The organism is Paenarthrobacter sp. 2TAF44, assembly GCF_052114885.1.
Lineage (GTDB): Bacteria > Actinomycetota > Actinomycetes > Actinomycetales > Micrococcaceae > Arthrobacter.
The window spans coordinates 1-43,118 of the sequence record NZ_JBFRFP010000035.1 but is presented as its reverse complement, the minus strand read 5'-3'; the positions used below and the strand labels follow the sequence as shown (position 1 = coordinate 43,118).

Sequence of the window (43,118 nt, the reverse complement as noted above, 5' to 3'; positions counted from 1 at the left end):
GCCCCGCACCTTCCAGTGCGGGGCCGACGTCRTTAAGTGTGGCTTCAGTCCTCGATGGTGGCGATGACAGCGCCGGCAGCGACCGTCTCACCCGCTGTGGCTGCCAGGCCCCGAACAGTGCCGGACTTGTGTGCGGTCAATGGCTGCTCCATCTTCATGGCTTCCAGGACAACGATCAGATCGCCCTCGGCCACGACATCGCCTTCGGCAGCTGCGACCTTGACGATGGTGCCCTGCATCGGCGAGGTCAATGCATCCCCACCGGCGGCAGCCGCTGCGGCCCCTGCCGAGCGGGAACGCTTCTTGGACTTGCCCGACTTGGTGCCCGAGCCGCTGGAAACAGCGGCGACGCTGGCGCCCAAGCCGGACGGCAGAACGACCTCAAGCCGCTTGCCGCCAACCTCGACGACGACGCGCTGGCGCTCACCGGCGTCGGGCGTTTCCGTACCCGCGCCGCTGGCCGTCCAGGCGGGGATGTTGTTGACGAATTCGGTTTCGATCCAGCGGGTGTGGACGCTGAACGGTCCCTCCACAGGTGCGAAGGCGGGGTCCGTGACAACGGCGAGGTCGAAGGGGATGACGGTGGGAATGCCTTCCACGACCATCTCCTCAAGGGCGCGGCGCGAGCGCTGGAGGGCTTGCTCGCGGGTGGCGCCGGTGACGATCAGCTTGGACAGCATGGAGTCGAAGTTTCCGCTGATGACGTCGCCCTGCTCAATGCCTGAGTCCACGCGGATGCCGGGGCCCGTGGGGTTCTTCAACGTGCTGACCGTGCCGGGGGCGGGCATGAAGTTCCGGCCCGGGTCTTCGCCGGTGATGCGGAACTCGAAGGAGTGGCCGCGGACCTCGGGGTCCTCGTAGCCAAGAGCCTCCCCACGCGCAATGCGGAACTGTTCGCGGACGAGGTCGATGCCCGTAACTTCCTCGGAAACACAGTGCTCCACCTGGAGTCGGGTGTTGACCTCGAGGAAGGAGATGGTGCCGTCCTGGCCCACCAGGAACTCGCAAGTGCCGGCGCCGAGGTAATTGGCTTCCTTCAGGATCGCCTTGGAAGATTCGTAGAGCCGCTTGTTCTGTTCCTCGCTCAGGTAGGGAGCCGGGGCTTCCTCGACGAGTTTCTGGTTGCGGCGTTGCAGCGAGCAGTCGCGGGTGGAGACAACCACAACGTTGCCGTAAGCGTCCGCCAGGCACTGCGTCTCAACGTGGCGCGGGGCGTCCAGGAAGCGCTCGATGAAGCACTCGCCCCGGCCGAAAGCTGCTATCGCCTCACGGACTGCGGATTCGTACAGCTCCGGAATCTCTTCCATGGTGCGGGCAACCTTGATGCCGCGTCCACCGCCGCCGAAAGCAGCCTTAATGGCGATGGGCAGGCCGAATTCCTCCGCAAACTTCAGGATCTCGTCCGCTGATTCCACGGGATCAGCTGTGCCGGGGACCAGCGGGGCGCCTACCTTTTCGGCGATGTGGCGCGCCTGGACTTTGTCGCCCAAGGCAGAGATCGCCTCGGGGGAGGGGCCGATCCAGGTGATGCCGGCGTCGATCACTTTGGCGGCAAATTCTGCATTTTCGGCGAGGAAACCGTACCCGGGGTGGATCCCATCGGCGCCGGCCTGCTTGGCGACGTCGATGATCTTGTCCATGACCAGGTAGGACTCAGCTGCAGTGTTGCCGCCAAGGGCATACGCTTCGTCGGCGAGGCGGACATGGAGGGCGTCACGGTCCGGGTCTGCGTAGACGGCTACGGAGGCGATGCCTTCGTCCCGGGCGGCTCGGATGATGCGGACCGCGATTTCGCCGCGGTTGGCAATCAAGACCTTGGTGAGAGGGCTGGAAATGGGCTGCGCCGGGTTAGCTGACAAGTTGTTGACTCCTTCTGTCCTTGAGGAGCCTAGCGTGATTGTGAGGGTTCCGCCCATATTGATGGGGGATTCCGTGTGTGAGGAGATGTTCCTTTGTAGGGTTGCTACAAATCGCTTCTACTGGCTCTTCGCGTCCCACAGCTCCGTGATGCCCACATTCGCATGGACCAGCAGGTCCCGGAGGGTGGAGATGGAAAGCCCGACGACGGCGTGCGGGTCACCGTCCACCTTGCGGATAAAGGCGCCGCCCAGGCCGTCGATGGTGAACGAGCCGGCGCAGTGCAGGGGTTCTCCGGTGGCGATGTAGGCGTCGATGTCGTTGGTGCTCATCTCTGCGAAATGAACCTCGGCGCTGGAGACGGCTCCGACGGTGGCTCCCGAGCCGTCTGCAGGCTCGTCCTCGTTCTCGTCGTCGTCAATGTCGGCAGCGGTGTCCCGGCAATCGACCAGCCAGTGACCGGTGTGGAGAACTCCCTTGGATCCGCTCATGCGCAGCATCCGCTCACGTGCGACCTCCGCCGTGTAGGGCTTGCCGTGGGACTCGCCGTCGAACTCGAAGACCGAATCGCAGCCGATCACCAGGGCACCCTCGGCTTCGGGGAGTGCGGCGACCGCTTCGGCCTTTGCCCGGGCCAGCAGCAGCGCGGTGTCATGCGCGTCCGTCACGCCGTAATGCGCCTGCACCGCGTCCTCGTCCACGTCTGAAACCAGGACGTCATGCTGGATCCCCGCTTCCGTCAGTAACTTGGTGCGGGCAGGGGACTGCGAGGCAAGGATCAATCGGGTCACCGTCCCAGCCTAATACGTCGTTCTCTCACGTCCTGCCCGTTTCCGGGCGATCTTCTCGCACTTCCTGCCGGTTTCCGGCGGTTGTTCTCTCATATCACCTCGATGTGCCGCCGCCAACCCTCACTCGCCACAGTGCGGCTGAGGTAATCAATGCTCTGGTTCAGCTCGAGGCCAGGCACGACCTGATCCCGTGACGCGGGCACCTGCCAACAATGCACGCAGAAATGCCCGACGTCGGGCTTTCTGGGGGATGTGAGAGAACGTCGGTCAGATCGCCGGTGGATGTGACAGAACGTCGGTTAGATCGCCGGTGGATGTGAGAGAAGGTTAGTGGACCAGTTCCTCGGAGCTGGTCTTCGGGCGGTCGGTGCGGTTCAGTTTGGCGCCTTCGACGTCCACGTCCGGCAGGATGCGCTGCAGCCACTTGGGCAACCACCACGCCTTCTCGCCGAGCAGGTACATGACGGCGGGAACGATGGTCATGCGGACAACGAACGCATCAATCAGCACACCGAAGGCCATCGCGAAGCCCAACGGCCGGACCATGGTGAGGTGGCTGAATATGAAGCCGGAGAACACACTGACCATGATGATCGCGGCCGCCGTGACCACTGCTGCGGCGTGGCTGAAGCCGGTGCGAACAGCGTGTTTGGCGTTCTCACCGTGCATGAAGGATTCACGCATGCCTGATGTGATGAACACCTGATAGTCCATCGCGAGGCCAAACAGCACACCGATCAGGATGATCGGCAGGAAGCTCAGGACGGCGCCCGGATTGGCGACGTCGAAAATCGCTCCCAGCCAGCCCCACTGGTAAACGGCCACGACAGCGCCAAATGCGGCAGCCAGTGACAACAAGAAACCGCCGGTGGCGAGCAGAGGCACGACAATCGAGCGAAAGACCAGCAGCAACAGGATCAGCGAAAGCCCGACGACGATCGCCAAGTATGGCGGGAGGGCAGCCCCGAGCTTGGCGGAAACGTCGATGTTGCCGGCCGTCTGACCGGTGAGGCCGATGCTGACGTCGAGGTCCTGGCGGATTTGGGTGCCCTTGGCGCGGACGTCGGAAACTACCTGGACTGTGCTGGCGCTTGCTGGTCCTTCTTTGGGAATGACCTGGAAGACGGCTGTCTGGCGATCTTCGCTCAGTGCCACCGGCACCGCGGCCGTGACGTTCTCCACGCTGCGCAGCTGATCCGCGACGTCGAACTGCTTGTTCTTGGCATCCGTTTCGCTGAGGCCTTCCGGGAACCCTGCGACGACGACGATCGGCCCCGTGACGCCCTCGCCGAAGCTGTTGCGTGTGAGGTCGTAGGCTTTGAAGGCTTGCGAATCGACCGGCTCGGATCCGCCGTCGGGAAGTGCCAAACGCAGCTGGGAAGCCGGCAGCGCCAAGGCGCCCAACAGCACCACGCTGGCCACGAGGGAAACCCAGGGATGCCGGGTGACCAAGCCGCCCCAGCCGCTGCTGCTGCGCTTCTCTTCCAGGGCCCGGTCCGCGGCTTCGTGGCCCGGCTCGGCATTGTGCCTGGCGACCTTCGCCCATGCGCGCTTGGAAATCAGTCTGCGACCGATCAACGCCAGGATGGCCGGCGTCAGTGTCAAAGCCACGACGACGGCGACGGCAACTGTCGCTGCGGCGGCAACACCCATCACAGCCAGGAAGGGCAGCCCCGGGACCACAAGTGCCGCCAGGGCGATGATCACTGTGAGGCCCGCGAACAGCACGGCATTTCCGGACGTACCGGTGGCGAGGGCTGCGGATTCCTCGCCGTCCATCCCGGCCAGAAGCTGGTTACGGTGGCGGTTGACGATGAACAGGGAGTAGTCGATGCCCACTGCAAGCCCAAGCATCAGAGCGAGCATCGGGGAAATGGAGCTCATGGTGATCACGCCGGTTAGGGCGAACGTTCCGCCGACGCCTACAGCCACGCCGATCAGGGCCATGACGAGGGGCAGGCCGGCCGCGATGAGTGTGCCCAGCATAAGGATCAGAACGAGAGCTGCCACGGCGACACCGACGATTTCCGCGACTCCGAAGATCTGCGAGACGTCCTCGGTGATTTCCTTGCTGGCATATGCTGTGACACCCGCGGAGGATACGCCCTGAACGATCTCCTGAACTTGCTTGCGAACGGCGGGATCAACAGCGTTGATGGAGGTCTTGAATTGGACCTGGGCGATGGCGGCCTTGTCGTCGCTGGACACAAAGCGCATCCCCTGGGAGGCCTCCAGCTGGCGCTTTCCCAGGGCCAACGCGGCGGCTCCGTCCGCTGCTTCCTTGGCACCGGCGTCGAGCTTTGCTTTGTTGGCGGTTAGTTCGGCGTGCTGCGGCGCGAGTTGGGCCTCGATTTGTGCAGGTGTAAGGCCTGAGGCTGCCATCTGCTGTTCCGCTCCCGCAAGCTGGGCTTCGCCGGCTTCCAGTTGGGCGCGGGCGGCGTCCAACTGGGTCTTGCCTTCTGCGGCCTTCGCTTCACCAGCAGCAATCTCGCCGGCGGCCTTGTCCAACTGGTCCTGGGTGGTGAACGGATTCACCGTCCCTTGCACGTCCGGCATGGCTTCGAGCTTGTTGAGCGCAGTGGCTACGGCGTCCTTCTTGGCTTGGTCGAAACCAGAGTCTCCGGCGTCGAAGGCCACGCTCGCCGAGCCGCCGGAAGCGTCGGGCAGGGCTTCTTTGAGCTTGTCGGCCATCCTCTGCGTTTCGGTGCCGGGGATGCTGAAGTTGTTGGACATGGTGCCGTGGAAGGCGGCGGCCGACCCTCCCACGGCCACCAGGACTGCCAGCCACAGCGAGATGACCAGCCAGCGGCGGCGATAAGAAAACTTGCCCAGGCGGTAGAGGAACGAGGCCATGTCAGAACCGATCTGTGGAGGTGGGGGATGCTGCTGGTGAAGTTGACGCCGCTTCCGGGGTGACTTCCGACGACGGCGCGAAGCCGGCTCCCAGGAGGCCCATGGCGTCGATGAGGTGCTGGCGAAGAACCTCAAGCGAATCGGGCGATAGGTCAGGGCCTCGCTCGGCGAACCAGACTGTCATGGCCGCCTTGCCGCATGAGATGACAGATCCGGCAAGGGCATGCAGGTAGAGCTCGCTGGTGTCTGATCCAAGTCTGCTGCGGGCAGCGTCGATAATCTGCCCCGTGCAGTGTTCCCATGCTTCGAGTTCTGAACGGGCCAGGGAGCGGTTCTCCTGGGTGAGGCTGAAAAGTTCGGCCATGGGTGCTACCGACATCGGATCTGCGAGGGCCATCAGCGCGGCCTGCGCGGATTCGAGGATCGATTCCTCCGCTGGCCTCAAGCGGAATTGCTCGAGGGCGCGATCCATGAAGCCGTCGGCGACGGATGCGAGAGCAGCCTCGAGACTCGCGAAGTAGTTGAAGAAGGTCCGACGGGAAACGCCTGCGCTTGCGGTGATGTCCTCGACCGTGAAATTGCCGGGGCCGTTGCTTCGCAGAAGGTCCAGGGCTGCGGTGGCGATGGAGGCGCGGGTTGCCGCCTTATTGAGCTCGCGGCGGGAGGGGCCGGCGGGCTCGCTCACTTCCGCGGTGATCGGTTCAATACTGTCTGGGGTCACATACTTACACTAAGTGCAACTTTGCACTCTGCGCAATTTTTGTCTGAGCGGATGTCGAAAAATATCAGTTCTCATTGCCCGGCAACCCGATCCGGGCGGGGGAGCTAATAATGTCGGTGCCTGCTGAAAGAGTGTGGGTATGGACTTGGACAGCGAAGGGCAAACGATGACCGCACTCTCATCGTCAGCTGTTCCTGCCCGCTTCATGCCTGCCGTTGCGGCCAGCGTTGTGAGCAGGGACCTTATCGATCAGCTGCGTGCGCTGGAAGACATGAAGTCCGCTATAGCCGGTTTGCAGGCCAAGATTGCTGTGGCGTTCGACCTCGCCCAGCGCCAAGCCCAGGCCGAGATGGATGTCCCCTCCGCTGAGCAGGGGCAGGGTGTGGGTGCGCAGATCGCCCTGGCCCGGCGCGAATCACCGAACAAGGGCTCCCGGCTCCTCGGACTGGCCAAAGCACTCGTGTCGGAAATGCCGCGCACCATGGCAGCGCTGGAAACTGGACACTTGAACGAATGGCGGGCCACACTGCTGGTGAAGGAAACAGCCTGCCTGTCCGTCGAAGACCGGGTGGCCGTGGATGAGGAACTCGCCCCCGACACCGGAACCTTCGACGGCGCCGGAGACAAAACCATCATCGCCGCCGCACGAGCCGCAGCCTACCGGCGTGACCCCCGCTCGGTCACCCAGCGCGCAGCCCATGCCGCGTCCGAACGGCACGTCAGCCTCCGGCCCGCCCCGGACACCATGACGATCCTCACCGCGCTGCTCCCCGTCGCCCAAGGCGTCGCCGCCTACGCCGCGCTCACCCGGCACGCGGACTCCGCCCGCTCCGGCGGGGACACCCGGACCCGGGGCCAGGTCATGGCCGACACCCTGACCGAACGCCTCACCGGCACGCCCGGCGGGATCAGCGGTGTTGATGTGCAGCTCGTCATGACCGACCGCACCCTCTTCCAAGGCGACAGCGAACCAGCCCGGCTCCAGGGCTACGGAATCGTCCCCGCAGGGTGGGCCAGGACGCTCATCGCCGGAGGCAGCAACCAGCCCATCGAAGAATCAGGGAACCGCGAGAGGGACGGAGAGCCGCGCACCGAGTATCAGGCCGGAAGCGGCGGCCAGACAGGGGCCACCGGGCGGGCCAGAATCGGAGGTCAGGCCGGGGCCAGCGAGCAAGAGTCCAAGGAAGATAAGGAGTTCAAAGTCTTGCTCCGCCGGCTCTACACCGCACCCGCCTCCGGTGAACTGCTGGCCATGGACTCCAAAGCCCGGACCTTCCCACGAGGAATGCGACGCTTCATCGAAACCCGGGACGACACCTGCCGCACACCGTACTGCGACGCGCCCATCCGCCACATAGACCACGTGGTTCCCTGGCACCAAGGCGGCGCCACGAGCCTGTCCAACGGCGCGGGACTCTGCGAAGCATGCAACCACACCAAAGAAAACCCCGGCTGGAACGCAAAAACAATCCCCGGCGGCAGACATGAACTCGAAGTCAACACACCCACCGGACATACATATCAATCCAAGGCCCCACCTTTGCCGGGTCACCCACCACGGTCAACATCGCCGTCCGAAACCTAGGCCAGCAACAGGAATTCACCTCCGGTACCACGAATCCCGCACTTGTTCGCTCTATTCACCGTTCAACTGCGAGTAGAGCGTACAAGGGCGGGACCCGTGGCGCGAAGGGAAGTAGGTCAGAACTGGTGCGGGGGTGCCTGCGGCGCAGGGTGAGTCGGCTGCGCTGGCTGTTGCTGGCCCTGCTGTGGTGCCTGCTGCCCTTGTCCCGGCTGGGACGCGGTCTTGGTCAAGTACACGGACTGCCCAGTGGCGCCGGGCTCGCCTTCGCCGAGCGGGAGCACGTAAACGGCCGTGCCATAGGCGCAGACTTCAGTCCAGTTGGTCCCCATTTCGGAGGTGTCGAAGCGCATGGCGACAATTGCGTTGGCGCCGCGCTGCTGGGCCTCGTTGACCATGCGGGCCATAACTTCCTGTCGGCTTTCGTAGAGCGCCCTGGTCATTTCAGGCAGCTCGCCGCCACCGAGGGAGCGGAAACCGGCCAGCATCTGGGAGCCGATATCGCGGGAACGGACAGTGAGGCCCATGACTTCGCCAAAGACGGCGTCGATGCGGTGGCCGGGTATCTCATTGGAGGTGACGATCAACATGCTCCGAGCCTATCCAGCTTTCGCCGTTAAACCGCGCAATCCCCGGGGGAGAAGTCCCCAAGGGATTGCGCGGTGCGGAAAGCCAGCTGGTGCTATGCCTTGGAATCGGCCAGTTCGCGCGCCTCGTTCTCGGCAGCAGCTGTGTCGTTGGCGAACTCGTCAGCGAACGCGGCACCATTGCGGGGCGCGTTGTACAGCGATTCGTCCATGATGCCCTGGCGCTTGGCGACGATTGCGGGGATCAGCGCCTGGCCTGCCACGTTGACGGCCGTGCGGCCCATGTCCAGGATGGGGTCGATCGCCAGCAGGAGTCCGACGCCGGCCAGCGGCAGTCCCAGCGTGGACAGGGTCAGCGTGAGCATGACGACGGCGCCCGTGGTGCCTGCCGTGGCAGCGGAACCCAGCACGGAGACCAGCACAATGAGGAGGTATTGGCTGAAGTCCAGGTTGATACCGAAGAACTGGGCCACGAAGATCGCTGCGATGGCCGGGTAGATCGCTGCGCAACCGTCCATCTTGGTAGTGGCGCCCAGCGGCACGGCAAAGGAAGCGTAGCCCGAGGGAACGCCGAGGTTACGCTCGGCGACGCGCTGCGTGAGCGGCAGCGTACCGATCGAGGAACGGGAGACGAAGGCCAACTGCACGGCTGGCCATACACCGGAGAAGTATTGCTTGATGGAAAGGCCGTGGACGCGGACCAGGATCGGATACAGGACGAAGAGCACCAGTGCCAGGCCGATGTAAATGGCGGCAGTGAACTTGCCAAGGGAGCCGATGGTGTCCCAGCCGTAGATGGCCACGGCGTTACCGATCAGGCCGATAGTGCCCAGTGGAGCGATGCGAATGATCCACCACAGGACTTTCTGGATGACGGCCAATGCGGCGGCGTTGAAGGTCAGGAACGCTTCTGCCTGCTTGCCGACCTTGAGGGCAGCGATGCCGACGGCGATCGCGACCACCAGGATCTGGAGCACATTGAAGCTGACGGAGGTACTGACCGTCGTGGCGGCATTAGCGCCCTCCGTGACAGTGGAGCTCGCGCCGAGTCCGAGGAAGTTCTTCGGGAAAAGCCCGATCAGGAACGCCCACCAGTCACCGGTCTTGCCGGCGTACTCGGCCTTCTGCGTGATCCCGGTAGCTGCACCAGGCTGCAGGAGCACACCCAGGCCGATGCCGATGAGCACCGAAACCAGTGAGGTGATGGCAAACCAAAGCAGCGTGTTCCAGGCGAGGCGGGCCGCATTGGAAACCTGGCGAAGGTTCGCGATGGAGCTCACCACCGCGGTGAAGATCAAAGGAACGACGGCGGTCTGCAGCAACGAGACGTAGCTGGAGCCGATCGTTTGAAGAGTTGCGCCGAGGCCGTTGGGGGAGGTCTTGGTGCTGCCGGTGTACTTGGCGATGAGGCCAAGGACGAGGCCGATGATGAGGGCGGCAATGATCTGGACGCCGAAGGATCCTGCCCACTTGGGAAGCCGGAAGCCGTTCTTTGCAGGCGCGGAAGTGATGTTATTTGAGGTGCTCACAGGAACACGCTAGGTGCACCCCAAATAACATAGCGAACGGACGTTTAGAAATATTACGCCGCTATAGGCTCACTCAGCCCACGGAGCCTTCTAATAACGCCGTATGGCTGCGGTTGTGTGAAGTTATTCCCGGCTGCGATGTGGCGATGATCTCGAAAGGTGCCGATGGGCCGGAGGACAGACATCCGGCAGCGTGCGTCAAAGCGACGAAGGAGCAGCACGCAGAGGATGTGTGTCCTCCGGACACGCCGGACCTTGCAACTTAACCAAGCAACGCCCGGCGCAATACGTCCAAACCGACCGAGCCAATGTTTAGTGCCTTGCTGTGGAAGGACTTCAGATCGAACCCTTCGCGGGTTTCAAGCTCGGCCCGGATCTGCTCCCAGAGCCGCTGACCCACCTTGTACGAGGGTGCCTGCCCGGGCCAGCCGAGGTAGCGGGTGAATTCGAACTGGAGCTGGCCTTCGCTGATGTCGAGGTTGGCCTTGAGGAAGTCAAAGCCCTTCGCGGGCGTCCAGGTTCCGGTGCCCCAGCGTTCGGGGACGGGTAGTTCCAGGTGGACGCCAATGTCGAAAACAACGCGGGCGGCACGCATGCGTTGGCCGTCCAGCATGCCCATGTGGTCGCCGGGGTCTTTTAAGTAGCCCAGTTCCAGCATGAGCTGCTCGGCGTAGAGTGCCCAGCCTTCGCCGTGTCCGGAGACCCAGCAGACGTTGCGGCGCCAGTTGTTGAGGAGTTCGCGGCGGTAGGTGGCGGTGGCGACTTGGAGGTGGTGGCCGGGTACGCCTTCGTGGAAGACGGTGGTTGTTTCGGACCAGGTGGTGAAGGTGTCTTCGCCGGCGGGAACGGACCACCACATGCGGCCTGGCCGGGAGAAGTCGTCGGAGGGGCCGGTGTAGTAGATGCCGCCTTCGTCGGTGGGGGCGATCATGCATTCGAGGGTTTTCATGACGTCCGGGATGTCGAAGTGGACGTCTGCGAGCTCGGATACTGCGCGGTCCGAGAGCTCCTGCATCCACGCCTTCAGTGCGTCTGTGCCTTTGATCTGGCGGGCTGGATCGTTGTTGAGGATGCTTTTGGCTTCTTCGATGCTGGCGCCGCGTTTGATCTGCGCGGCTACCTTTTCCTGTTCGCTGATGAGCCGTTCCAGCTCTTGGACGCCCCACGCGTAGGTTTCCTCGAGATCAACGGCCGCCCCCAGGAACGAACGGGAGGCCAGGGCATACCGTTCCCGCCCTACCGCGTCCTTTTCCGGGGCAGCGGGGAGAAGCTCGTCCTGGAGGAAAGTACCCAATGATTCGTAGGCTGATCGTGCAGCGGAGGCACCGGCGTCGAGCTTGGACTGAACGTCTGCGGGAAGCGGCTGGCCACCAAGGGCAGCGGATGAAGCCATCTTGGCGAAGAATCCGTCCTCGGCGGCGTACCGGGCAGTTTGTTCGATGACGATTCGAACCTGGCGCGCGGCGGCTACTTTGCCGTCTTCCTTGGCGGCACGAAGCGAGGAGATGTAGCCCTCGATGGCGCCGGGAACGTTGGCCGCACGGCCGGCAATGTGCTCCCACTGCTCCGCCGTATCCGTGGGCATGAGGTCGAAGATGGCGCGGATATCCTGGGCGGGCGAGGCGATGTTGTTGAGGTCGGCAGCATCCCAGCCGGTGTCGTGGATCTCCAGCTCCAGCCCGAGCCGCTCGCGCATAGCGTCCAGGGTGACGACGTCGGACTCGTCGGTCGGTTCCAGCGCCGCCAACGATTCCAATGCCTGCCGGGCAGCCTGTGCATGGGCCTCGGCACCCGCAGGCGAGTAGTCCTGATATTCGGTTTCGTGCCCCGGCAACCCCAACGTGGTGGCGAAGCTGGGGTTGAGTTCGATCAGCTTTTCCGTGTACGCGTCAGCAACGGAATCGATGGCGGTCTTGGGTCGTGCAGGCGTGTTTGCAGTAGTCACCCACAGAGCCTAACCGTGAGTCGGCTCACGTGAAAGGGTTGTTGCACTTTCTCGCGCCACCGCGATGAAGCGAACTATCCGCGGCTGCGCTTCCACGCGCCCGGACCCGGCGTGGGGTCCAGGCGCAACTGCTGACGGCGTACCCAATGACGAACGTTCGGCTTTGCAGGCTCCGTCGTCGGGGGTACTCCGACAGAAGCGACGACGGCGGCAAGGGCCGCGAGCTCCTCGGCGGTGGGTTCTCCCTTGACCACGGAGAACATGGGAGCGACGGGTTCGGGCGCTGAAGGGTTATCGTCTGCCCGATGCTTTGCAGGGCTCATAGGGGGATGTTCCCGTGCTTCTTGGTGGGCAGGCTGGAGCGTTTGTCGCGAAGGGCGCGCAGGCCGCGGATGATTTGGAGGCGCGTGTCAGAGGGTGCAATAACGGCGTCGACGTAGCCCAGCTGAGCTGCCTGGTAAGGGTTGAGGAGTTCTTCCTCGTAGCCCTGGATGATCTCGGCGCGCTTGGCCTCGACGTCGCCGCCGGCCTCGGCAACCGCTGCGAGGTCGCGGCGGTAAAGGATGTTCACTGCGCCTTGGGCGCCCATGACACCGATTTGGGCTGTGGGCCACGCGAGGTTCAGGTCCGCGCCCAGCTTCTTCGAGCCCATCACGATATATGCGCCGCCATAGGCCTTGCGGGTGATGACGGTGAGCTTGGGCACGGTGGCCTCAGCGTAGGCATACAGGAGTTTGGCGCCTCGACGGATGATTCCCTGGAATTCCTGGTCCTTGCCGGGGAGGAAGCCGGGCACGTCCACCAGCGTGATGATGGGGATGTTGAAAGCGTCGCAGTGCCGGACAAACCGTGCGGCTTTCTCGGATGCGGAGATGTCCAGGGTGCCTGCGAACTGCATCGGCTGGTTCGCAACGATGCCGACGGTGTGACCTTCGACCCGCCCGTAGCCAATGATCACGTTGGGGGCATACAGCGACTGCATTTCAAGGAAGTGGGCGTCGTCCACGATCTGCTCAATGACCTTGCGCATGTCGTACGGCTGATTGGCCGAATCCGGGATCAGTCCATCCAAGGCGAGGTCGTCGTCGTCGAGTTCCAATTCCTGGTCGTGTTCTACAACCGGCGCCTCGGAGAGGTTGTTGGAAGGCAGGAAGTCCAGGAGTTCGCGGACGAATTCAATGGCATCGGCTTCGTCGGAGGCAAGGTAAGTGGACGTACCGGTGGTGGCGTTGTGCTGGCGGGCACCGCCCAGCGTTTCCATATCCACGTCCTCGCCCGTGACGGTTTTGATGACATCCGGGCCGGTGATGAACATGTGGGAAGTCTTGTCCACCATGACCACGTAGTCGGTCAGGGCGGGGGAGTAGGCAGCGCCGCCGGCGCAGGGGCCCATGATGAGCGAGATCTGGGGGACGACGCCGGAAGCGTGGACGTTGTTGCGGAAGATATCCGCGAACATGGCCAGGGAAGCCACGCCTTCCTGGATGCGCGCGCCGCCACCGTCGTTGATGCCCACAACCGGGCAGCCGTTGCGGAGGGCGAATTCCTGGACCTTGACGATCTTCTCGCCGTTGACCTGGCTCAAGGAGCCGCCGTAGACGCTGAAGTCCTGGCTGTAGATGGCAACGAGCCGCCCGTCCACTGTGCCGTAGCCGGAGACGACGCCGTCGCCCAGGGGCTTCTTTTTCTCCATGCCGAAGGCTGTGGAACGGTGGACGGCCAGGGCATCGAACTCAACGAACGATTCGGGATCGACCAGGAGGTCAATGCGTTCGCGGGCAGTGTTCTTTCCGCGTGCGTGTTGCCTTTCGATCGCTTCCGGGCCGGAAGGCTGCTCTGCACGGGCCTGGCGGTCGCGGAAGTCTGCAATCTTTCCCGCTGTCGTTGTCAGATCGTGGCTCATCAAGTGTCTCCGGCTCTGTAGCTGATTTTCGCTGGCGCAGTTCTGTTGCGAACAAGTAGCTGACTTAAGTAGCTTCCGTACAAAGAAAAGGCCCCGCTGGCCAGTCTAGTGACGCCATTGCCGCGAACCGCTGTAGAAACCCTACAATTTTCAGCGCCCAAGCCAAAGCTGTCGCTATGTTACCCGTCAGTAACATACTTGGGTTAGAGTGTCTGCATGACTCCAACCCCTTATGTAGCCAGCGGTTCACTCAAGGGCCGCACCATCATCATGTCCGGAGGCAGCCGTGGAATCGGATTGGCCATCGCCACCCGTGCCGCACGCGACGGCGCCAATATCGTCCTGATGGCCAAGACCGGAGAACCCCACCCGAAACTGGAAGGAACCGTCTTCACAGCGGCCGATCAACTGGTTGCGGCAGGTGGCCAGGCGCTGCCGCTCGTGGGCGATGTACGCAATGACGACGACGTCGCCGCGGCGGTGAGTGCCGCCGTCGAGCGCTTTGGGGGAATCGACGTCGTCATCAACAACGCGTCAGCGATTGACCTCTCGCGCACGGATGCAATTGACATGAAGCGTTACGACCTCATGCAGGACATCAACGTCCGTGGAACCTTCCTGCTCTCCAAGCTGTCCCTCCCTGCGCTGCGGGAATCCGGGGACGGGCACATTCTCACGCTCTCTCCACCGCTGAACCTCGATCCAAAATGGGCCGGGATGCATCTGGCCTACACCATGGCCAAGTATGGAATGAGCCTCACCACCCTGGGACTCGCCGAAGAGCTTAAGGACGACGGCGTCTCGGTCAACTCGCTCTGGCCTTGCACCCTGATCGATACCGCGGCGATCCGGAACATGCCCGGTGGGCAGCAGATTGTGAAGGCCGCCCGCGGACCGGAGATCATGGCAGATGCTGCGCACGCTGTGCTGACCGGCGCCAACCTTGGCGACGGCTCCACGGGTTCGGGTAACTTCTACACCGACGAAGAAGTCCTCAGGGCTGCCGGTGTGAAGGAGTTTGCGCCATACAGCCTCGGCGCGCCTGAGGACCGCCTGGTGCAAGACATCTTCCTCTAAGCGGATTCCCATGTTTCGGGCAGGTTCTGCGGGCCGCAACTGGATAGGATTCAGCTATGGATGCCGAACAGCCTGCCAGCAGCGAACCCCTCGACCCCAGGCCCGGGGAAGACCGGCCGTCATTGGACCGCGAGGCACTGCTCCAGCCTGATTTCCTGTCGGCAACCGGAATTTCCCAAGTGAATATTGTCGAGTCCACGGGATCCACCAATCAGGACCTCGTGCGTGCCGTAACTTCGGAGCCCAAAAAATGGGCCGACCTTGCTGTGTTGACCGCCGAACACCAGACGGCGGCACGCGGACGGCTGGACAGGCACTGGGAATCGCCCGAGCGCTCCGCCGTCTCCGTGTCGATGGTGCTGCGGCCCGTCACAGCCGAGGGCATGCCCGTGCCGACGCAGAGCTACTCCTGGCTCTCACTGCTAGCCGCCGTTGCCCTGCGCGAAGCATTGCAGGAAACGGCCGGCATAACTGCAGAGATCAAGTGGCCCAACGACGTCCTGATTAATGGACGGAAGGTTGCCGGAATCCTGGCTCAGATGACGCCACTGGGTGACGGATCGGTCCCTGCAGTGATCCTGGGCGTTGGCCTCAACGTCTCGCTGGCGCAGGATGAATTGCCGGTACCAACCGCAACGTCCCTGGCCTTGGAAGGTGCGACGACGACGGACCGCACCGCGCTGCTGAAGAGCTACCTTTCCCGCTTCAGTCGGCTTTACCGCAGCTTCTGCAACTCAGAAGGCGATCCCGCGGCAGGGTTGGCAGGTGGCCCCTCGCTGCATAAGCGCGTTGAGTCGGCAATGGTCACCTTGGGACGCGAAGTGCGCGCGCACCTGCCCGGCGACCACGAAATAGTGGGCCACGCCTCCCGTTTGGACGAGCACGGATCGCTCCTGGTGGTGGACCACGGCGGCCGGGAACACGTTGTGACGGCTGGTGATGTGGTCCATCTGCGCGCCACGGAAAGCGGTTATGCGTAAAGAGTTGCTTCCGGGGGAGCAGGTCATCACCATCACGCGGCAACAGCCCCGCTCGCTGTTCTTGCCAACGCTGGCCTTCATCGTGATTCCTGCCCTGGCGGCGTACGCCTGTGCATGGATCATCAAAGGAAATCCGCAGCGCCTTGCCCCGTTCATTACAGTGGAATGGACGCCATGGCTTGTCGGTACCTGTGTGGGCCTGGCAGCGCTCGTCCTGATGGCCTACAGCGTGAAGCGGCTGTTGAAATGGCGTTCAGTCAGGTTCATCCTGACGAGCCGCCGGATAATTGCCAAGTATGGAATGTTTCGCCGCGGTGACTGGCAGGTGTCATTGATGGCGGTTCGCAGCGTGGGGGTCCACCAGAACCTGCTGCAGCGGACATTGCACTCCGGGAATATATCCTTGGATACCGGGCCCTCCGGCGAAGCCGTCTTGACGGACGTACCGGAGGTCGGAAAATTCAGGGGCTTCATTCTTGACGCCATGGATGAACTGCCCAAGGGTGGGATTTTTGAGGGTGAAGTCCTGTCGGATTTTGATGGGTTGCCGTGGGAATTGAGAGAAGGTGGAAGAGATGAGCGTTGAGGATCAGCAGTCCGGCGAGGACCTGGACGAGGAGTTCGACGCCGTACCCGAACCTTCAGTGGATGAGGACACGGAACCAGCGCCCATCCAGGCGCCCGTGACCACCGGCCCGCCCACCGGCGTGATGTCCGCCGAACGCCTGGCGATCAAAGCGCTTGAGGCGAGGTTGCTTGGTGGCGAACGCAAGCTCCGCCGTCGTGAAGTTGCTGCAGGTGCCGGTGTCTCCATTCTTTCCGCCCGGAAGTTGTGGAGGGCTTTGGGCTTCCCCAACTTCGGGGACGACGACGTCGCTTTCACCGAGCGTGACCAAGCAGCTTTGTCCACCATTCTTGACCTTGTCCGCGCGGGGATCCTCACCGAGGAAGCTGCCATATCCGTTACCCGCTCCATCGGCCAGATGACGGACCGCATGGTGGTCTGGCAGATCGAAGCGCTGGTTGAAGACATGGTCCAGGAACAGGGGATTCCGGATGCCGTGGCCCGCAAGCAGCTGGTGGGCCAGCTGCCGGCGCTGGTGGATTCCCTGGAAGAGATCCTGGTCTACTCGTATCGTCGTCAGCTCAATGCCGGTGTTCAGCGGCTTGCCGTTCGTGCCGAGGCAGGCCTGCAAGCGAGCGAAGAAGGCCGCGAAGGGGACGAGGACGATTCTCCTTTGCCTTTGGCCCGTGCCGTAGGGTTCGCCGACCTCGTCTCCTACACAAGCCTCTCCCGGCGCATGAACGAGAAAACCCTGGCCCAAATGGTCCAGCGCTTCGAGAACAAATGCGCCGAGATCATCTCCGTGGGCGGCGGGCGCCTGGTTAAGACCGTGGGCGACGAAGTTCTCTATATTGCCGAGACCCCAGCTGCGGGCGCGGAAATTTCCCTCGCTCTGGCCCAGGCTTTCACGGAGGACGAGATCCTGCCCCAGGCCCGGGTGTCCATGGTGTGGGGTCGCATCCTGTCCCGACTCGGCGACATCTATGGCCCCACCGTGAACCTTGCGGCGCGGCTGACCACCCTGGCCCAGCCGGGGACGGTGCTGGTTGATGCGATGACCGCTGCTGCACTCGGACAGGACGAACGCTTCGTGCTGGTCCCGCAAAAGTCCGAGAATGTCCGTGGTTTCGGCGAAATCCACCCCGTGATGCTCGCCCGTGGCCGCGGCAAGGGCCTGGTTCTGGACTAACGCTCTCTCACGTCCTGCTGATTTTTGGCGATTGTTCTCTCACGTCCTGCGGGTTTTTGGGCATCCTTCTCTCACGTCCTGCGGGCTTTTTGGGCGTCCTTCTCTCACGTCCTGCGGGCTTTTTGGGCATCCTTCTCTCACGTCCTGCTGGTTTTTGGGCAATCCTTCTCTCACGTCCAGCGGGTTTTTGGCGATCGTTCTTTCACGTCCCGCCCTTACCGGTTTAGCCGCGAAAGCTTAAGCCCGACGTCGGGAGTTTGCGGTCCTTGGTTTTCCCGAGGCAGCCTCATGCCCCGCGAAGAAGAAGACACGATCAAGGCTGCTCAACGGAACTCCCGCGCGTCGGCCGAAAACCCGTTGGACGTGAGAGAGGATCGGCCAGAAACCGGTTGGACGTGAGAGAGGATCGGCCAGAAACCGGTGGGATGTGAGAGAGGATCGGCCGAAAACCGGTTGGATGTGAGAGAGGATCGGGGTGCGGGTTTCGCAAATCGATGGAATACCTAGAATTCTGATGAGCGGGCGAGGGGAGTTCTCCCCATCGCCACCTGCTCGGGGGAGGCCATAGGCTGTCACAGCCAATGGAGAGTTCAATCTAGGGTTTCCTTGGCTACTCGTGCGGTGCGTGGGATAGTCTTAGGGACTGAAAATTCCGCCGCCGTATGGGGGTACTGCGGAATGCGTGGCTGCCGGCACATGCCGGTTGGCCTGGACGCCGCCTGGGGGCGGCTGTACAACAAGGGAATTTTGGGGCTGTGACATCTTTCTTCGGCAAGCTGGGGCTGAAAAAGCGTCGAAACAAGAAACTCGTATCTGCAACTGCTGTGACTGCGGCCGGCGCCTTGCTGGTAGCGGGCGCAGTCCTCTATCCGGGGTTCAAGACGGCCGAGGTCGATTTGAACGACGGCGGCGTGTGGGTTGTGAGCAAGACCAAGAACGCTGTGGGACGGCTGAATTATCCCTCTCGGGTTCTTGATGGAGCCGTGACACCGGCAACCACCACGTTCGATGTCCTGCAGCACGACGGCAACGTCTTTGTGGACGATGAGTCCGGCTCCACCATCAACCAGGTCTCGGCGGCGAACCTGAAGTTGGGTGGCGACAAGCAGCTGCCCTCATCCTCGCAAGTCAGCTACGGCTCCAGCGTCCTCTCAGTCACCGACCCCGCCCGCGGAAAAGTGTGGGCACTCTCGCCGTCCACCGTCAACGGCTTTGATGAAGAGTCCACGGAACCCGTCCTCACGGGCGCGCAGAACATGGTCTCCGCCGTCGGACCGGACAACCGCATTTACACGGCGGACCCCGGCAAGGGCGAAATCACCATCACCACCGTGGACGCCAACGGCGAACGGACTGCCTCGGAAGTAACCAAGGTGGACGAGCTCAAGGGCGCCGGTGATCTGCAGATTGCTGTTGTGGGCGACAAACCGGTAGTGCTGGATGCCGCATCCGGAAATCTCTTCCTCCCCGGTGGCCGCAAGCTCCAGCTACAGGACGCGCGGGAAGCCAAGCTCCAGCAGAGCAGCGAAGACAGCGGCTATGTGGCCATCGCTACGCGCAAAGCCCTCCTGAAGCAGCCTTTGGACGGGTCCACGGCGGCAACAGTCAACGTGGATGGAGAGGGAGTTCCCGCCGCGCCCGTCCAGGTCAGCAAATGTGTTCACGCAGCGTGGGCAGGGGCCAACAAATACGTCCGTGATTGCGATAACGACGCAGACGACAAGAAAAACGATGTCCCCAAGGCCAGCGCGTCGCCCAGCTACGTCTTCCGTGTGAACCGGGACCTCGTGGTCCTCAACGACATCAACTCCGGCAGCGTGTGGCTGGTCAACCAGAACATGCAGCTCGTGAACAATTGGGACGATGTTGTCCCGCCAAAGAACCAATCTGATGACCAGGACCAGGAGTCCGCGGACAACAACACCATCAACGTCCTCCCGGACCGTACCAAGCCGAACCGTCCGCCCGAGACCAAACCCGATGAGTTAGGCGTTCGTCCCGGCCGCACTTCCGTTCTGAGCGTCCTGGACAACGATTCAGATCCCGACGGCGATGTCCTCACCGCCTCGGTTGGCGCCAACGGCCCGAAGTCGGGTGCGCTGGAGAACATTTACGGTGGCTCAGCATTCCAGATCAAGGTCCCTCCCACCGCGAAGCCCGGCACGGAGGTCTTCGACTACAACGCAGCGGACGGCCGTGGCCTGTCGGCTGGTGGCAAGGTGACGCTGCACGTCGTCGCGCCGGAAGAGAACAAGCCCCCACTGTTCAAGCGTGCCGAGCCCACTACTATGCTCGTGGAGCAGGGCAAGTCCGTCAGCCAAAACATCCTGACCGACTGGATGGATCCCGACGGCGACGACCTCGTCCTGCTGGACGCCAAGGCTGACAATGACCAAGACCAGGTCAAGGTCCGCCGCGATGGGTTGCTCACGTACCAGGATTCCGGCGCAGCGCCCGGCAAAAAGAACGTCACCATCACCGTCTGGGACGGCCGCGCCACCACCACAGGCCGGGTGGTGGTGAACGTGCAACCGCCAGGAGCCCTCGCACCGGTGGTTAACGCGGACCACGTCACGGCAGTGGTGGGCCAGGACCTGGTCATCTCCCCGTTGAAGAATGACGTTGACCCCAACGGCGGCGCCTTGCGCGTGGCCCATGTTGAGGCCGCCGGCCCGGCAGAACTGGGTCCAGTGACCGACGGCGGAACCTTCACCTTCCGCAGCAACACCCCCGGCCCTGTGTATTTGAGCTACATCGCCAGCAACGGACCACAAAGCAGCCAAGGCTTGATCCGCGTGGACGTGGAGTCCGGCAAGGATGCCGGAGCCCCGGTTGCTGTCCACGACGTCGCCCTGCTGCCCGTGGGTGGAAGCGTGTTGGTTGATCCGCTCGCGAACGACTCCGATCCTTCCGGCGGAGTCCTCGTCCTCCAGTCGGTGACCGTGCCCGACGGGTCCTCGGCATCGGTCAGTGTGATCGACCACAGCGTCCTTCGCGTCACTGACGTCCTCGGCGCCAAGGAACCGTTCGTGTTCAGCTACACCATGTCCAACGGCCGCGCCTCGGCCACCGGAACGGTGGGCGTCGTCCCGGTGCCGGCCCCCGCCGTCGTCGAGGCTCCCCAGCCCAAACCCGACGAAGTGAACGTACGCGTCAACGACGTCGTCACCATTCCTGTCCTGGACAACGACACACATCCGCAGGGCGAAAAGCTTTCTGTTGATCCGGTGTTGGCCCAGCCCGTTGCCGAAGAAGACGGCAAGGCGTTCGTTTCCGAAGACACGCTCCGCTTCATCGCAGGTCCTGCCCCCAAGACTGTGCGCGCCATTTACAACGCCGTGGATCCGCAGGGTCAGAAGAGCGCCGCTGCAGTGACCATTCACATCCTCCCGTTGGAAGGCGCCCAGAATTCGCGTCCACAGCCCAAGAACCTGACGGCACGGGTAGTGGCTGGCGGCAGCGTCCGCATTCCGGTTCCGTTGGATGGCATAGACCCCGACGGCGACTCGGTCCAGCTCACCGGCATCGACAGCACACCCAGCATGGGAACCGCGACGGCGGGTAGCAACTTCATCGATTTCGTCGGGGCAGGCGACGGCGCAGGCACCGATACGTTCCGATACAAGGTGATTGACCGCCAAGGAGCGGTCAACACGGGAACTGTCACAGTCGGGGTTGCGCCGCGCGGTGAAGACAACCAGAAGCCGGCTCCGGTGGATGACGAAGTCAAGGTCCGTCCAGGCCGGCAGATTGCCGTGGATGCTACTGCTAACGACACCGATCCGGATGGTGACCTGATCCGGATCGTGGCCGATGGCATTGAAGCTGACGCCGGCTTGGACGCCCATGTGAGCAAGACCAGTGGCCGCATCCTTATTACAGCGCCTGCTGCAGAAGGCACGGTGAACGTCCGCTATTCCGTGGCCGACGACCGCGATGCCGTAGGCCAGGCCAGCATCAGGGTGATCGTCAAGAACGATATCCCTCTGCAGGCCCCGATTGCCCGCGACGACCGCGTGACGTCGGCGCAGACTCTCGGGAAGACTGCGGTAGACGTACCTGTCCTGAAGAACGACGAAGACCCCGATGGCGTGGGGGAGAATCTCAAGATCAGTACCGGGTTGGAGACGGCCCGGCCCGGATCTGAGGGCAACGTGATCGTTGACCTCACGGAGCAACCTCAACTGGTGCCCTACACCGTGGAGGACGTGGACGGACAGAAGTCCACGGCCATCATCTGGGTGCCGGGCATCGGACAGCAGGTTCCCACGTTGGCCAAGGACGAGGTGGTGGAGCTGGTATCGGGCCAGTCCGTCACCGTAAATTTGGCCGACTGGGTCAAGGTCCGTGATGGACGTTCACCCCGCCTCACCCAGGCGGACCGCATCAAGCTCATCGGGGCCGACGGCAGGGATCCTATTGCCAACGGTGGTACTGCAATCAAGTACACCGCAGGCGCAGAATACGTGGGCCCGGGATCCATCAGCTTTGAAGTCACGGATGGAACAGGTCCTGATGATCCCAACGGCTTGAAGTCCACGCTCAGCATCCGTACCAAGGTGCTTCCAGACCCCAATAAGAACAATCCGCCCACGCTGCTTGGCAGCCAGGTTGAGGTTCCCAAGGGGGACTCGGCGAGCCTGGACCTGGAGAAGCTGGCCTCGGATCCTGATGCCGACGACGTCCAGAACATGAGCTACGAGCTGGTGGGCGCTGCACCCGGTGGTTTCCGGGTGAACGTCGACGGCAAGACACTCAAGGTTTCCGCGGACGATTCCGTGCAGATTGGCCAGAGCGGCGCAGTCCAGGTGAAAGCCAAGGACCGCCGCGGGCTGGAAGCACTAGCTACGTACAAGCTCTCCCTGTCCGCATCCAACAGGCCTAAACCCGTGGCCAATGATGACGTGGAACCCGATGCCCAATCGGGCAAACCGGTCACGGTCAATGCGTTGGCGAACGATTCGAACCCGTTCCCGGATACGCCGCTGAAGATCGTATCGGCCGTCACGGAGACTGGCCAGGGGACGGCGAATTCCAGTGGTGGAAACGTGACGGTGACGCCCGCAACTGGCTTCACCGGAACAATGGTTGTGGCATACACAGTGCAGGACAAGACGGGGGAGCTCTCGCGGTACGCCACAGCACGCATCCGGCTCACGGTGAAGGACAAGCCGGCGGCCCCGACCACTCCGCTTGCACAGAGCGTCGGCGACCAAACAGCCTTGCTGACCTGGAATGCCCCTGCCGACCGTGGTTCGCCCATCACCAAATACACGGTGTACGGCGAAGGCGGCTTCAAACAGGAATGCCCTGCCAACACCTGCACGCTCACGGGCCTGACCAACAACGTGAAGTACCACTTCGCAGTGACCGCTACCAACGCCATCAACGAGTCCGATCGCTCGCCGCTGTCTGCCGAGGTTCGACCCGACGTCAAACCGGACACCCCCGTGGCGCCGACGCTCAAGTTCGGCGACAAGCAGTTGTCCGTAGCCTGGGTCCCGCCAGCCAGCAAGGGCTCGCCCATCAAGTCCTACGATCTTGAGATCTCCCCTGCTCCTGTGGGCCAGAATGCCCAGATCCAGAACCTCACCGGTGCAAGCTACGTCTGGAAAGGCCTGACGAACGGCGTTGCCTACCAGGTTCGCGTCCTGGCCAGGAACGACGCCAAAGAACCTTCGGAGTGGAGTCCCTACTCGGCCGCCGAAACTCCGGCAGGGGTACCGGCAACACCGGCTGCTCCCTCAGTGTCCGGCGCAGGATCAGTTGGCAGCCAGAGCCAGTTGAAGGTCAGCTGGGTAGCTCCCAACAACAATGGCGACCCCGTGTCTGCCTACACGCTGACCACCTACCGGGGTGGCGCCGTCGTGGGTTCCCAATCTGTAGCTGCGACATCGCAGAATGTCACCGTGGCAAACGCTGAGGCTGATTACACCTTTACTGTTTCGGCTACCAACAAGGCCGGTGTCAGTGGAGTCAGCCAGCAGTCGGCTGCTATTCGTGCTGCTGGCAAGCCCGGCACGGTAGGAAGCGGTTCGGTCGCTGCAACTGGAAGCAGTGGACAGCTCCGGGTGACGTTTACGCCGCTGACCGCCGCGGAACGCAACGGTTCGCAGGACAACGAGATCACCTACCGCTGGCAGACCGCCTACGGTTCGGGTCCGATTGGCCGGGGCGGCGGAGACATCGGTGGTCAGCCGAACGGCACCAACGTGGTGGTCAACATCATCGCCACTTCAGTGAAGAACGGCATGTCCGGCGATGCCAAGGCCATTGGCACGGGGAACCCCTACGGGCCTCCGAACGCGCCGAACGTCAACGGTGGAAAATCGGCAAAGGGTGACGGCCAGGTGCACTGGACGTGGAACAACCCATCCATGAACGGCCGTCCCTTGGATCACTACGAAGTCAGCCTGGATGGTGGCGGTTGGAACGGCGTGGGGAAGGCCACGAGCTTTGATGCCTCCGGTGGCGGTTGGAACAACACCCGCAACCTGAAGGTCAGGGCTGTGACTGTCGTGGCCGGACCGGCTGGCAGCGCCAATTCCACCAGCGGCGACGACCCCACCCCACCGCCGCCAGCGTCACAGATCCAGGTGGACGCCAGCAGTGTCCGCACCTGCCCAGGCAAACCCGGTCTGCCGGACTCCTACACTCCGGGCAGCCCTGCCGGTTGCGGCGTCGGCTGGGTGGAGCGCTCCTGGGGCAAGATCACCATCAATTGCACCAAGGACATTTACGGCAACGGCACCCCCTGGTACCGGCTCCAAGGCAGTGCCAAGGACGGCTGGTTCGTCAAGTCCACCACGGTGGATCTCTACGGACCCCGGCCCGACGGTTGCTGAATTGCCCACAACACGTCATCCCAACCCGTCATACCCAGAAAAGGATTCAACCCCATGACCATGACAAACGAGCAGGCCGCGTGGTTTGCAGAAACGTTCGACAAGCTCGTTGCCAACGTGGGCCAGGCCGTTCTGGGCAAGGACCACGTGATCCGGCTGACCTTCACGGCGATGCTGGCTGAAGGCCACGTCCTGTTTGAAGATGCACCGGGTACCGGCAAGACCTCGCTTGCCCGTGCCTTGGCTGCGACTGTGCAGGGTTCCCACAACCGCATCCAGTTCACCCCGGACCTCCTGCCTTCGGACGTCACGGGTGTGACCATCTATGACCAGAAGACCCAGAAATTCGAGTTCCACAAGGGCCCCGTCTTCAACAACATCGTCCTGGCCGATGAGATCAACCGCGCCTCGCCGAAAACCCAATCGGCGTTGCTGGAGGTCATGGAGGAATCACGCGTCACTGTGGATGGCACCACGTACGAGGCAGGCCGTCCGTTCATGGTCCTGGCTACTCAGAACCCGATTGAACAGGCCGGTACGTACCGCCTGCCCGAGGCACAGTTGGACCGCTTCCTGATCAAAACATCCATAGGCTACCCGGACCACGCCTCCACCGTCAGGCTCCTGGGTGGGGCGAATTTGAAGGACCGTTCCAAGGACCTCACTCCCATCATCACCACCCAGGCCGTGGCTGACATGGCGGACCTCGCCGCCACCACCCACGTGGACACTGCAGTGCTGGAGTACATCTCGCGGCTCTGTGAAGAGACCCGCAACGCTTCCGAGACCCGCCTTGGCGTCTCCGTCCGTGGTGCTTTGGCCATGGTGCGCGCCGCGAAGGTTTGGGCCGCCGGACAGGGACGCAACTTTGTGCTGCCGGACGACATCAAGGAACTTGCCCCCGTGGTCTGGACACACCGCCTGGTCATGGATCCCGAGGCCGAATTCTCGGGCGCGACGCCGGAGGTCGTGCTCACTCGTGTCCTGGCCGAGGTGGCGGCCCCGCAGCAACGCGCGAGCGCATAGGGCTGTGCGAACGCTTAACAAAGTAGCCGGTGCTTGGCAGCGCAAACCCGGCATCCAGAAGCCTGGCAAACTCCATCCCTCGGCCGTATGGGCTGAGGCAGTGGGAACAGCGGGTGAGGTTGTAGCACCGGCATGGTCCAGGGTGCGGGAGCTGTGGCTTCGCTTCGCTTGGCCTGTCCTCTCCGTGGTGAGTGTGCTCGGCTGGGTGGTCCTAGCTGCGGCTATTGGGCTGTGGATCGCCGGCCAGGCATGGGGTTGGCAAGAGGCGAAGTCTGCCGCGATGGTTGCTTTCCTGCTGTTTGTGCTGGCCGTGGGCTTCATCGTTGGCCGCTCGGCTTACGGCGTGGTCCTGGACCTGGCCCGCACTCGTGTGGCAGTGGGGGACGATGCAGTTGGCAGCATCGCAGTGTCCAACGTTTCGGCCAGGCCGCTGTTGCCCGCCGCGTTGGAGTTGCCGGTGGGTGCCGCGACCGCTGTCTTCCACTTGCCCCGCATGAAGCCGGCCCAGGTACATGAGGACCTTTTCACCATTCCGACGGCACGGCGTGCTGTGATTGTTGTCGGTCCCGTACGATCCGTGCGCGCTGATCCGCTCCATCTACTGCGGCGGCGCGTGCTCTGGACTGAGCCAGTGGACCTTTTCGTCCACCCGCGCACCGTACCGTTGGGAGGCTCGGCTGCCGGCTTCATACGCGACCTCGAAGGCATGCCCACCACGGAACTTTCCAGCGCCGATGTGTCCTTTCACGCATTGCGTGACTACGTTCCCGGGGACGATCGCCGTCACATTCACTGGAAGACAACGGCCCGCACCAACAAACTGATGGTGCGGCAGTTCGAGGAAACGCGCCGCGCGCACCTGGCTATTTCGCTCTCCATCAACACCGACGAGTACGATTCCGAACCCGAATTCGAAATGGCCATTTCCGTTGCCGCGTCGATCGGCCGGCAAGCCATCCGGGAGCAGCGTGAGCTGGACGTCCTGACCCAAAAGGGACCGCTGCGCTGCGAAACCGGCCGCAACCTGCTGGACGACATGACCAGGATTGTGGGGGCGCCCCTTCGGAAGACCGCCGTCGACCTCGCCCGGAACCTCTCGGATACAGTTCCCAACGCATCGGTGGTGTTCTTCGTGGTCGGGAGCCACGTCACGGCAACGCAGCTCCGCACCGCTGCCGCGTCGGTTCCGCCGGGCGTTCGGAGCCTGGCCGTCCGCGTCCAACCTGGAGCGGCGCCGTCGAGGGCCAACATTGCAGACCTGACGGTCCTTACCGTTGGCGACCTCGATGACCTGGCAATCGTGCTGAGAAAGGCGGCAGCATGAGCACCGCACCAAATCTTCGCGCGCGCCGCAGGGACACGAACAGTGGCGCCAGACGTGCCAGCGCAGGCTCGGTATTCGCCGACGGCCGGCCCCTGTGGCATTTTGCAGTGGACTGCGGTGCCCTGGTGGTCCTGCTGTTCCTGGGCGTGCTTGGCTTCAGCCTGAGCTTCGGTGGCGACCCGCGTTACATCATCGCCGGCCTGGGCGGGATTTTTCTGGGGCTCGGTATCGCGATCCTGAACGCGAATCTCCGTTTGGGACTGCTGATCACCTCCGCACTGGGTTTCGGTGCGTACATGCTGTTCGGTTCGGCGTTGGCTGTGCCGGACTCAGCCGTCCTCGGGGTCCTGCCGAGCCTCGACTCGCTGCGGACCTTGCTCCTGGGCATCGTCTTTGCGTGGAAGGACATGCTCACGGTCGGCGTGCCGGTGGGAACAGGCAATGGCATGCTCATTGTGCCGTTCCTCAGTTCAATGATCACCGCGCTGGCCGCGGGTTTGTTGACCTGGCGCCTGAAGAGTCCGTACTGGCCGCTGTTGCCGGTGCTGGTCCTTTTCGTCACCGGCATCGCCTTCAGTACCAGCGCGGGCTTCCTTAATGTGGAGCGCGGCATTTCGCTGACTATTGTTTCGATCCTCTGGGCGACGTTCCGCCGTGACGCACTTCGGCAGAGCAGCACCAAGACCGTTTCGGCCAACAGGGCTGAGTCCGACGCCGGTGCTGCCCGCCGCGGGAAGCTTCGCCGCCTGGGGACTGCTGCTGTCGTGGTGGTCGCCGCCGTCGGAATCACGGCAGTTGCTTCGCCTTTGGTGACTGCGAGCGACGACCGGAAGGTACTGCGCAACACGATCGTTCCGCCGTTCGACCCCCGCGACTACATCACGCCGCTTGCCAGCTTTCGGAATTTCGTGAAGGACGAGAAAGACCAGACGCTGTTTACTGTGAAGGGTCTACCCAAGGACGCACGCGTGCGACTGGCGGCGCTGGATGCCTTTAACGGCCTGAACTACACCATGGATCCCAACAGTTCCGGCAACTTCAGCAAGGTGGGAGATGCCCGTTCACTGAACACGCTGGCCGATACTGGAAGCCCTGTAGCCGGAACCAATTACACGCTGGAAATCAGCGTCGAGGATTACCAGGGCTACTTCGTCCCGGGCGGCCGCCACACCACAGGTATGAGCTTCCTGCAGAGCTCCGGGGCGGCGTCGGGCCTGTACTTCAACGCCGGCACCGATACGGCAGTGACCACCAAGGGCCTGGCAAAGGGCGACAACTACACAGTCCAGGTTTCTGATCCGGGAACTCTTGAACATGGCCAGCTGACGCAGTACGACTTCGCCAAGCTCACGTTGCCCGAAGCCCAGGAAGTACCGCCGATCGTCGCCTCGCAGGCCAACGAGCTCTCGGCTGACGCTCCCACGGCAATTGACCGGGTGCGGCAGATCGAAGCCCATTTCCAGAAGAGCGGGGCGTTCAGCAACGGACTGGTGGCTGACGGCCAGTTGCCTAGCTTGCCTGGTCACAGTGCGGCACGTGTTCGCAGCCTGCTCTCCGCCAAGCAAATGCTGGGCGATGACGAACAGTACGCCGTGGCGATGTCACTCATGCTGCGCCACCTGGGCATCCCTTCGCGCGTTGTCATGGGGTTCTACCCGGATCCCAAGAGCCCGGAAAACGGTGCGGGAGACGTCAAGATCCTGGGCAAGGACGTGCACGCCTGGGTGGAAGTGGCCTTCGACCGCGTCGGTTGGGTATCGTTCGATCCTACTCCGCCCAAGGACAACATCCCGATCCCGCCGGACCCCGAAAACAAGTCCAAGCCGAAGCCGCAGGTGCTCCAGCCGCCGCCCCCGCCGCAGGAGCCCGCGGACCTCCCACCGGATTCCACCCCGGATGCCCTGGATGCTGATGAGAAGAAAAACAACCCGTGGCTGTTCTGGGGGCCGCTGCTTGCCGCTATCGGCGTGGCAATGATTCCGCTGGGGATTCTCGCCGTGCCGCTGTTGCTGATCCTCCTGCTGAAATCACGACGCCGGAAGGCACGTTTTCGTGATGGCCACCCCGCCCAGCGGGTCGGCGGTGGGTGGAACGAGGTGTTGAGCCTTGCCACTGACATGGGCGCCTCGATCGACACCAAGTCCACGCGGCGGGAATCGGCTACTGTCATCGCCGATGCCTTCCCTGTTGCAGGGACGACCACCACGATGTTGGCGCACAGGGCTGACGCCGCGGTTTTCGGGGCGGGGCAACCCAGCGAGGAAGAGGTCAAGGAGTACTGGGAGATCGTGGATTCCTCGCTTGAGGACATCACCGGAAGCGTTGGTTTCTGGAAACGGCAGCAGGCCCGGTTCTCGCCGAGGTCGTTGCTTTCCGATGGCAGGGCCGCGCTGCGCCGGCGGGAACAGACACCCCCGGCCCCCACGAAGGGTGGCATGTTCACCGCGGGCAACCTGTTCAAGAAGAAGGGCAGCATTGATGAGTAGTGAAGCTGAGCTGTGCCCGGCCTGCAAACACCCGGTCCGCCCCGGCGCAGCTTTTTGTACTCATTGCGGATCGCCGCTGACCAATCGTGGAGCCCGGAAGGAACGCAACGTCAACCGTGCCCAGGCTGCCGCCCTTGATTTCGCAACCCGGCAAGGCCTGCCCGATCCCGGTAGTATCTCGGTAGTGCCGGCGTCAACAGCACCGATGCAGCCGGGACGTGAACCAGCTGCAAACGTACATCCGGGGCCAGGGGGAGGGACCACAATGACTGCACAGCTCAAGCTGGTACCGGCATCCGCAGGAAAACGCCTGGGTGCGGCAGTGCTGGACTGGTTGGGACCTGTTGCCGTCCTGGCAACCACGTTCGCACTTGGCATCGCGGGCATCACCCAAAGCCGGCGGAACGGCTTTATCGTCTACGACACCTCCTTGCTGGTCCTCTTGGGGAGCATCGGCCTCGGTGTCACAGTTCTGTACGTGTTTGTGCTGCTCGGAATCGAAGCCCGGTCCGGAAACACCATCGGTAATCAACTGATGGGCATCCGCAGCTCCGATGCCGACGGCTACGCACCGGGTGGCGGCGTGGTTTTTGTCCGTGGCCTACTCACAGGCGGACTCCTTCTGCTCGGGATAATCCTGGGTGCTGTGCTGTTGGGCCTTGGCTTGCTTGGGTTGGTCCTGTGGATCGCCCTCCCGCTCATGGTCCTTGGTGTGGTTTGGGCCGTCCTGGTGGTTGTTTCCAATGCCTGGGACAGGAACGGCAAGCTACGTGGCTGGCATGACAAGGCAGCGAAGTCCTTGGTGTTCGACGTCCACGCGGGCCGCAACCCTGTCGCCACTGGAGGAATCCAGGGGCCCTACAGCTTCGCGCCCGTGGAGCTACCGCCCGTGCAGCCAGTGGTGTCACCCATGCCATCAATGTCCAGGGCAGCCGCAATGGCAAACCCGGTTCCAGCCCCACCACCAAAGCCAGCTCCCGTTGCCCATGCCCATCCGGACGACGACGTCGAGCGGACGCAGATGCGCCCCGGAACTGCCCGGGCGGAGGCCGTGCTCCGCATCCGAGTAGACGACGGCCGGGATGTCGAGTTGGGTGGTACCGTCCTTGTTGGCCGCAATCCCGCACCCCAGCCTGGGGAAGCTGCGGAGCAGTTGTTGGCCGTCTCGGATCCTGGAAGGTCCATCTCCAAGACCCACTTGCACCTCCGGGTTGATCGAGATGGAGTGTGGGTCACAGACCGCAACTCAACCAATGGCAGCGCTGTCACTACCCCCGATGGCCTCCAGACCCGACTTCAGCCCGGGGAAGCAATTTTCGTCAGACCCGGTTCCACCGTTCACTTCGGGGACCGTTCCTTCCACCTAGGACAAGCATGAACTCACAGCCGGCCAGCCCCGCCGACGCCAACGCCGCTGGATCCGCCTTCCAACTCAGCTACGGATACGGCACGGACCGCGGACTGCGTCGCGAGCTGAACGAGGACTCCTTCATAGCTTCGGATCCCGTCTTCGCGGTGGCCGATGGCATGGGAGGCCATGAGGCAGGCGAGATCGCCAGTGGCGTGTGTGTGCGGACCTTGGGCAGTTCCCCTGTCCTCGCGGCAGGGGTCCGTTCGGCTTCGGCAGCGGATTTGCAGGAGTGCCTGTTGAAGGCCGACGCCAGCATCCGCGAAGCCACGGGAGGGCGTGCGGGCACCACGCTCTCCGGCGTCGTGGTGGTGGAACAAATGGGCGTGCCCTATTGGCTCGTAATGAACATCGGGGATTCCCGGACGTATCGCCTCAGCCAAGGGCATTTCGCCCAGATCAGCGTTGACCATTCAGAAGTCCAGGAGCTGGTGGACTCCGGTGACATCACAGCCGAGCAGGCTGCCGTTCACCCCCGCAGGCATGTGGTCACACGCGCCTTGGGCACTGGCGACGAAACCGAGGCGGACTTCTGGTTGCTGCCCATCCAGGAGGGGGACCGTATCATGGTCTGCTCCGATGGGTTGAACGGCGAACTGGGGGATGACCATCTCTTCCGCATCCTCAGCACCGTGGCCCATCCGCAGGACGCAGTGGATGCTTTGATCCAGGCTGCCCTGCGCAGTGGCGGACGGGACAACGTCACGGTGATTGTGGTTGACGCCAAGAACGTCCTTAACGACGCCGGCATCGCCACCACCGCGCCGCGCCCGGAGACCGAATCCGAGGTGGAGGAGGACACTCTCCCCAGGGCCTGGGTCACCGGAACGGATCAGGAGGAGGGCGTAGATGGAAAGCAATAACAACCCATCCCACGCCCGATACCAGCGGGGTGACTGGTTCGGCGTCGTCCGTCAGGGCACTGTGGTGCTGCTCGGCCCCGACACCTCGCCTGCCCTGATCGATTCCGTATGGGAACTTCTCGCGTCGGCGCCCGAAGCCCATGAGGTCCTCCACGAAGTGACCGAGGCTTTCGGAGTTTCCCTTAGTCGCATCCCGCCCTTTGGCATCATCGACTCCAAAGACGGCCTGCGCGTGTTCCTTCGCGGCGACCTCGAACTCGTTGTGAAAATGTCCGCGGGGGAAGAGGGGCTCTCTGGACGCGACGTGACTACCTGGACGGAGCGTCGGCTTACCGCGGCTGATTCGTACAGCCTGCGGATAGGCTCAAACCCTGGTAAAACCTCGACGCCGGATGGCAGCTTGCCGCTGGGGGAGGGCGTCGTTCTGCTTGCCTCCCTCGACGTGGTGCTCCAACCCGCCACTGTGAAGGTTTCGGCGCCGGCGGCGGTTTCCGATGAGACCATGATTGGCTACGCCGATGCGGACCTGGGTCTTACCATTGCGCCCGGACATTCCGAAGGCCATGTGCAGCCCGAACAGCCCGAAAGTCATGTTGAGCCGGAGAGTCCCGAACAGCCCGAAAGCGCTGAAGAATCCTCGGGCGTTCCCGTCCACACCAGCACCACCGATCCCATGGTTCCTTCCGTGGAGACCACCACCAACTATGACCACCTGTGGGACAAGACGGTGATGCGCAACATCGAAGACGCAGCTGTCCGCCTGGACGACGAATCTGACGATGACGATGCTCCTGCGCCCCATACCCCTGCGCCCGAAACTCCGGCATCAGAAGTTCGGGCGCCAGAAGTTCGGGCACCAGAAACTCCAGCACAAGAATCTTCGGCGTTAGAAAGACCCAGGGCAGCTTCGGCATCAAGTCCTGGGCATGTGCCTGCACTGATCGAGTCCGTTCCCTGGCTGCGCAGCCCTGGCGAAGTGCCCGCAGCTGACGAACGGGGCGAATCGATTGCTCCGCCACCAACCCCTCCCGCTTCAGGGAATCGCAACCCTGCGCCGCAGATTCCGGCGGGATGGGAGTCGGCACCGGCGGGTTTGGCGTCGATGCCCGCGCTTCGGCCCAACACGCCAACGAACAGCACGCCAACGAACAGCGCGCCAGTGGGCAACCCGCCTTTGGACGGTGTCTCCGCAGAGGGCGATGCTGATCATGACGGGCAGACGATCATGAAGAGCAGCATCGTCAGCCAGGACGCACAAGGTGCTGTGCCCGGGGTTGCACCGAAGGATGCCGCGGCTGGCAATGGTCCCAGCGTTTTAGCACGGGTGTGCTCCCAAGGTCATGCCAACCCGCCTACGTACTCCCAATGCGCCACGTGTGGTTCCGCCCTATCCGGTGATTCTCTCCAGGTCCCGCGTCCCCGCTTGGGCAGGATGCGGTTATCCACTGGTGAACTGATCGACTTGGATCAGTCACTCATCATTGGGAGGCAGCCGTCAGTATCCCGCGTCCAAGGCGGCACGATGCCCAAGTTGTTGCAGGTGGAGAGCCCCGGCGGGGACATTTCCCGCTCACATGTCGAGGTTCGCTTGGAGGGTTGGCACGTCATGCTGTGCGACCTCAAAGCGACGAACGGAACCGTGCTCATTAGAGAAGGCCAAGCACCCCGCCGACTCGCCCAAAACGAGATGGCCATCCTTTTGGACGGCGACATCGCTGAACTGGGTGACGACATTTCATTGCGTTTCGAGGAGATTCTTTGAGTTCCAAGAGGCCCCCCGCGCCGCCTCCGCCCATCCCCGGTTTCAAGTACGTCAGCCTGCTGGGCTCCGGTGGCTTCTCTGACGTGTACCTGTACGAGCAGGACAGGCCGCGCCGTAAAGTAGCCGTCAAGGTGCTGCTGTCCGACTTGAAGACCGAGGGCGCGCGCCGCCGATTCGAGTCCGAAGCGAACCTCATGGCGCAGTTGTCCTCGCACCCGTACATCGTGACGATTTTCGAAGCGGAAATCACGGAGAGCGGCCATTCCTACCTGGCCATGGAGTACTGCTCCCGGCCCAGCCTCGATGTCCGCTACCGCCGTCAGCGCTTCAGCGTGGATGAGGTCCTTGCCGTCGGCATCCAGGTAGCATCCGCCGTCGAGACCGCCCACAGGGCCGGCATCGTGCATCGGGACATCAAGCCCGCCAACATCCTGGTCACCGACTACAACCGTCCGGCCCTCACCGACTTCGGCATTTCCGGGACCATTGGGGCCGATACCGAGGACGACGCCGGAATGTCCATCCCGTGGTCACCGCCGGAGCAATTCCGCGGCGGGGCCGTCGATGGCGTTCCGGTGGACATTTGGGCGCTTGGTGCCACGCTGTACACGCTCCTTGCGGGTCGTTCACCGTTTGTTCTTCCTGGCCAGGACAACTCGCAGCGGGAACTGATCTCCCGCATCACCAATTCGCCCCTGCCAAGGCTCGGCCGTGCCGACGTTCCGGAGTCCCTGGAACTCGTCCTGTCCACGTCAATGGCGAAGTCTCCGGAATCCCGCTATTCGTCGGCCCACGCTTTTGCCTTGGCGTTGCAGCGGATCCAGACTGAGCTGAACCTGTCCGTGACGCCCTTCGAGGTGCTTGAAGAACCGGGTCACGGGGACGAGCAACACCCTGACGACAACTTCGAGGAAACACGCGTCCGCAGCATCGCCTCGATCGATCCGGACGCGTCTGGAACTGCTACCACTGGCTCGGCTCCCACGTTCCCGGCACGGACCTTCCCGTCCACGGTTCCAGGAAACAACCCCCAGGCACCCCAACCCACACAGGCGCAGCCTGTATTGGCCCCACAGCATGCCCCATCCCAGCTCCAGGCGCCAGGGCCTGCCCTTTCCGATCCCGACTCCGCCGAGTCCACCGTCCTGCGCGGCTGGCAGCCCTCCGGCCGGCAAGAGGACATCGGCGCTACGGTTAGCCGTTCCCGCAGCATCGAGAGCCACGACGTCGAAGCAGTCCCACCTGCCGACCACAGCAAACGCAACGTATGGCTTGCGGTGACGGGTGCTGCTGTGCTGGTGGTCGCGATCGTCGTGGGCGTGGTTCTGGGTGCGCAGGCGCAGCCCAAAGTGCTCCCGAGCGAGGCCGCGAGCAAGCAGCCTGTCGATCCCTTGGGCGACGGCAGTGTTCCGGACGTGGAGGGGCTTCACGCGGAGCGCACGGCTCATGACCGGAACATCATCGTTTTCAGATGGAAGAATCCGGAGCCCAAAGCCGGAGATAGCTTCAAGTGGAGGACCAAATCGGCCAAGGGCGATGGGCCCTACGAATCGACCAACTTACCCAGTGCCTTTCTGTCCGGCCTGGAGGATCCGCCGATCTGCATACAGGCCATCATCGTTCGCGCAGATGGGTCGGCATCGCCCGAGGGCTCGGATTCCATCGCCTGTCTGGAGGAGTAACAGGCACATGAAGCTCATTTACGGCCACCGGAGGAGGCACAGATCATGGGGGATCTAGCAATAGATTTCTGTGGCGAATGGTACGAACCATCCGACGAAGACGTCTTTGACATCGGCCGCGAAGGCGACCTGGAAGTCGACGAATGCCTGCAGCAGGTCCGCGTCATTGATGGCGTGCCGATTGTGTCGCAGCTGCGCACTTCTGGTTCATTCGGCGTAGCAGGGGATCGCAGCGTGGTGGACGACGTCGCCCGGGGCATGGTGCTTCAGCTGGTGGGCCTCCACTCGCCCGCGGAGGTGGTGTTAACTGCAATGACCTCGGCCCGCTCGCGTGAGCGTTGGGACTGGTTGCAGTGGCTCCCGCACGTTGGTTCCGGCCACAGCCCTCTGTCCGGCGACCATCTGGCCGCAGGCCCCGCTGCTGGCGCCTCGTTGTTGTCGCGCCTGGAGGACCTGGTGGAGCAGCGCGAGGCACAGGCCGCAGAACCCGGTCCGCAGCCGCGTCCCGCGCTCAAGGACGAGCACGAAGAGATTCACGGCCCTGTGATCCCTGCCGTCCTGGTAGTTGTTGAGGACGATGCACCAGTGGATCGGGGACGTTTGACGCGACTGGTGGAACGTGGCCCTGACTTCGGCGTGCACGTTATGTGGGTGGCAGCGAATGTGCAGTCCCTGCCTGCTGCTTGTCGGGACTTCCTCTCCGTCGACGGCGATCACGGCACCACCACCGGCCAGGTCCGTCTTGGCCGCCACACCTACCCGGTGAGTTGCGAAAGCCTCGACGCCGGTCTCGCCACTCAGTTGGCGCGCATGATGTCGCCGCTGGTGGACGTTGGAAATCCGCTCGAGGACGATTCGGACCTCCCGCGTGCCGTTTCCTACGCCACCTTGATCGGCAAGGAACTGATGGACAACCCACAGGCCGTGGCCGAACGCTGGCAGGAGAACAACTCGGTCCATGCCACGGCAGTGCCCAACCGCAAGGACAACGGTAGCCTCCGTGCCTTGGTGGGTTCCAAGGGCGTTGAACCCTTCTATCTGGACCTTAAGAACGAAGGACCGCACGCGTTGGTGGGCGGAACCACTGGCGCAGGTAAGTCAGAGTTCCTTCAGTCATGGGTGATGGGAATGGCAGCTGCCTACAGCCCGGACCGCGTCAGCTTCCTGTTCGTGGACTACAAGGGCGGGGCTGCCTTTGCGGACTGCCTGCACCTGCCCCACACCGTGGGGCTCGTCACCGACTTGTCTCCGCACCTCGTACGCAGGGCCCTGACCTCGTTGAGGGCCGAACTTCACTATCGTGAACGCCTCCTGAACCGTAAAAAGGCCAAGGACCTGCTGGCGCTGCAGCGTGAAGCAGACCCTGAGGCGCCGCCCTACCTCATCATCATCGTGGACGAATTCGCGGCGCTGGCAACTGAGGTTCCTGAGTTCGTTGACGGCGTGGTGGACGTTGCTGCCCGTGGACGTTCCCTGGGGTTGCACCTGATCCTCGCCACGCAGCGCCCTGCGGGCGTCATTAAGGACAACCTGCGGGCAAACACGAACCTCCGCGTTGCGTTGCGCATGGCAGATGAAGTGGATGCGGTGGACATTCTTGGCGTCCCCACGGCCGCCTACTTCGATCCCTCCATTCCGGGCCGTGGCGCAGCCAAGACCGGGCCAGGCCGTATCCAAGGGTTCCAAACTGGATACGCCGGTGGCTGGACCACAGAGAAGCCGCAGCGCCCCCGGATCGACATCGTGGAGATGGCCTTCGGATCCGGTCCCTCCTGGGAGCCACCGCCTGCCACAGCTGTGGAGGAAGAACCCGCAGGCCCCAACGATATCGCCAGAATGACCGGCAACATCATCCGGGCGGCGGACTTCCTTGCGATCGAACCACCACGGAAGCCGTGGCTGAACGAACTAGCCATGACCTACGATTTCTCCAAGCTGCCAAACCCCCGCACGGACGAGCGACTCCTGCTGGGCGTGGCCGACGACCCCGCACACCAGGACCAGCCCACCGTGTTCTACGAACCGGACAAGGACGGCAACATGGCCGTCTACGGTACGGGTGGTTCGGGCAAGTCAGCGGCGTTGCGCGGAATCGCCATCGCAGCCGCCGTCACGCCGCGTGGTGGTCCCGTCCACGTGTATGGCATCGACTGTGGTTCCTCAGGTTTGAAGATGCTGGACGGACTTCCGCACGTGGGGGAGGTCATCAACGGCGACGACGTCGAGCGGGTTGGTCGCCTGCTGCGCTGGCTCAAGGAGGTGGCCGATGACCGCGCGACGCGGTTCGCCGAGGTCAGGGCTTCCACGATTGTTGAATACCGGCAACTCGCAAACCGTCCGGACGAAAAGCGTATCTTCATCCTGGTGGACGGCATGTCCGCCTTCCGTGAAGGTTATGAGTACAGCAACCTGTCCGCACTGTGGGACATCTTCCTCCAGCTGGCAACCGATGGACGTCCCCTGGGTATCCATTTGGTAGTGAGCGGTGACCGAACCAACTCTGTTCCGGCGTCGCTCCTTGCCTCGATCCAAAAGCGTTTGGTCCTGCGTCTGAGCTCCGAAGACGACTACATGACGCTTGATGTGCCAAAGGACGTCCTCAACGCAGCCTCGCCGCCAGGCCGCGGTTTGCTCGATGGCCTGGAAGTCCAACTGGCAGTGCTGGGTGGCAACTCGAACCTGGCGCTGCAGGCGCGCGAAGTGTCCAAACTCAGCCAGGCCATGGTGCGCCAGGGCCTGGAGCAGGCACCACAAATCCAGCGGCTTCCGGAACTTGTGGACTTGGATATCCTGCCCACCGGTGCACCGGACAATCCTGTTATTGGTGTGGACGACGAGACCTTGGGTTCGGCCACCATCGCTGCCAAGGGTTCGCTCCTGCTGGCCGGGCCGCCAGGAGCCGGACGCACAGTTGCCTTGGTCACGTTGGCGTACGCGCTGCGGCGGTCCAACCCGCGGACAGACCTTATCTACATCGGCTCCCGCCGCTCTGCCGTTGCCTCGCTGAACATCTGGAGCAGGTCCCTGGTGGGGCCGGACGAGGTCTCGGACGTAGTGGATGACCTCATCGACAAAGCCGCGGACAACCCGGGCAGCATGGCCATCTTCATCGAGGGCCTGACCGAGTTCACGGACACGTTGGCGGAATCGGGCGTGGGACGGTTGGTCACGGCTGCCATCAAGGCCGATCAATGGGTGGTGGGTGAGTCCGAAACGTCTACCTGGTCCCAGGCGTGGTCCTTGGCCCAGCCCTTCAAGTCGGGCAGGCGTGGACTGTTGCTCAACCCTGGAGATGTGGAAGGGGATACCCTCCTGAACACCTCGCTGGGCCGGATCAGCAAGGACTTCATTCCTGGCCGCGGGTACATCGTGGGACGTGGAAAGGTACGCAAGCTGCAAATTGCCATGCCGCCGGAGAACCGCAGCTAGGAGTCGGCCGGCATGTGCTCACATCCGCACGGGTCAATAATGTCTGTGGGTTGCGGCAAGATAGACCTGTGAGCACACCAGAGAATCCAGATCCGGTCGATACCACAACCCAGGTTGCCGCTGCGGCCTTGGTCGCAGAAGAGGGAACACCTCCTTCGGAGAGCCTGCGGGATGAGTATGAGCAGCTTGCGGACCTCGTGCGTAAGTACCGGTATGCCTATTACCAAGAGGACGCGCCCACGGTTTCCGACGCCGAGTTCGACGAACTCTACCGTCGCCTGGAAGAAATCGAAGCGCTGCACCCGGAACTCGTCTCCAACGACTCACCCACGCAGGAAGTCGGCGGCGAAGTCTCTGCCGCCTTCACCGCCGTCGCGCATCTACAGCGGATGTACAGCCTGGACGACGTCTTTTCCCTCGAGGAACTCGAAGCCTGGGTACGCAAGGCTGAAGCTTCAGTGGCCAGACTCGGGGACAGCGTCCCGCCCATTGCCTGGCTGACTGAACTGAAAATCGATGGACTCGCCGTCAACCTGCTATACAGGGACGGAAAATTGGTGCGCGCGGCTACCCGCGGCGATGGCACAACCGGTGAAGATATCACCCACAACGTCCTCACCATCAAGGAGATCCCGCGTCAACTCAGTGGCTCGGGTTATCCCTCGGAAGTTGAGATCCGTGGGGAAGTGTTCATTCCCTCCAAGGCCTTCGTTGAATTCAACGAAGCCTTGGTTGCCGCAGGCAAAGCCCCGCTCGCCAATCCACGCAACGCGGCCGCGGGCTCGCTCCGCCAGAAGGACCCTGCTGAAACAGCGAAGCGTCCACTGAGCATGTTCGTGCACGGCATCGGTGCCCGGGAAGGCCTGGATGCCAAGAGCCAATCCGAAACCTACAAGCTGCTGGCCGACTGGGGGCTGCCTGTCAGCCCTTACTTCAAGGTCCTGGATTCCTTTGAGGGCGTCCTGGAATTCATCGCGCATTACGGCGAGCACCGGCACGACCTCCTTCATGAGATCGACGGCATCGTGGTCAAAATCGACGACTTCGCCACACAGCGTGCCCTCGGCTACACCTCCCGCGTTCCCAGATGGGCCGCCGCTTACAAGTACCCGCCGGAGGAAGTCCACACCAAACTTTTGGACATCCTCGTCAACGTCGGCCGCACGGGGCGGGTCACGCCGTTCGGCCTGATGGAGCCGGTGAAGGTTGCGGGTTCCACCGTGGGGATGGCCACTCTGCACAACCAGGATGTGGTCAAGGCCAAGGGCGTCATGATCGGGGACATTGTGATTCTCCGCAAGGCCGGGGATGTCATTCCCGAGATCGTTGGGCCTGTACTGGCGCTGCGCGATCAACAGGATCCGCCTGTGCGGGAATTCGTGATGCCCACCGAGTGCCCATCTTGCGGTACCCCGCTGGCACCGGCGAAAGAAAGCGACGTGGACATCCGTTGCCCCAACGCCAAGTCCTGCCCGTCACAGCTGCGTGAACGTGTTTTCCATCTGGCTGGCCGCGGTGCGTTTGATATCGAGGCCTTGGGCTGGGAAGCGGCAATCGCCTTGACCCAGCCGGCAGAGCCGGAGACTCCTCCATTGACCAGCGAAGCGGGACTGTTCTCTTTGACACGCGAGGATCTGGCGAATGTCATGATCCGCCGGGAGAAGAGGTCCAAGGGCGTTGGCACGGGCCAGTATGAGCTTGTTCCGTACTTCTACTCAAGGGGGACGGCCAAGTCGCCATCGAAGCCAACGGCAACCACGGAAAAACTCTTTGCCGAGCTGGAGAAAGCGAAGAAGCAGCCCCTGTGGCGTGTCCTCGTGGCATTGTCCATTCGCCATGTGGGACCCACCGCCTCCCGGGCCCTCGCAACGGCCTTTGGCAGCATGGACGCGATCCGCAACGCGACCGAAGAGCAGCTTGCACATGTGGACGGCGTTGGACCTACGATCGCGGCGGCCCTGAAGGAATGGTTCGCCGTGGACTGGCACAACGAGATCGTGGACAGCTGGGCAGCTGCCGGTGTGCGGATGGAAGACGAACGCGATACCAGCATGCCGCGAACCCTTGAGGGCCTCACTATCGTGGTCACGGGGACGCTTCCCAACTTCAGCCGGGACGAGGCCAAGGAAGCCATCATCATCCGTGGCGGGAAGGCCTCCGGATCGGTGTCCAAGAACACCAGCTACCTGGTGACGGGTGAAAGTGCTGGCACCAAGCTGGATAAGGCCGAGCAGCTCGGTGTTCCGATATTGGATGAGGACGGCTTCCGCGAGCTGTTGGCGAATGGCCCGGCAAAGGCCGACGCCGACGTTGAAGCCGACGCCGCCGAGACAGTGAAAGTAGAAGCCGAATGACCGGCGCTGTTCAGCTGCTGGACATCGCGAAACGCGCTGCTGCGGCGGGAGCTGCCGTCCTGTCCCGGAGATCTGCCGCGGGCACAGGCGGGGTGGAGTTGGGAATATCCAACAAAGGCGATGCCGGGGACTGGGTGACCGAGTTCGACATCGCAGCCGAGAACGCAGTCCGCGAGGCTATCCTGGCGGCGCGGCCCAACGACGCCATCACGGGCGAGGAGCACGGTACAACGCGGCCCGAGCAAGCCTCGGGTTACCGCTGGTCCATTGATCCCCTTGATGGCACCACCAACTTCATCCGCAACATCGTCTATTACGCCACGTCAGTGGCCGTGGCAGATGCCGACGGCGTCTGGCTGGCGGGAGTAGTTCACGCGCCGGCCCTGGGCCGCGTCTATTCGGCGGCCCGGGGCGAGGGCGCCTGGTTGGAAGTTGCGGGGGAGACTACCCAGCTGGCTGGGCCCGTTCCCGGACGCACCGGCCTCATCCTTGCCACAGGATTCAGTTACGATCCCGCTACCCGCGCCAATCAAGCGGAAGGCCTCGCCGAACTGATGAACGGCTTCGCGGATGTTCGGAGGCTGGGTTCCGCGGCCTTGGATCTGTGCCTGGTGGCAGATGGCACGTATGACGCCTTTGGGGAGCGCGGATTGAACGAGCATGATTTCTCTGCAGGCGCCCTGATCGCTGAAGAAGCGGGCTGTTGGGTGCGCAGGCCACGGCTTGAGAGCCCACTCGACGGCGGTCCAACCATCGAGGATCGCTTGGCCGCGTGGACGTGCGCAGGGGCCCTGGAACTGTCCGGCAAATTTCCCCTGTGACCCTCTTGTACCCGTGAACAGCATCCCGTCCCCGTGATCAAGACCCTTGCGATCGCCAACTACCGCTCCATCCGCGATCTCGCGGTTGAGCTGCATGGCCTGGACGTGGTCACCGGGGCCAACGGCAGTGGCAAATCATCCCTCTACCGAGCGCTGCGTCTGTTGGCCGAATGTGCCGGGGGCGACTCCGGAAATGTAGTGGGATCTTTGGCCAGGGATGGCGGGCTGGCCTCCACACTCTGGGCTGGCCCCGAGTCGATCAGCGAGGCGATGCGCCGTGGTGAAGTTCCGGTCCAAGGCACGGTCCGCAGGGATTCCGTCAACCTGAAGCTGGGCTATTCCGGGGACGACTTCGGCTACCTCGTGGACCTGGGGATGCCCGTGTCCGGTGGGGCCGGATTCGACCAGGAAACAGGCAGATCCCGCCCTTCGGCTTTTAGCTTGGATCCCGAGATCAAGCGCGAGCAGATCTTTTCCGGGCCAGTAGCAAGGCCAGGTTCCCTGATGGTGGATCGCAAAGGAAGCCTGGCGAAGCTCCGGGGACCCGATGGGGACTGGTCTGAACTTTCGCGGCGGCTGGACACCTTCCAAAGCATGTTGACCGAAGTATCGGACCAGGACCGGGCTCCAGAAGTACTGCGGGTCCGGGACTCCGTGCGTTCCTGGCGGTTCTACGATCACTTCCGGACAGATGCCGAAGCCCCCGCCCGGCAGGCGCAACTCGGCACACGCACCCCCGTGCTGCACCACAGCGGAAAGGACCTGGCTGCAGCGCTGCAGACCCTGCGTGAAGTGGGATTTGAGCGGCAGCTGGATGCCGCCGTCGATCACGCCTTTCCGGGGAGCCGCCTCGGCATTGCCGTGAGCGACGGTCGTTTCAGTGTGGAGTTGCGGCAGCCTGGCATGCTGCGGCCCATGAAGGCAGCCGAACTCTCGGATGGAACTTTGCGGTTCCTGCTGTTGACCGCCGCATTGCTCACTCCGCGCCCACCGGAATTGATGGTCCTCAACGAACCGGAGACGAGCCTCCACGTCGATCTGATGCCGGCACTGGCTGGACTCATCGTCCAAGCCAGTACCAACAGCCAGATGATCGTGGTGACCCACTCCGAAGCGCTGCTCAGGGCGCTCCGGGAAAGTGGAGCGGCCCACGAGCACGAGCTCTATAAGGACTTGGGCGAGACCAGGATCAAGGGACTCGGTTCCTTGGAAGGCCCGTTGTGGAGTTGGCCGAAGCGCTGACAGCTACCGCCGGGTTTTACCGTAAGGTCATCAGAACGCCGAGCCGATGGAGGTGAGCTTCTGCGCCGCAGAGCCTGCAAAGCGGTTCGCAGGCCGTGCAAGTCCGTAGTGCCCGCGCAGCGTCGACGCCGTGTATTCGGTGCGGAAGACCTGACTTGGCTCATTTCCTTAGTGCGTGACTTTTGGACCGTGGATCGCGTCGAGGATGGCTTGCTCTTCGGTGGAAATGTCGGGAGCGAATCTCTGTTTGGTGCCGTTGATGGCGATGGTCGCTGAGCGCAGGGGCCGGAGTTGTTT

Annotated in this window: 25 protein-coding genes and 1 pseudogene; 17 read left to right on the top strand and 9 right to left on the bottom strand. The window is 63.0% G+C overall.

Features of this window, described 5'->3' with window-relative positions; translation table 11 throughout:
- Positions 1-44: 44 nt before the first annotated feature.
- The 4 genes from AB4Z15_RS22990 to AB4Z15_RS22975 form a co-directional block, all read right to left on the bottom strand.
- The gene (locus AB4Z15_RS22990; protein WP_442019091.1) at positions 45-1,916 is read right to left on the bottom strand and encodes an acetyl/propionyl/methylcrotonyl-CoA carboxylase subunit alpha; all 1,872 of its coding nucleotides are present in this window, start codon (positions 1,914-1,916) and stop codon (positions 45-47) included.
- 60 nt (positions 1,917-1,976) lie between these two features.
- On the bottom strand, positions 1,977-2,648 hold the full coding sequence (locus AB4Z15_RS22985) for a Maf family protein (RefSeq protein ID WP_442019090.1): 672 nt from the start codon (positions 2,646-2,648) through the stop codon (positions 1,977-1,979).
- A 327-nt stretch (positions 2,649-2,975) separates the two neighbouring features.
- Positions 2,976-5,501, bottom strand: a complete 2,526-nt coding sequence (locus AB4Z15_RS22980; protein WP_442019089.1) for an MMPL family transporter — start codon at positions 5,499-5,501, stop codon at positions 2,976-2,978.
- A 1-nt stretch (position 5,502) separates the two neighbouring features.
- Complete coding sequence (locus AB4Z15_RS22975; RefSeq protein WP_442019088.1) at positions 5,503-6,222, bottom strand: TetR/AcrR family transcriptional regulator; 720 nt, start codon at positions 6,220-6,222, stop codon at positions 5,503-5,505.
- A 166-nt stretch (positions 6,223-6,388) separates the two neighbouring features.
- On the opposite strand from AB4Z15_RS22975, the gene AB4Z15_RS22970 reads away from it, so the two are divergent.
- Positions 6,389-7,807 (top strand): HNH endonuclease, encoded by a 1,419-nt coding sequence (locus tag AB4Z15_RS22970; protein ID WP_442019087.1) that lies wholly within the window; start codon positions 6,389-6,391, stop codon positions 7,805-7,807.
- Positions 7,808-7,923: 116 nt separating this feature from the next.
- Here AB4Z15_RS22970 and AB4Z15_RS22965 read toward each other — a convergent pair whose 3' ends face one another.
- From AB4Z15_RS22965 to AB4Z15_RS22945, 5 genes are all read right to left on the bottom strand, one after another.
- Entirely contained in the window at positions 7,924-8,394 is a 471-nt protein-coding gene (locus AB4Z15_RS22965; protein WP_442019086.1) for a YbjQ family protein, read from the bottom strand.
- Between the two features lie 92 nt (positions 8,395-8,486).
- Complete coding sequence (locus AB4Z15_RS22960; RefSeq protein ID WP_442019085.1) at positions 8,487-9,920, bottom strand: dicarboxylate/amino acid:cation symporter; 1,434 nt, start codon at positions 9,918-9,920, stop codon at positions 8,487-8,489.
- A gap of 262 nt (positions 9,921-10,182) precedes the next feature.
- Complete coding sequence (locus AB4Z15_RS22955; protein WP_442019084.1) at positions 10,183-11,865, bottom strand: DUF885 domain-containing protein; 1,683 nt, start codon at positions 11,863-11,865, stop codon at positions 10,183-10,185.
- A gap of 74 nt (positions 11,866-11,939) precedes the next feature.
- Positions 11,940-12,188 carry an acyl-CoA carboxylase epsilon subunit gene (locus AB4Z15_RS22950; RefSeq protein ID WP_442019083.1) on the bottom strand — a complete coding sequence of 83 codons (249 nt, stop codon included), beginning with the start codon at positions 12,186-12,188 and terminating at the stop codon, positions 11,940-11,942.
- On the bottom strand, positions 12,185-13,768 hold the full coding sequence (locus tag AB4Z15_RS22945) for an acyl-CoA carboxylase subunit beta (protein WP_442019082.1): 1,584 nt from the start codon (positions 13,766-13,768) through the stop codon (positions 12,185-12,187). The genes AB4Z15_RS22950 and AB4Z15_RS22945 overlap by 4 nt, the downstream gene beginning before the upstream one ends.
- Before the next feature lie 216 nt (positions 13,769-13,984).
- On the opposite strand from AB4Z15_RS22945, the gene AB4Z15_RS22940 reads away from it, so the two are divergent.
- From AB4Z15_RS22940 to AB4Z15_RS22865, 16 genes and pseudogenes are all read left to right on the top strand, one after another.
- Entirely contained in the window at positions 13,985-14,845 is an 861-nt protein-coding gene (locus AB4Z15_RS22940; protein WP_442019081.1) for an SDR family oxidoreductase, read from the top strand.
- A 56-nt stretch (positions 14,846-14,901) separates the two neighbouring features.
- Complete coding sequence (locus tag AB4Z15_RS22935; RefSeq protein WP_442019080.1) at positions 14,902-15,825, top strand: biotin--[acetyl-CoA-carboxylase] ligase; 924 nt, start codon at positions 14,902-14,904, stop codon at positions 15,823-15,825.
- Positions 15,818-16,411, top strand: coding sequence for a PH domain-containing protein (locus AB4Z15_RS22930; RefSeq protein ID WP_442019079.1), 594 nt, complete (start codon positions 15,818-15,820; stop codon positions 16,409-16,411). Before AB4Z15_RS22935 ends, AB4Z15_RS22930 begins: the two co-directional genes overlap by 8 nt.
- On the top strand, positions 16,401-17,579 hold the full coding sequence (locus AB4Z15_RS22925) for an adenylate/guanylate cyclase domain-containing protein (RefSeq protein WP_442019078.1): 1,179 nt from the start codon (positions 16,401-16,403) through the stop codon (positions 17,577-17,579). Before AB4Z15_RS22930 ends, AB4Z15_RS22925 begins: the two co-directional genes overlap by 11 nt.
- A gap of 755 nt (positions 17,580-18,334) precedes the next feature.
- A complete protein-coding gene (locus AB4Z15_RS22920; protein WP_442019077.1) occupies positions 18,335-24,424 on the top strand; it encodes an Ig-like domain-containing protein in 6,090 nt (2,029 codons plus the stop codon).
- A 54-nt stretch (positions 24,425-24,478) separates the two neighbouring features.
- On the top strand, positions 24,479-25,450 hold the full coding sequence (locus tag AB4Z15_RS22915; protein ID WP_442019076.1) for an AAA family ATPase: 972 nt from the start codon (positions 24,479-24,481) through the stop codon (positions 25,448-25,450).
- Positions 25,451-25,454: 4 nt separating this feature from the next.
- Complete coding sequence (locus AB4Z15_RS22910; protein ID WP_442019075.1) at positions 25,455-26,774, top strand: DUF58 domain-containing protein; 1,320 nt, start codon at positions 25,455-25,457, stop codon at positions 26,772-26,774.
- Entirely contained in the window at positions 26,771-29,260 is a 2,490-nt protein-coding gene (locus AB4Z15_RS22905) for a transglutaminase family protein (protein WP_442019074.1), read from the top strand. Before AB4Z15_RS22910 ends, AB4Z15_RS22905 begins: the two co-directional genes overlap by 4 nt.
- The gene (locus AB4Z15_RS22900; protein ID WP_442019073.1) at positions 29,253-30,638 is read left to right on the top strand and encodes an RDD family protein; all 1,386 of its coding nucleotides are present in this window, start codon (positions 29,253-29,255) and stop codon (positions 30,636-30,638) included. The genes AB4Z15_RS22905 and AB4Z15_RS22900 overlap by 8 nt, the downstream gene beginning before the upstream one ends.
- Complete coding sequence (locus AB4Z15_RS22895; RefSeq protein WP_442006338.1) at positions 30,635-31,531, top strand: PP2C family protein-serine/threonine phosphatase; 897 nt, start codon at positions 30,635-30,637, stop codon at positions 31,529-31,531. The genes AB4Z15_RS22900 and AB4Z15_RS22895 overlap by 4 nt, the downstream gene beginning before the upstream one ends.
- Entirely contained in the window at positions 31,518-33,293 is a 1,776-nt protein-coding gene (locus AB4Z15_RS22890) for a hypothetical protein (RefSeq protein WP_442019072.1), read from the top strand. Before AB4Z15_RS22895 ends, AB4Z15_RS22890 begins: the two co-directional genes overlap by 14 nt.
- Positions 33,290-34,975: a protein kinase domain-containing protein gene (locus tag AB4Z15_RS22885; RefSeq protein WP_442019071.1), complete on the top strand. Its 1,686-nt coding sequence runs from the start codon at positions 33,290-33,292 to the stop codon at positions 34,973-34,975. The genes AB4Z15_RS22890 and AB4Z15_RS22885 overlap by 4 nt, the downstream gene beginning before the upstream one ends.
- 132 nt (positions 34,976-35,107) lie before the next feature.
- Positions 35,108-38,404, top strand: a pseudogene (locus AB4Z15_RS22880) (FtsK/SpoIIIE domain-containing protein); the annotation flags it as partial.
- A 68-nt stretch (positions 38,405-38,472) separates the two neighbouring features.
- Positions 38,473-40,758: an NAD-dependent DNA ligase LigA gene (gene ligA, locus AB4Z15_RS22875; protein WP_442019070.1), complete on the top strand. Its 2,286-nt coding sequence runs from the start codon at positions 38,473-38,475 to the stop codon at positions 40,756-40,758.
- Positions 40,755-41,579 (top strand): inositol monophosphatase family protein, encoded by an 825-nt coding sequence (locus tag AB4Z15_RS22870; protein WP_442019069.1) that lies wholly within the window; start codon positions 40,755-40,757, stop codon positions 41,577-41,579. The genes ligA and AB4Z15_RS22870 overlap by 4 nt, the downstream gene beginning before the upstream one ends.
- A gap of 33 nt (positions 41,580-41,612) precedes the next feature.
- On the top strand, positions 41,613-42,821 hold the full coding sequence (locus tag AB4Z15_RS22865) for an AAA family ATPase (RefSeq protein ID WP_442019068.1): 1,209 nt from the start codon (positions 41,613-41,615) through the stop codon (positions 42,819-42,821).
- Positions 42,822-43,118 lie beyond the last annotated feature (297 nt).

Coding starts and splice junctions, on each gene's coding strand:
- AB4Z15_RS22870 (WP_442019069.1), top strand. CDS start 40,755: ATGACCGGCGCTGTTCAGCTGCTGGACATCGCGAAACGCGCTGCTGCG.
- AB4Z15_RS22945 (WP_442019082.1), bottom strand. CDS start 13,768: ATGAGCCACGATCTGACAACGACAGCGGGAAAGATTGCAGACTTCCGC.
- AB4Z15_RS22935 (WP_442019080.1), top strand. CDS start 14,902: ATGGATGCCGAACAGCCTGCCAGCAGCGAACCCCTCGACCCCAGGCCC.
- AB4Z15_RS22900 (WP_442019073.1), top strand. CDS start 29,253: ATGAGTAGTGAAGCTGAGCTGTGCCCGGCCTGCAAACACCCGGTCCGC.
- AB4Z15_RS22915 (WP_442019076.1), top strand. CDS start 24,479: ATGACCATGACAAACGAGCAGGCCGCGTGGTTTGCAGAAACGTTCGAC.
- AB4Z15_RS22890 (WP_442019072.1), top strand. CDS start 31,518: ATGGAAAGCAATAACAACCCATCCCACGCCCGATACCAGCGGGGTGAC.
- AB4Z15_RS22950 (WP_442019083.1), bottom strand. CDS start 12,188: ATGAGCCCTGCAAAGCATCGGGCAGACGATAACCCTTCAGCGCCCGAA.
- AB4Z15_RS22895 (WP_442006338.1), top strand. CDS start 30,635: ATGAACTCACAGCCGGCCAGCCCCGCCGACGCCAACGCCGCTGGATCC.
- AB4Z15_RS22990 (WP_442019091.1), bottom strand. CDS start 1,916: ATGGGCGGAACCCTCACAATCACGCTAGGCTCCTCAAGGACAGAAGGA.
- AB4Z15_RS22905 (WP_442019074.1), top strand. CDS start 26,771: ATGAGCACCGCACCAAATCTTCGCGCGCGCCGCAGGGACACGAACAGT.
- AB4Z15_RS22930 (WP_442019079.1), top strand. CDS start 15,818: ATGCGTAAAGAGTTGCTTCCGGGGGAGCAGGTCATCACCATCACGCGG.
- AB4Z15_RS22925 (WP_442019078.1), top strand. CDS start 16,401: ATGAGCGTTGAGGATCAGCAGTCCGGCGAGGACCTGGACGAGGAGTTC.
- AB4Z15_RS22980 (WP_442019089.1), bottom strand. CDS start 5,501: ATGGCCTCGTTCCTCTACCGCCTGGGCAAGTTTTCTTATCGCCGCCGC.
- AB4Z15_RS22970 (WP_442019087.1), top strand. CDS start 6,389: ATGACCGCACTCTCATCGTCAGCTGTTCCTGCCCGCTTCATGCCTGCC.
- AB4Z15_RS22940 (WP_442019081.1), top strand. CDS start 13,985: ATGACTCCAACCCCTTATGTAGCCAGCGGTTCACTCAAGGGCCGCACC.
- AB4Z15_RS22965 (WP_442019086.1), bottom strand. CDS start 8,394: ATGTTGATCGTCACCTCCAATGAGATACCCGGCCACCGCATCGACGCC.